The following is a 57,671-nucleotide window of genomic DNA, read 5'->3' on the forward strand; positions in this document are numbered from 1 at the left end:
GTAATCCGTATGCTGCGATATGCAGATGGAACAGATTATAAAGAAGAAGTGGAAAAAGATTTGTTAAAGTATCTGACGGTATTTATTGTCGATACATTATAAGCAGAGGAGTTTATTCAAAAATAATATATGAATTTATATATGAGAGCGCTTGGATTTTCAAGGATGGATTCCAAAGCTGAGGCAGAATTTATACAAGAGGGGATAAAAGAGTGCATTGATGAGGGGCTGGTGCTGAAAAATCAAAAATTAAACAGGGGTTCAATGGTGGTAGCAGCAGGCGAATCCATGGGCGTTTATATTTATGGAAGATATGAGGAAAACCGGTTTGTCTATGAATATCATTTTCCATTTTTAATGGGAAGCGTGGGAACGCAGAATGATGAGATTACGATAGAGCGGCATCTGGATAAGGAGTCGTTTGCAGCAGTCTGTGATGAGGCAAAGACAGGGGTTACGCTGATTTTTTATTTACAGAATATTATGGATTATCTGGATTATCTGGTTAAAGCAGCAGGGAATCAGAAGCTTCCGGAACTGCTGGACACAAGAGGTGCTTCCGTAAAAAATCCGGTTCCGGGTAAACGGGCAGTCATGACGGCATTATCCATTGGCGGGATGATACTGCTTCCAATCCGCAAAAAGCAGGAAAAGGATAAAGAAGCGGAGGAAAGCAGAAGACGGCGTATTGCGGCAGCTAAAAGGGGTGATGAACAGGCAATGGAGAGCCTGACCCTTGAAGATATTGATACTTATACGGAAATCTCACACCGTATTATCCATGAAGATGTGTTTTCCATCGTAGATTCAACATTTATGCCGTGCGGTGTCGAATGTGACCAGTATTCTGTGATGGGGGAAATTCTGGAGTTGTCGGAGGTAAGAAATACTTATACAGATGAGAAAGTCTACCAGATGACACTGGAATGTAACAATATGGTGTTCCGCATGGCGATTAACGAAGCGGATCTGCTGGGGGAACCGGCAGTCGGACGGCGTTTTAAGGGACAGGTATGGCTTCAGGGCAGAGTGCAATTTTAATAAAATGTTAATAAAATATTAATTTTGCAAAATAAATGGCAATTTATAGGAGATTGTGTTAGTATGAAACAGTGAATAACTATAAGAGTTTAAGAATATTAATAGGAGATGAAATTATGAGTAAGAAACTTCGTGGAATCGGAGTGCAGCTTGTCGGATTTTTTGTACTGGCAATTTTGATTCCAACATTGATACTTGCATTCAGGGCAATAGAAACAACAAAATCAGCCCAGACAGAAAATTTGAAGCTGACAAGTGTACAGACATTACAGGAAACCAAGATGGGATTTACTAATTATCTGAAAAATATCAGTCAGCCAATAGACCTTTTAACAAGAAATGATGCCGTAAAGCATCTGGAAGACAGGGGCGATTATGATACGAATGTAACAACAGTACAGGATGCATTAATTGCTTCCGTTAAAGTTACAAACGGTGCAGAAAGAGCGTATTTTTCAACTGTTACGGGACACCTGATCACAGGCTGGACAGAGTGGGATAATACAAAGAATAAGCTGGGTAACAAAAAGTCTATCCAGGACGGTGTGAATAATACAGCAAAAGACTGGTATAAGTCTACAATCGGTTCACCTGCAAGAAACAGCGTATATGCACAGTTTACAGATCCTTATACAGATTCACAGGGAAATACTGTCATTACCGTTTCACAGGAAATCAAGTATTCAGATAACAGCAACTATGGTGCAGTTGCCATGGATATTAATTTTGAAGAAATGACCAATTATGTACAGAGCATCGGTCTGTTAAATACAGGTTATGTGGTTCTTGTAAACAAAGATGGTAAGATTATTGTAAATAACGATAAGAATACATATTCTTCAGACAGCGTAGGCAGCTACAATTTCTGGAGTAAGTTAAACGCAGAGTCGCCGGAAGAAATTTACAATGTTCAGGATTTTGATGAAAAGATTAACGGAAAGACAGTACACGTTGTAGTAGCCAGAGATGAAATTACAGACTGGACACTGGTTGGTTTTATCAGTTCCAATGAAACAGCAAGCGTTGTGAATAAGATTGTTAATGCAACGATTTCATCCGGTATTATTTCATTTATCATCGGTATTGTCATTGCATTATTTGTAACAATGATGTTTACAAAGGAAATCAAGAAGATTAACAGTGTTATGCAGGCTGTTGCAGACGGTGATTTAACACAGAGAATTCCAATTAAGAAGAAGAATGAGTTTGGTGAACTTGAAGGTAACTTTAATGAAATGGTTGATAATGTATCCATACTGATTAAGGATGTGGAAGAACGTTCACAGGTTATTATCAAGGCATCAGATAATATTTCTGAGATTTCCAAGACAACAACCGAAACAACAAATCAGGTTTCTGAAGCAATCCAGAGTGTATCCATCGGGGCACAGGGGCAGGCGGAAAGCACGAACAATGCGACGAAGGAAGTTGAAAATCTCGCAGAGAGATTACACGAAACAAAGGCATATGTCAGTGATATTAACGATATGTCGATTGAAACCCAGCAGATGAGTAACAAGGGTATCACGATTGTAGAAGATTTAATCGGCAAGGGCGAGCAGTCTATTGAAAATTCAAAGATTTCCCAGTCCGTTGTAGATGAAATGATTCAGAGTATTGAAAAGATTAACTTCATTTCCAATGCCATTACAGAAATTACAGAACAGACGAATCTGTTATCACTGAATGCAAGTATTGAAGCGGCAAGAGCAGGTGAGAGCGGCAGAGGTTTCGCAGTTGTAGCCGATGAAATCAGAAAGCTTGCAGAACAGTCACAGCAGTCAACAGATGAAATCAAGCAGATTGTTGCCGAGATTACAGATAAGTCTGCACTGGTTGAAAAGACACTTGATGAAACGAACCAGATTATTACTGAACAGAACCAGTCTATTCAGGATACAAAGGATCTGTTTAATACAATTTCAACATCTATCAATGCCTTAACGGAAGGTCTTGACAATATTGCCAAGTTAAATGAGCAGATGGATAACAGCAGAGGAAATGTAATTGACAGAATGGAAGATGTCGCTTCTATTTCTACAGAAACAGCAGCTGCATCCGAAGAAGTAACTGCTTCCGCAGAAGAAGTTAATGCAACAATGCACAATTTAAATCAGTGCACAGTAGAGCTTGATGAAATCGCAGTTGCATTAAAAGAAGCAATCAACAAGTTCAAGTTACAGTAGGCATAACGAGAAAGCAATTGACCGTTTTAGCTAATTGTGATAGAATAAGGACAGTCTGAAATCTTCAGACTGTCCTTATTTGTTCTCTTAGTTAAATGGATATAACGAGCGCCTCCTAAGCGCTAGTTGTGGGTTCGATTCCCGCAGGGAACATTGATTTTTTGCTTGAAAAAAACAGGCATGGTGGAGTATCGCTCAGATTAGATTAAAAATTCTAGTCTGGGCGATTTTTTTGTTTAGGGAAAAGGGGAAAATTAAGGTGATCGGTGACGGCCAGATGATTGAACTACAGGACAGTATCAAAAATATGGAGTCCTGAATCCATTGATTGTCCGGCCGAGGAAAGAAGGATGCTATGCGATCATTTCAGGGCACAGAAGGAAATATGCAGCGGAGCGACTGGGGTATAAGAAAATTCTTGATGCAATGGAGGCAACTCAGTGTACGCCATCACTTTCGCAGGAAATCAGGATCAAGAAATTAAGTGAGGCTGGAAAGCTTACAGAAAATGAAGTAGAAGGAATTAATCAGCCTGGGATATGAGGAGTCGGATGAAATGGAGTATTCACTGGCAACATTGAATTATCAGCCATTGAGGTGTCTTTGGTAAATGTAATGAGCAGGGAACAGATTCTTCGTTCTATGGTAGGATAAGCTGAGAGAATTTTATGATTACATCATTATTGATTGTATCCAATACAGAAAAGGCAGAGCAGGCATCTAGGAAAAGCAGAATATCAAAAGCGAAGGAGGAAAGGACATGAACCAGAAAGAGTTCAATGAAGTGATCGTCAGGCAGACAGCTCATTGTAAATTCATGCTGAATACCACATCGAAAGCAGCACTTATGGGGATGTTATCCAAACATCTGATCTCTGTATCGGATATGTGTATGGATGAGCAGCAGTATTCCAAAGAGCAGTGGGATGAGAAAATTACCGACAGTATTAACTATTTCCTGATTCTTTGTGCGATTGTAGCTTTTGGTTCCACTGGGAGATAAGGAGAACCTCTTCGCAGAGATTCTCCTTGATTTTAAACGGTAGGTTTTGTAGGTTTTACTGTAAGCTGTAAACCGAGATGCTGAAAAATATTAAGCAGTGTTCCGAGATTTGGGGTTGTTTTGCAGGATTCGATCCGTGCTACGGATGATTGTGGAATACCACACATAGCAGCAAGCTCTCTCTGGCTAAGTCCAAGAGAAGTACGCTGTTTTACCATGGCACTTATGATGGAGGAAATATTTTCAACTTCATCGATGTCTTTTCCAATTTCAGGATCAACGGTTCTTACATGTTCCTTATAGTCATTCCAGGTTTTCATAATCATTCAGCCTCCTTTCGGGCAAGATAATCATCACGTTCGGCCTTTGCTCGTTCAATTTCACGTTTGGGAGTCTTTTGAGTTTTCTTGCGGAATTGATGTAAAAGCACAAAGGTATCATTTTTGAAATAAAAATATAAAACACGGTTATTGCCTGGGCGAAGCTCCCAGATATCATCATCAAGGTGTTTTGTGATATTTTCATTAAGCCGTGTACCATTATCTTCGAGGAGCTGGATGTACAAACTTATTTGCTTGTATTGAATACGGGCATCTTTGTTTGTAGCTGCTTTGACTCGAAGAGATTCAAGAAAATCTCAAAGCTCTGATCTGCCATTGGAATCTTCGTAAAATTCAATGTTGTACATTAGTATATGTTTTCCAAGTGGAAATATTTATTCTATATACACGATAGCATTTATGCTATCAAAAAGCAAATAAAAAATGAAAGAAGAAACAAAATTTGAGTGAAAAAATATAAAATTAGTAATTGCCGAGAAACCTTCGGTGGCAGGATTGGAAATGATTAACTTCATTTTCAATCCTGTCAAGGGTTATCCACAAGAAAAATTTTTTCATTTTCGGCACTTTTCATAATGGCTTATGAAGGGGTGTGAACTGTAACCAAATTGATACAAGTTTTATGATAAATTTATATAAAGCTTTATAATTAGATATGAACTTGCATAGCTCAAATTAGAAAATTCCATCTATGCAAGTTTTTCTATATTTTGAAGGAGAACAATTAAATTTTTTCTGAAATACAGTAGCTAAATAATTAGCATTAGAAAAGCCAGTTTTATAAGCTATCTGACTAATTGATAATTGTGTATTTCCAAGTAATAACTGAGCATGTTGCAATTTGGTTGCTGTTAAATAATCAGTATAAGAACAGCCGGTTACTTCTTTGAATAAGCGAGAAAAATGTGATGTTGATAAAGATATGTATTTCGCAGCATCATCTATTGTAGGATTATACTCCAGATTATTTTCAATATAAACAAGAACGTCATGTATTCGCGAATCAAATTTATTAAAAAGCAATTGCGAAGATTCTATAGGCAAATGTTCCTGATATATTGTAAAAAATAATTTATGTAACATACCAGTTAAAATTAGTTGCGAATAAGGAGTATTATTGTTATATTCCTGATACATTTCTTCAAACTGGGATTTTATCTTTATTTGCGATTCAGGTAAAAAATGCAAATAGTCTGTACATAATATGTCAAATTCTGATTGTCCAACTAAATTAATTGCTGGCTGTAATGCTTCAAGTCGAAATTTAATTATGTATCGTTCATAGGGAATATCAGACATTGCACAATTTCGATGATATACATTCGGTTTACTTATCCCAACATCTCCGGAATGTGCAATTTTAATATTTTCATAGGAAAACCATTTACGATCTCCACTGACAAGATATCCTAACATATAATGATCAGAAGCTGCTTGCATGTGTGGCATAGAATATGATGCTTCTTTTATCTTGTGGTCTACATGTATTATCTCATTTGAATTCAGAGGGATTGGCATTTGTATCTCCTTATATTCATTATATTGTACACATAATAGCATCAAATTAGAGAAAGTGCAACAAAATTGATAGTATATTTAATGTAATTATTAATAAAAACTCATATAATTTAATACATACTAAAAGGATTAAACATGGAGGTTATATGAAGAAACAAAATATTTATTTAAAACTATCTGTAAAGTATATTTACTATTTTTTATTATTTACTGTATTTTCTTATTTTTTATCCCATATCTTAGTTGAAGGTTCCGAAATAATATTTGTAGCAATTAATGATATGATTGCGGGTAAGTTTGTTAATCTTAAATCAATTTTTTTTACAATATTGATTTTTGTTATCCTGTCTACGTTAATTTCTTTTTTTAAGAAACTTTGTGGAGAGCAATTTAGTTTGGTAATACAGAAGGAAAGCAAGAATTATATTGTAAAAAAAATTGAAGAGATTGAATATGCATACATTAATGAACATACAGGAACTCTAATTACAAAATTAATTTCAGATATTGAAAAAATAGGCCAACTTTATTCTGAAATAATCCCAGAGATTTTTCAATCAATTATTACAATTATAGCATTAAGTTATTCAATATTTAAAATGGATTGGAGACTCTTACTGAGTATCGTGATTTGCTATCCTTTAGTAATGTGTATAAGCAACAATCTATCTAAAAATATTAATAGATTAGCAAAGTCTAGGAGAGCAAAGTATGATGAATTGACACAAGTAGCTAATGATGATATTGCAGGAATTGCAATAGCACGTAGCTATGGTTTAAATAAAATATTAAATGAACGAGTAGAAAAAATTGCAAACGATATTTTAGGAAATGAAATTTATCGTAATAAGTATCAAGCAATTGGAAACGTAATTCAGAGCTTAGTCAAATGGATTCCTAGTGTTATCTGTTCTCTAATTGCATTGATGGAATTTTTTAAAGGACAGTTATCCATAGGAGATATGATGGCTTTTATTATTTTGTTTAATAAAATATCATCTCCCATGAGTGAATTACCTTTTAAAATAAATGATGGAAGAGAATTATTAATATCAATAAAAAGAATAAATGAGATAATGGCTGCTCCAAAAGAGCATTCAGGAACATATTGTGGAAATGCCTCTGATTTATCAAAAACGGAAAGTGTAATATGTTTTAAGGATGTTTCGTTTTGGTATAACTCTAATCGTGAAAAGAGAATTTTTGATAAATTGAATATAGATATTAAAAAAGGGACTACAACAGCAATTGTAGGATCATCTGGTGTAGGAAAATCTACATTATTTAAAATTATATGCGGTTTAGAAAAAGTAAGAGAAGGAGATTATTACCTATACAAACAAAATTTTAGGAATTGGAATTTAACAGCTGCAAGAAAAGAGATTGCTCTGGTATCACAGAATGTATTTTTATTTGCAGATACAATTTTTTCTAATATTACTTATGGTATGGATGATGTGTCTATAGAAGCCGTGATAGATGCATGTAAAGCTGCGTGTATTCACGATTATATTATTACCTTACCGGATGGATATCAAACTTTTATTGGAGAGAATGGAGTAAATTTGTCGGGCGGACAAAGGCAAAGATTAACTATTGCTAGAGCATTTCTAAAATCATCTTCTATCTTATTATTGGACGAACCAACATCCGCTTTAGATGTAAAAACGGAAGAAGCGATAAATAGAATAATAGAAACAAGAAAGAACAATCAAACAGTGATTATCATTGCTCATAGATTGTCAACTATACGTAATGCAGATGATATTATTGTTTTACATAAAGGTAAAGTCGCTGAAAGAGGATGTCATTTTGAATTATTAGGTAAAGAAGGTTTATATTCAAAATTGTACAATAACGAACGTGAAACAGGAATAGAATAAAATTATTAGTATATAGGAGTAGTGCTATGACACAGAAAAATGTTTTTTGGAAGTTTTTAGGTTTATTAGAAAACAGATTAATGATATATATTGTATCTATAATAATGATGACAACCTTTTATGCTGTATTTGAAGTTACAGGTTCGCTTTTTGTAAAATCTATATTTGATATTGCAGAAAAAGGAAATTATGAAGATGTAAGTGTAACTATGGGATTCTACTTATTGATAGGAATAGTTGCAGTATGTATTGCTTCAATGTTTATGTATATTTACAATAATGAAGCAAAAAAAGGTTCTATAGAAATAAAGAAGAAGGTATTTTCTAAAACATTAAATTTTCCAATGGAATTCTATGATACACATCATAGTGGTGAATTGCTATCACGTTTAATTTATGATACAGATAAAGCAAGTGAAATATATTCATCCAGATTAAGGAGAGTGTTGGCTCCTATAATTTCCGTTTTGGTATATATAATAATAATGTTTATAATCAATCCAGCAATGACATTAGTTCTTGTTCTTTTGAATATTTTACTTTTTTTACTTAATACATTAATATCTAAACCAATGAAAAAAGTAGGAAAAGAGTCCGCAGAAAAAAGTGCAATAATGACAGAAAAATTATCTAATATGTTGACCGGTATAGAGGTAAATAAAATGTACGATTTTATGCATCATAACCGGAAGAAATATGAACTAGCTAATAAAGAATATTGTTATGTACAGAGGAAAAGAATGTACTTAGTTAGTATTTTAGAATCTCTTAATGTTGCTTTTGATATGTTGTGTGCATTACTTTTTTTAGTTATAGGTATTTATTTTTTACAACATCAATTAGTTTCTTTGGGAGATATTGCAGCAGTATATACTATATATGCTGCACTTAGTTTACAATTTATGCAATTAGGTAAATATTATCCTGAATTGATGAATTGTATATCTTTTGCAGAGAGAATATTTTCTTTTCTGGATGAGAAAGAAGAATGTACTGAAATGGTAAATGACATACAAATTGATAGCACTTATGAATCTAGTGCAATTAATATTGATAATTTATCTTTTCAATATAATGTAGCTACACCCGTTTTAAATCAAGTAACAATAACAATACCTAAAAATAAAAATGTGGCATTAATAGGTAGATCGGGATGTGGTAAAAGTACAATAGCAAAACTTCTATTAGGTTTTTATCCAATTTCTTCTGGCGATATTAAATTTTTTGGAAAATCTATTAAAGAGCTTGGATTAGAAAATGTAAGAGCATTGATAGCATATGTTCCTCAAGAAGCATATTTGTTTGAAACAAATATTATCGAGAATATACGATATGGTAAACCGAATGCAACAGATGCAGAAATTATAAATGCAGCAAAATTAGCTAATGCTCATGATTTTATTATGAAGCAAGCCGATAAATATCAAACCATGATAATTGGCAACGGCCACAATTTGTCTGGAGGAGAAAAACAAAGAATAGCAATGGCTAGAGCCATAATAAAAAATTCACCAATTATAATTTTAGATGAAGCAACTTCTGCACTGGACAATGAATCAGAATTTCTTATACAAGATACAATTACAAAATTGAAAAAAACAAAAACTATTATTACGATTGCACATAAACAAGCAACCATAGATTTTGCAGATATCGTAATTGAATTATAACAATTGGATTACCCCCAGATGATAGTGTCAAATGATATATGAAAAAAACAAAAAGACACTTTGCACATTGAAAATTGTAAATATTTTATGATGTGATAGACGGACACCACCCTTGACAGCACGAAAAAATAGCCGCAAAGCGGTGGCTGGTTTGTTTACACACAGTCCATTGCAAAGGTAATCGGTGCAGATAAGAGAGAGGATGGCTACCTGGAGGGCAATGGTTATATTGTCAGCTGGTGTGTGGGGCATCTGGTGGAACTTGGAGTATATTACAGTGGATTTTGTAAGACGCATTCCGGTTGATATATTTGAAAAATGGTATGCAGATCAGGATATATACCGCAAGGTCACACATATTCCAACCGCAGAGGAACTGGAGAAAGATTACATTTGTTTGCAGGATGCGGCGGATCTGCTTGGAATTTCACGGGAAAAGCTGGCAAAGATTGTAAGAAGCGAAGAGATCGGAAGACTTCTGGATTCTACAATCTGCAATAATAAAAGGTGGATTACTAGGAAGAGTTTTCAGTTATTCTTTAATGCTCAGAATGTGTATTACATCATAGATGATGAGGTTAAACAGAAAGAAACCCTGATGTCACAGGAAAAAGATGCATTATCCTTGGAGATAAAAGAATACATATCCAGACAGGATGTAGCGGAACTGGCAGGAGTGAATGTATCGACAGTTATCAAGTGGATGCAGTCCGGAGAATTCCAGTGTATCGGAGCCGGGAAGGTTCTGAGAGTTCACAGGCAGCAGTTCCTGAAATGGCTGGAGAAAAACAGGGAAGGGGTGATGTGACATGGTTTTTATCAGACACCGAGGAAAGACATATTCCGTGGTATATAAAATTCTGGATGATAATGGAGAAGAACATACAACTTCTGAAACCTTTGCCACGCAGAAAGAGGCGGAAAAGCGAAAAAAGGAAATCGAGTATAAACAGTCTATCGGAAAATTTGAAGTCCCACAGTGTACTACCATAAAAGAATTGCTTGAAGAGTATGTGCAGATATATGGACATGACAAGTGGGGTGTTGCTACTTACTCCGGTAATATTGCTCTGATAAATAATTACATTCTTCCTACAATCGGAGAAACCAAACTGACAAGCATCAACACGCATTTTATGGAAAAGTATTATAAGGATATTCTTAAAATGCCGGCGGTAAAGAGTACGAAGAATCAGGATGGGACAGGAACAATCACGGAAAGCACAGTAAATGAGATACATAAGGTATTAAGGAGCTGTTTCCGCCAGGCGGTAAATGGGATATGATGGAAAAGAACCTGGCTGCGGATGCAATCGTTCCAAAAGCAAAGAAGCAGGAGCGCGAGATCTGGACAGCCGAGATGCTTATGCAGGCATTGGAAGCCTGTGATAACAAAATGCTCAAAATAGCATTTCATCTTGCATTTACGGCAACACTCAGGATTGGGGAAGTGCTAGGGCTGACTTGGGATGCAATGGATATTTCAGATGAGGCGATTGCTGCCAACCGGGCATATGTTTATATCAATAAGGAAGTAGAGCGTGTATCGAAACAGGCAGTGGAAGAGCTGAATTCCAAGGATATCATACTGATATTTCCAAGCCAGAAGAAAAATAATAAAACGGTCAGGGTGTTAAAATCACCAAAGACGGATAGCAGCAAGAGAAAAGTGTTTATTCCGAAATCTGTGGCACAATGCCTAATCGAACTGAAAAAGGATCAGGAAGAAATTATCGAAGCACTGGGTAATGAGTATCAGAATTATAATCTGGTCATGGCAACAACTTTCGGACTTCCCATAGGAGACAGCTATCTGAGGACGAAAATGCAGGATATCATAGACGAGCTGGGACTGCCGGATGTCGTATTTCACAGCCTGCGTCATACCAGTGTCACCTACAAGCTGAAACTCAGTGGCGGAGACATTAAAGCAGTCCAGGGAAATTCCGGCCATGCACAGGCGGACATGGTAACGGAAGTGTATGGTCATATCCTTGATGAAGACCGAAGGAAGAATGCGGAGCTTATGGAGAATGCCTTTTATAATAAGGAAAATCTTAATCCGCAGATGAAAGAGCAGGATGAAGGCAGCAGTACGATTATTGTACCGAATGGGGTGGATGCAGAGCTGCTGATGAAGGTGTTGGGGAATCCGGAGATGGCAGCATTGCTAACATCATTGGCAAAGACAATGAAAGTATAATAATAGGTAGAAAGACGATATTGTATAGATGGAAAAAGTCTGTGCAGTGTCGTTTTTTTGATGGGTAGAATTCAAAAACGTTGTAATATTCTGTCGAATATTGTCATGTATATAGTGAAGGGCGGTTTTACATGGCAAAAGATGAAGAAAAAGAAATCAGGTTGATAAAAGAAAAGTTGGACTATTATATGATGGAAGCTGATGATAAGGATTTTGATACCGAAGATGTACAGAAGCTGCTGAAAAGGTTGGATGAGTTGGAACCAATACCATTGCCGTGGAAATCAGTGGATGAAGCATTGAAAGATTTCTGGAAATACTTTGATGAGAGGCAGAGAGAAGAGCGGATAATAACTGTAAAGCAATAATTGGGAAAGCTGTGTTTTGAATCGATTGTATGATAATATATTGTAGAGGTACTGGATTATTATGGGAGGAATATAAATGCTCATAATTAGCTTAAATATCAATGATTTCGGTGGAGTAAATGAACAATTAGCAAATTATAGAAAGATAAATTATTATGGAAGGACCGTAACGGATTGGGATTTTTGGAGAAAAATAGAAAAAACGATTGTTATCAAAAAATTAAAAAACATTATCAGGGAAAAGCAACCAACTATATTTATACTTCAAGAATTTGAATTGAATAATTCTGAAGAGCCAATGTCTTTTATAGATTGGATGAAAGATAATGGGTATAAGGTAAAAGGTGCAATGCCAGAATATAAAATATCAATGACACTTTTATTTGTTAAAAATGAAAAAGTGACACAAATTCATATTTCACATGGTAAAACAAAAATAGATGCAAGGGATTGTGCAATTAAAATTGAAAACTACATAATTTATGGTACACATGTTCCTCTCAATTCTAAATCGAGACCAACTATAAGAGAAGATTATTGGGATGAAATTATTGATTTTTACGAAGAATATAAAACGAACCAAATTGTGCTTATAGGAGATTTTAATACATATGATGAAACATCGAGGGCTTATGTAAAATATAAGAAATTACTTGGTAAAGGGGCTTTGGATTTGTGGTTGCATCAAGGTAAACCAAATTCTACTCCAACAGAGGTAAAATATCATAACCGGTTAGATTATGTTTTTATTTCTCCAAGTGTAGAAGAAAATGTTGTATCAATGGACATTGATGCTAACATAATGGATAAGGATAAAATAAGTGATCATGCGGCTGTTTTGTTAGAACTAAAGTGAAAGGTGGAGAGAGTGTGAAAAAGGAATTCTTTACGAGCGGTGCTAAATTTGTGTATTCAAAAGATGAATTGGGATATCAAGAAGTTTTAGATAATTTTGAAAATGCATTTGAGATTACTATTATTACATTTAATATATCTGAAAAGAAAAACGCATTAGTTAATGCATTGAAAAAAGTGGCAGATCATTGTGTAATTAATGTAATAACAAATATTCCGCATAGATGGGAATATTATTATGGTGATGTTTTTAGGAATAAAGCAAGGCAAAAGATTAACTTATATTTATCGAAGCTAAGACCTGAAAGTCTTGGTAGTAACTCTACAGTTTTTTTTGATTTTTCAAATCATGGAAAAATAATAATGACAGATTCTATTATTTATGTTGGATCTGCAAATTATTCAGAGGAAAGTGTAAATAATACTGAATTTGGATTTATTTCAAGGGATAAGGCATTTATTGATTACATTAATTCTGAAGTATTACCAGATGTTCAGGCTTCTGCGATTCCATATTATGAATATGATTATACGACGCTATTACTTGAGGCAAATGTAGCACTTTCTGCGGTTTATAATATTAAAAATGAACTGTATGAAGAAGTATATAGATTGCACGATGATATAGATGGAGAATGGTATTATTATGTTGAACATGAAGCTGCTTTAACAGTAGGAACTTTGGATAAAGTTATTCAGATTGTAAATGCGGCTTGTAATATTGCAAGTGATATTTATGATGCGATTGATACTATTACATATGGAGATGAAGATGAGATAATCGCAGCTAATGATGTATATGAAGAATTGGTGAATTTATTTTCAAAAATAGAGAAAGTAAGGAGTTGTGATACCCTTATTGAGTTATCAGAGTTTGATACAGAAAATTATGTAAATCAACAGTTGCAAGAGGAATATGCAATGGAGGCATATGAAGAAAATTTAGAGAATTGCATTGAAAGTGCATCAGATGAAGCAATGAGTATTGTTTGGGATTTAACACAAGCAGCTAAGGATGATATTGATGAGTTAATTCAGGCAGTTCAGGATTTTTGCGAGAAATATTCATCATTCATAGATAATCTTCGTGAAAGAAAAATAAAGAAGATAAGTTCGGAAATAGATAACACGTAATTAACGTTATGAGAGAAGAAAATTTAATCAATATGTTTATAAGGTATTATGAGTAAACTAAAGTAAATAATGGTCAAAAACATATCGACATCCGACCTCGCACACGTTATAATATAGGTAATCTAATAAGAAAACAGTGTTATCATTACCGCCTACTGAGTTTGAATAATCCACACAATTTGACAAAGCCAGTATTTATGCGAGTTTCAAACAAATTTGCTTAGTACCTGGAAACAAAATGGCAACATTTTGTGGTTATTCGGCGAATAAAAATTTTATTTCATAGCGTATATAAAGAAACCTTACTGATTTTCAGAAGTAAAAAACTGAATATCGGTAAGGTTTTTTTTATTATGACAAACTAAGCTGGCAATAAAGCTTACCAAGAGCGTTTGTTTGAATATAGCGTTGAGTTTGACTTCCAGTGGAACTGCTTATAGTCATAGATTTTGTAGCAGAATCTAATAAACCTAATGCAATAAGACGATCTGCTTTGTAAACAGGGCATTGAGAAGTATCAGATACTTGTAAATGATAAATATTATATAAAAGCTGCAGGTCAGATACAAATAAACGAGAGGTTATATCTGATAATTCACAGAAAGTATCCCAGTCTATAGTTTCGTCTACATATGCCCGGTAGAATTTTCCTAAAAGTTCAGATTTTTTTAATTCAACATTTGAATTTAAAAGAATAATAACTCTGCCAAGTTCCTCTTCGGCATACTTAGGTTTAGATTGTATTTTTTTACGATATTTATTGATTTTTTCTTGAGAAATAGATTTCTCATTAAAGGTGTTAATAAATTTTATGGTTTGTTTCAGCAAATTGCGATCATGTATATTTTGAGCTGTTTTACCGACCCCAATGAGAAGACTAACAACAGGAATACTTTTAAAGACACCATCATCAAGTAAAGAATCAATTCCCAATTCAGCCATATCTGAGCAAGCGTCACTTAAGGTTGGATCAAATAATGTTGTTTCAAATGCAGGTACAAGTTTGTCCATATTCTATCGCTCCTATTCTTTAGTTTATTTTAGATGTTTGACAAGGTAATCACTCAGTTCCTGAGATGGTACCTTGGCACGTTTCTGGTAAGTATCCAGTTCCGGGTACTTATATCTCCATTCATCATATTTTTCCTTGCTGATTTCACCGTTTTCCAGCTTGTCAGCTTGTTCCATCCATGCACGAAGCATTTCATCGGCAGAGGAGCCGGGAGCAGATATGGAAGAGTCAAGGCAGAGATGAGGCTGTCCATCTACATTTTTTACCTTCAGACCATACATATCTTCCAGTGCAAATAGTGTATGCATCAGACCTATGTGAGTATCAATATCTGGAACTGTTAAGGCATGAGTATTGATATCAAAGATCTGAGATATTTGTTTTACAAGATCAATCTTAGGAACTCTGGCTTCAGATTCATACTGAGCCATGCGGACATCTGAGGTTTTCCCTTTGAATCCCAGTTGCTCTCCGAGTTGCTTTTGTGTCATGCCTTTGCGGTTGCGAAAAAATTTGATACGTTGTCCGATTGCCATTCTTGTTTGCCTCCTTATAGTAGTCATTCGTGTTGTCATAATTAATTGTGATAGAAAATAAAACAATTCTGTTTAGGTTCAGTATAGCATGAGCAATTTTGGATAGCAAGAAGAACTTAAACAAAAAAATTTAATATTCTCATAAAATCACTTGACTTAAATTAAAATGTTTAGTATCATGCAAATGCAATAACTTAAACAAATTACGTTAATATAGAGAGGAGAGATGCGATGTGACGAACAGAACTTTTATGACAGTAGAAGAAGTTGCAGCGGAACTGGGAGTTTCCAAGTCTTATGCTTATAAGATTGTCAAACAGTTAAATGATGAATTACAGAAGCTGGGTTCCGGAACCGGAGATTATGGAAGTGAAACAAAAAAGAATTTCAGAACCGATCAAGAGTGCAATTTCCCGGAAAGGAAGAAAACCAAACTTATTTGCAAAAATTGTTACGATGGCGATTGAGACTCTGGAATTGATGATAGAAACGGTACTCGTGAAAAAGTATAAGGAATCTTTGGAACAGAAAGAACAATTACAGAAAACAGATTCTTCTGATATGGAGCCTGTAATGACAGAAACAGAACGACCGAAAGTAAAAAATAAAGAGCAAGAGGAAAGCCAGCCAGAACCGAAACAGCCGGAAATGACAAGAATGGCATCAAAATATCCGAAATTCTATAAGATTTACAATGAACTGGAACAGCAGAATAATGCAATTTATAAGAAAGAGAAACAACGTTCTGCTAAGAAAAAAGAACTGTCTGAGATCAAAGGCTGGTTTAAAGGAAGAAAGAAAAAAGAATTGAAGGAAGAAATCAACGATCTGACAAGCCAGATCAGGAACATGAAAGATTATCTTCCGAAGATTGTACAGAAAGTTGGCTATAGAAATGTACAGGAATTTCTGAAAGACTTCAAAACTGCAAAGTCCGAGTATAGTCAGTACCAGAAGGCAATCGCACAATGGGAACAGGAAACCGGAAAAGAGCCAGAGCCACAGCCACATGGTGTCAGGGCAAAGCTGGCAGCAAACAGAAAGAAAATAGAACAGGAACAGAAAAACACACAACGTATCCGAAGTCAGAGTAAGGACCGAGGGGGGAGATAGGAGTACAAAATCATGGAGAAACACATTATGGGAGAAAATGGAATCAGCTATACTTTGGGAGCGGATCATTAAGTGATGAATTTGTGATTGGAAGAACTCAGGATGTTTTTGGAAATAAAATTTATGATGTGACTTCTCAGGTACAGGAAGCAATGACGCAAATGGAACAGACTCCGGACAAGGCACAAAAAGTGATTGACAAACTGAAAGAGGCGGTAAAGCAGAGTACAGTCAAAGCAGTTGTGGATACTGCGAAGTCCACATATGGATCTGATATGAAAGCAGCAGATAAAAGGCAGATTGAATCAAAACTGAACCATGAAGCTGATCGGATGATTGATAAATTACATACCAATTATGAAATTGAGCGAAATGTCATAGAAAATCAGCGTGTTGCAGAGCAGCAAGCAAGGTATGAAACTGGAAAAACATCAGAACAGATTGATAAAGAATTTGAGCAGAAACAGAAGAAAGCTATGGAGAAATTCAATGAAGAATTGACAAGCGCTATTTCTGATTTTGCAAAAGAATCTACAAAAGAGACAGTCAAGACAGTCGAAACAAAGAAAAAGGAACGGGAAAAAGAAACAATCGAGGATGGTGTCAGAGATCACTTGCGTGGCTTCTCGAGGACAATTCCGTCATTCTTAATGGCATATGGAGATAATACGGTAACGCTGGCAACTTTTGATACCATCATTCCGGATAAAGTATTTCTGGAAGTGACAAGTATCACATTGGATCAGTTCAAATTTCTCCGTGATGGTGGTGATTATGTGGAGGAAGAAACCGGACAGACCAAGCACTTTGATGGACAGCTATTCGATTCGGTGGTATTTGATGATTCAGTAAAAGAATTTTTTGCCTTAAAGAAAAAGCTTGCTGATTATTTTGATGAAAAGAGCGTAGAGGACATATTTGATTATATCCCACCACAGAAAACCAATCAGATATTTACGCCAAAGACAATGGTTAAGAAAATGGTGGACATGCTGGAGCAGGAGAATCCCGGATGTTTTGACATGCCGGATAAGACATTTATTGATCTGTACATGAAATCAGGTCTGTATATTACAGAGATTGTAAAAAGGCTATATCAGAGTGACGAGATGAAAAAGCAATTTCCAGACAATAAGGAGCGTCTGAAACACATCTTTGAAAAACAGGTGTACGGATTAGCTCCGACGGAAATTATATATAAGATAGCAACAAGTTACATATTGGGCTTTGACGAGGATACGAAAGACATCAAGCATAATTTCAGACAGTTAGATGCTTTGCCTTACGCAAAAGATGGAACGCTGGAAGAGGTGCTAGAAGAACTGTATCCTGAGCAGTAGTAGATGAGAGAATGCACCCGGAAACGGGTGCATTTTTGAAATTAGGCAATGGAATATTGTACAAATATTCGTTGTCTTATACTGTATTTGTCAGTATAATATAAGAAGAACAAGTTATAGAACAGATGAAAATAGGGCAGAAGAATAGCTAACGGTGTTTATTGCTATGGGAGCGGCAATCCTAGTACCTGATACATTGAAATGTCTATGACAGAGGGTTATTCACTGAAGTATAAGAGGTAAAATCTTGAATTTTCAATAAAAATACTTGATTATATGAGGAGGAAAATAAATGTCAGAATCACAATTTAATTATACTGTAATAGAAAAAATGCATAAATCCCCAATATGGGATAATCACATTCTTAAAGTTAGGGTTAGAGGAAAAGATAAGATATATGTTTTGAAATTGTATGGGGGTATTGATGAGCCCTTTCAGAAATTAGTATTTAACAGAGAAATGGAAGCTCTTAAAGTATTGAATTCATGCAGTAATATTGTAAAGATAAGGGACACAACAGCATCATTAAAATATAATGGAAAATCTAATTATGGTGCAATACTAATGGATTATGTAGATGGGAAGACTTTGGATTTATATGATTGGCATTCATTCACACAATTGAAGAAGTACGAAATATGTTTAAAAATTTTGCAGGCAGTATATAATGCACATGCAAATGATGTAATACATAGAGATTTAAAGCCCCAAAATATAATTTACGATGATGTAAATGACGAGATTACAATTATAGATTTTGGTTCAAGCAAGATAAAGACAATTATTGAGAAAGAAACTACTATGCCAATGTTTTCAGAAAATTATTCAGCACCAGAAGTTGTAAAAGGAAATGATATTACTGAAAAATGCGATTACTATTCTTTGGGGGTTATTTTCTCTGAATTATTTTTGTGCAAAGAAGCAGAATCAAATGTAGAAACGATTTGTTTGATTGAAAAATCTAGTATGGATGAAGTGTTAAAAGACATGCTTTGTTCGATGCTTCAGGATAACCCATCTGATAGACCGGAATCTATAGATGAAATTACAGATGTTTTTACACAATTAATAGGTGAATTAAACACATCTGCAAATGATTATAGTGTTTTTATCGATTTTGAAAAAATGCGTTATTTGAAACGCAGTATGGTAATTGAAAATAGCATGAACATGACGCAATTTACCAATTCATTTTTAAAAAGGGAATTTTCAGAAGGATACGGATATTATGATGAACACCATGGGAAATATATTATTACAGGGAAAAATATCGTAGTGGAATGTAGTTATGATGAAAAAATAGAATCTTTTGAAGTGATGAGGATTTTTGAAGTTGCAACTGATCGTAGAAATATTAATATTCGTAGAAGTTTTAAAATTGAAGGTAAGCTCTCTTTTTATGATTCTAGATTTAGATATACATGTCATAATGGAAAAGATAATAAAAAGCTATGGATTATGTTTAAAAATAGACGTGAAGAGAACGAACGATACAGGGAACGTGAAGAAAAATTTGATAAGCTATTTGGAAGCTGGCAAGAGGGATTAGAGGAATCTATTATTAGCGAAAAGGACAAAGTTGCAAAAATAGTATATTCTGAATCGTATATTGATAATGGTCAAATTGTTTTAGAAGTAGACGAATGTCAAAATAAGTCAATAGATGAGTTGGAGCAAAATACAAAATTTATTATTGAAGGTGTTGATGATAGAGGACAACCTGTATATTTTGAATTGGGTATTCTAGATGATATTATATGTGATGATGATAGCGTTAAAATAGTTATACAAATGCCTAAAAAAGTGTTAAAAGGAAATGTAAGAACACTGCTTAAGAAGAAAAGCAATGTTATGGAAGACTTTCGCGCAAATACCAGTTCTTATAAGCGTCAGATGAATGCAATTAGATCATTAAAAAGTGAAGAGTATTCTGCACGAAATTTGAAAGATATTTTGTTAAATGTTGAAGAACCAGAGGAGATACCAACGATATTTGAACCCAAATTTATTGCACAAAAGTTAAATACATCACAACAACAAGCGGTCATAAAAGCTTTAAACTCTGAAAATATTGGATTGATACAGGGACCACCTGGAACTGGGAAAACAAAGGTAATAAAGGAAATAATAGGACAAGTTGTTACGAAATCTATAAAAACAGCAGATAGTCCTAGAATACTTATTGTTTCGCAGTCACATACAGCGGTGGATAATATTTTGGAAGGCCTAGATAGTACTATTTCAGATGATTTAGAAATAGTCAGAATAGGAGCTGACAAAAATGTATCACCCAAAATAACTTGTAGATATACGATGCCAGCTCATAGAGACAAGCTTTTTTCTGATGTGAAGAAGAATGTTGAAGAGTATGACAAAAGTATGGAAGAAGTATACCAAGACATATCAGATCAGAGAATTCTTGACAGATGGAAGAAAATAAAAGAAATACAAAAGGATTGGATTGATAGGTCTGTAGAAAAGGACTGCCTTGATTATCAGTTAGTACGAAGTGCTACGGTTATAGCAGGAACATGTATAGGTTTTTTAGCAAATAGTTTTGTTAAAGATATGGAATTTGATTATGTTATTATTGATGAAGCGGCAAAGGCAACAACGCCGGAATTGCTAGTTTCTATAATCAAAGCAAAAAAGATAATTTTAGTAGGAGATCAAAATCAGTTACCAGCCTATGCAGACCAAAGCATATCTCCAAAGATTGCAAAACTTACAAAAAATCCAGAATATAGAATGTTTGATATATTATTCGAAACATTACCAAATTCACACAAGCAAGTTTTAAGTACCCAATATAGAATGATAAGAAATATTGGAAATTTGATTAGTACTGTTTTCTATGGAGGAACAATTGATACTGGGTGCAAGGACGAAGATAAACTTCATGGACTATCGAGATACGAAGGTAATTCTATAATTTGGTTTGATACTTCAGAAAACAGAAGAAGGAAGCAGAAGAAAACCAAAGGAAATTCATTCATGAATGAGGAAGAAAAACGTATTATTTTAGATATTCTTGAGGATTTAAAGAAATCGAATGAATTAGATAACCAAGATATAGGGATAATTACCGGATATAGTGGACAAAAAGATATTCTTCGAAATTCAGTTAAAGCAATCGGATATGATAAAATTGCACAAATTGATATTAATGTGTTAGATGCATTTCAAGGACGCGAGAATGATATTATTATGTATAGTACAGTAAGAACAGATAATTCAATTGGATTCCAGAAAGAAAAGGAGCGTGTAAATGTTGCTTTTTCTAGGGCAAAAAAATTGTTGATAATCTGTGGTGACTTAAATTTCTTTTATAATTATAATGATCCAAATAATAAATTTATTGAAATAATAGACTACATTAGAACTCACGATCATTGCAAGATTATTTCATGTAAGGGAGGAAATCTATTTTGAAAAAATTAATGGAAGATTTGTTCCAACACATTATACCTGTAAATGAAGGATATGATTATCTTTTTTCTGATTTAGTTTACGTACCAATATATGAGACATCATTGCTTGTAACCAAAAGAACCATTATGCCAATTAGTCTTGTTGAAGAAAAAGTACTTCAGCTTATTGATGTAGGTGTCTATCAAATTGATGAGATAGCTCAGATATTAGGATTGAAACGAAAGTTGTTAGATGTAACGTTAGCAGATTTGTATTCAAAAAATCTTGTAATGGTATCGACTAATTCTTGTAAGATGATGACAGCAGGTAGAGAGGCGTTAAACAATCTTAATAGAACAGAAAAAAAACAAGATATTTTGAAAAATGTATGTCTTGATGGAATTTTAGGGAATATTATTGATTCCTCAGCGTATGAATTGCTGAATAATGTACGAGATAACGATGGAAAATTGAAACCGATAATTCCTATTGGAGAAGTCAAATATTATATAGAGCAATTCAAAAGGATATCTCAGATATTTGACGAAGAAAATATTTTGTATTTTTCAGAGGGAGTTCAGCCGGTAAAAGAAGAATTGTTGAAAATAGATAAGGTTGATAGTACGTTTGTTAAATATATTAAAATACCAATTCACATATATGTAAGCTCGAATGGTTTGGATATTGATATTGTACAAGTATCAAATAAGCATAAAGAGTTGTTGGAATTGTACAAAGATTATATCATTGAACAGATAAATAATAAAAAGGTATTAAAGAACCATTTTAAGTATAGAAGAATTAATCAACAGGGGTATGAAGGAGAGATTCTTGAAGAAAAGAGTGGTCTATATGATGAGTTAAAAAAGATACATTTTACAAAAAACAAAAAAGGTATTGATTATACCCTTATCACAGATGAAGTTTTTAATGATAGAAAATTAATGGATGGTGAATATAGAGATATTCTAAAATACATTGTTTCTCAATCTTCGGATGTGGATTTATATGTAGATAATCTTGACGATTGGGCATTTGATAGTCAATTTACTGCTGCGCTTACAGAGAATATGGGTAAATCAAACTTATCAATATATTATGCACAATCTAATAATATAAAAGCTGCAAAAAAACAAATTGAGTGGAATTTTAAAGGCGGGTGCAAATGTGTAGAAAAAGATAAGAAATGTTTTTTTTGCTGGAAGACAGAATCATATTTGCTTTATGGTGTGCCAAAATTAAGAAATGTGATAGATGACAATACAACGTGTCTTTGTATGTCATACTACTTGCGCATTAACGCATAATATGGAATATGTTTATTGCAGTGATGATTATGATGAGTCATTTTTATAGAGAACTATGATTATTAGGCTTTTATCTAAGAAGCACAGCTTTTTATCCATAAGATGGAACCTTAGTTTATCGGATTTTAGGGATTCACATACAGCCGGTGGATTTTGAAGGGGAAAATGGTCAATAAAAATGTTTGATTAACACTCATAATAGGGTACAATACAAGTAGCAAAATAAAATATCGCACCAGTGGTGCGAGAAATAATGAAAAATGGGGTATGAAAAATGGCAAGAGACACATTGTTTTCTGGAGAATCAAAAAATATTGAATACAAAGTTACTTTACCAGATAAAAGTGAAAAGTACATGAAAACAATCGTAGCTTTTGCCAATACCCAGGGCGGAAAGCTGGTTGTAGGCGTAGATGATAAGACACACGAGATTGTGGGTGTGGAAAATGAAATATTATTTCAGTTAATGGATGGAATTGCCAATGCTGTTTCAGATTCTTGTATGCCACAAATTATTCCAGATATTGAACCGCAGACAGTAGATGAGAAAACTGTGATTATTGTATCAGTAGAAGCAGGAAAGAACCGCCCATATTATCTGAAATCAAAAGGGAAAGAGAATGGTACCTATATTCGTGTGGCAGGTACATCCAGACAGGCTTTTCCAGAGAAAATAAGAGAACTTGAAATGGAAGGAGCTAGAATTTCGTGGGATGAACTTACTTGTGTAGGATATCCTGTTTCAAAAGAAGCAACAGAAAAGCTTTGTAGTGACATTGAAAGTTTTCGTGAAAAAGCTGGAATGACAGAACGTTCAGTGAAGAAAGAGCAGCTTATTAACTGGAAAATTCTGAAACAAAGTGAGGGACAGTTATTAGCAACGAATGCCTATGCATTGTTAACTTCTGATTATTTTCCGTTTTCTAAAACCCAATGTGCAGTCTTTAAAGGAATAGATCGGGCTGTATTTCTGGATAAAAGAGAATTTACAGGACCGATTTATACGCAGATTGAAGAGACTGTGGATTTTGTACTGAGAAATATAAGACTTGGAGCAACAATTGATGGTCTGGTGAGAAAGGAAAAATATGAGCTTCCACCAGAGGCAATCAGAGAAATGATTATTAATGCACATTGTCATCGAAATTTATTGGACGAATCCTGTATTCAGGTTGCAGTTTATGATGATCGACTGGAAGTGACTTCTCCAGGCGGACTATATAATGGACTGACTTACGAGGAAGTCATGAACGGTCATTCAAAAATCAGAAATAAAGCAATTGCTAATATTTTTAGTCAGATGGGGCTTGTGGAAGCCTGGGGCAGTGGTATAAAGAGAATTTTTAATGCGGCGAAGGAATATGATCTTCCAGAACCCAAATTTCAAGAATTCGATAATATGTTTCGGGTAGAATTATTTAGAAATAATTCTATGACAGAGTTGGAGAAAGAAGCCGGAGAAAGTTCGGAGAAGAGTCGGAGAAGAGTCGGAGAAGGTTCGGATATAATTAGAGGTTATGAATTGTCGGATACACAGAAGAAAATTGTGAATCTTCTTCTCTGTGATAGGCAGCTATCGGCAGCAAAAATAGCAGAACAATTAGGTATGGGAAGCCGGAGCATAGAAAAAAATATTAAGAAATTAAAAGAACTTGGTATTCTTATCCGGCATGGTTCTCCTAAAAATGGATATTGGGAAGTTATAGATTGTGGGGAAAAGAACAATGGGGATACCGAATGATTACATGGCAATGTCCTATCGCATGGAAATTGTAGAAGACAAAGATGAAGGCGGATTTGTGAATTTTTATCCAGATCTGCCAGGCTGCATTACTTGTGGCGAGACTGTGGAAAGTGCGGTAAGGAATGTATTGGATGCGAAAAAAGCGTGGTTTGAAGCATATTTTCAAAATAGCGATTGCGAAACACATATGCTATGGTTATAATGAAATGGCAACAAATTGGCAACAGAAAATCAGCAAGCCAAAATAATATATGTAACAGAGATAAAATAACGGCAGAAACGAGATGAAAACTAAATAAATATGTTTAGTAATATCTCCGAAATTGCCGAGTGAGAATGGTAGCCATAAATATGAATTCGCAGGAACGGAATGGTTGAACCCTCAGGGTGACAGTGTCACTCATTTGTCAGCGAGAGGTGTTTAACTTAGATGATTTTCAGTTTTCTTATTTTGACATGGATTTACAGGAAAGTCAGTAAAATCAAGTCTTTCCTTGACTTATATTGACGCAGAAAAACATATATTTTCTGTAGGGACTCGAACTCCTAAGCGCTAGTTGTGGGTTCGATTCCCGCAGGGAACAGTTGAAAGAATGCAGCAATGAATTTAAAATCATTGCTGCATTTTTTGCGCGCTACAAGCACATAGCTTATGCAGATTCAAACCGTCTGCTCCTGATATCATAAAATAAAATATGGATACTTTTTCTGTAGTTCATGCCATAAATCGCTAGAAAATGGCATTAAATTACAGTATTATTATAAGTAGCAGAAATGAATGGATTATTTTATAATAAGGAGTAAATGATGGCAGTTTCACGAAAAGGACAGATTGATATGACGATAGGTCATATTATGAAAAACATTATACTGTTTGCGATACCAATTATTATTGGAAATGTTTTGCAGCAGTTATATACAACAGTCGATGCACTTGTAATAGGTCAATATTGTGGTGATACATCGCTGGCGGCGGTCGGAACGAGTTCGCAGCCGGTTGAAGTATTATTATGTGTTTTCTTGGGAATAGGAACCGGTGTGTCTATTCTGATATCACAATATGCCGGTGCAAAGGAATCCGATAAGGTTGTTTCAATATGTGGAACCTCAATAACATTTATCTATATTATAGGAATTCCGGTTGGAATTCTGGGGTGGTTTGCAGCACCGTATATTCTTGAATTTATGAAGGTTCCGCAGGATGTATGGGATGCTGCACTAATCTATACGAGATTAGTATTCTTAGGTACGCTTGGGAATCTGGGCTATAACATGAATGCCGGAATATTAAGAGGACTTGGGGATAGCAAGGCTTCATTATGGTTTCTGGTTGTATCCTGTATTTCTAATATAGTGTTTGATTTAGTATTTGTTGCAGGATTTGGCATGGATGTGGCAGGTGCAGCACTTGCTACAAGTATAGCGATGTTTATTTCATGGTTTGTAAGTATTGCTTATATAAGAAAGATGTTTCCGGAGATTCAGTTTACATTCCTGCCACGAAGATTTTCAGGAAAAATGATGAAGGATATCCTGGCAATTGGTCTGCCTGTCGGACTTAATAATTCGCTGTATTCATTAGGGCATGTTGCATTACAGACCTTTAATAACTCCCAGGGCGCCGTATTTATGGCAGGGGGTGCAGTAGCAGGAAGAATTACGGGCTGCTCCAATATAGCAATTACCGGCTTGTCTTCGGCAGCCACTACATTTTCAGGGCAGAATTACGGTGCAAAAAAATATGATAGAATTAAGGAGGGACACTGGAAAATTCCAATATGTTCCGGACTTATTACCCTTGGCTGTGGCTTATTTTTCATTATGATACATAAACCGTTGATACGTTTCTTTTCATCAGATGAAATGGTGCTGATGTATGCGAGCAGACATGTTGTTGTCATGTTGCTTTCCCAGTGGTTCTATGCCATTTTTAATTGTATAATATCTATTGTAAATGGAACAGGAAGGGTGCGTTATACGACCATTGTTAATATTCTGATGCTTTGGGCAGTCAGAATTCCAAGTGCATATATTATTAACAGATATTTTGATGGAACATGGGTAATGCTGTGTTTTCCAATATCTTTCAGTTTTGGAATGTTTGCAATGATAGGTTATTACCTGTTCTCACCGGCATGGAAGGAAGTTATGAGACTGGCAGAGAATAAACCACAAGAAGGACCTATAAAAGAGAACTGAAAATAATGAGTTTGTTAAATTGAGATTGAAGTTTATTGACATTTGTTTAACTCCCATGTATGCTGCAGCATCGCTTCCGGTGGGGGTATATGGATGCTATGCTTGTACTTCCGGCTAAAAGCCGTGGATTTATGGAGGAATAGAATAATGTCAAAGGATGAATATTTAATTACAGATGCACCTCTTAAAGCATTGACTGTTTTTGCAATGCCTATGATTCTGGGAAGCTTTTTCCAACAGATATATAATATGGCTGATTCAATTATTGTGGGTCAGTTTGTCGGATCTTCTGCACTTGCGGCAGTTGGAGCCTGTGCTGCGCTTACGAATGTATTCATTTGTGTGGCACTTGGTGCTGGTGTAGGTGCAGGGGTGCTTGTGAGCCGCTACTTTGGTGCCAGGGATTATAGTAAAATGAAAACAATCGTATCAACATCATTGATTAGTTTTCTGATTCTAAGCATACTTCTGGGTGTATTTGGTTTTGGATTTTCTAATATAATGATGAATGCATTACAGACACCTGCTGATATACTGGATGAAGCAGTATTATACCTGCGTGTTTATTTTGTAGGATTTCCGTTTTTGTTTATGTATAATATCCTTTCAACGATGTTTACCTCAATCGGTGAGTCAAAGATTCCGCTGGGACTTCTGATATTTTCTTCTATTCTGAATATTTTTATGGATTTTTGGATGGTAGCAGGCTTAGGGCTTGGCGTGTTTGGTGCAGCGCTTGCAACGCTGATTGCACAGGGGATTTCTGCTGTTTTTTCACTTCTGATTTTCTTTTGCCGGATGCGCCGGTATAAAAGCAGCTTTAAACGGTTTGACAGGCAGGAGTTATATTCAATGCTTCAAATTGCTGTACCATCTGTTTTGCAGCAGTCTACAGTATCTATTGGCATGATGATAGTACAGGCGGTTGTAAATCCATTCGGTACACAGGCGCTTGCAGGTTATTCGGCAACAATGAGAGTAGAAAATGTTTTTTCCCTGATTTTTGTATCCATTGGAAATGCCGTTTCACCATATGTTTCCCAGAATCTGGGTGCAAAACAGAACCAGCGTATCAAAAAAGGATACCATGCTGCAATTGTATTAGATATATGTTTTGCAGTTCTTGCCTTTATAGTGATTGAAACATTACATACTCAGATTTCTTCGTTATTCCTGGGTAAGGATGGAACCGATTTAGCATATCAGGTGTCCGGGGATTATATGAAATGGCTTGGCTATTTTTTCATTTTTATGGGTATCAAGATGGCAACAGACGGGGTTCTTCGTGGACTTGGAATCATGCGGCCATTCCTCATTGCTAATATGGTAAATCTTGCAATCCGTCTGTTGGTTGCCCTTATATGTGCTCCGCGTTTTGGCATTGCATATGTATGGCTTGCTGTACCGGCCGGCTGGTTTGCCAACTTTCTAATTTCCTATGCGGCACTCAGAAAATCGTGGCCGGCTGAAAAACCAGCCGGGTTTTAATAAAACTGCAAATTACAATGTATAACGCCCTGTTAAAAACAGGATTGACAATTGGCAGTATAACAGATATAGTAAAAAGTGCAAAAACAAATAGATGTGAACAGAGTAGAAGTCATGCGTAAAGTGTCAATGGACGGGAAGTTGCCATTGGACGAAAAATCCCTGTAAAGCGGATTTGCGATGTGCCTTCGCATCCGCTGTCAGAAAATATAAAGCATTCATTTCCTGAGAACGGGTATGAATGCTTTTTTGTTTACATAAAAAAAGAGGAAAAGATGGAGAGTGAAAAAATAAAAGCGGGTGTCCGGCTGATATTAGAAAGATTGGTGAAGACATGAAACGTGTAAATCTAATATATAGACATCCTTTATATCAGAAAAAATATAATGCGCTGCAAAAGGCTGAGGAACACCGGAAATTTTGTAATCATACGCTGGAGCATTTTCTGGATGTAGCAAGACTGATGTATATTTATTCGGTGGAACAGGAACTGTCCATATCAAAAGAGGTCATATATGCAGCGGCATTTATGCATGATATCGGAAGAATAGATCAGATAGAAAAAGGGATTCCACATGAAATGGCGGGAGCGGCCCTGTGTGACAGAATCCTGCCGGACTGCGGTTTTGCAAAAGAAGAAATCAGCCTGATAAAGGACTTTATTCTACATCACCGGATAAAAGACACCGGCGCGGACACGCCTTTATACGAAATGTTATACTGGGCGGATAAGAAATCAAGAAACTGTTTTGCGTGCGCGGCGCAGGCGGAATGTAACTGGGACAGACAGAAGATGAATCTGGAAATTGATTATTAATAAGCTGCAGGCAGCAGCAGATAAGGAATGGAGATTGTATGAAAATAGGTAATAAAGAGTTTGATTTAAGCAGCCACTGTTATATAATGGGAATTTTGAATGTAACACCGGATTCTTTTTCGGATGGCGGTAAATTTAATACGCTGGATGCAGCATTAAAGCATACAGAGGAAATGATACGGGATGGAGCGGATGTCATTGATATCGGAGGGGAATCCACCAGGCCGGGACATGTAGTGATTTCTGAAGAAGAAGAAATTGCAAGGGTAACACCGGTGATTGAGGCGGTGAAAAAGCATTTTGATATTCCGGTTTCAATTGATACCTATAAGGGGAAGGTCACACTTGCGGCATTGCAGGCGGGAGCGGACCTTGTAAACGATATCTGGGGCTTTAAGCATGACCCGGAAGTCGCAGCATATACAGCAAAATATAACGCGGCATGCTGCCTTATGCATAACAGGAATGAAGCCGTATATGATGATTTTCAAAAAGATTTTATCCGGGATATGCAGGAGTGCATTGCAATTGCAAAGAAAGCCAATGTACCCGATGATAAGATTATGCTGGACCCCGGCGTGGGATTTGGCAAAACGTATGAAATGAATCTTGAGATTATCAATCATCTTGAAATCATGAAGCAGCTCAATTATCCGGTATTACTTGGAACGTCCAGAAAATCCGTGATTGGACTGACACTTGATTTACCGGCGGACGAGCGGGTGGAGGGAACACTGGCGACAACGGTTATCGGTGTCATGAAAGGCTGTTCCTTTGTAAGAGTTCACGATGTAAAAGAAAATTACAGAATTATTAAGATGACAGAGGCAATCCTGTCAAAATAATAACAAAGATGGCAGATGAGAAATCGCCGCTTTACAACAAGCTGTTTAGAAATGAGGATTAATGTGGATAAAATTTCGATTGATAAATTAGTTGTGTTTGGAAACCATGGTGTTTTTGAAGCCGAGAATATGTTAGGACAGAAATTTCTGGTTTCTGTCGTGGTGTATACCGATACCCGGAAAGCGGGATTGACGGATGATCTGGCGTGTTCCGTAAATTATGGGGATGTAAGCCGGGATATTTTAAAGTTCTTTCAGAATAATACATTTAAACTGATTGAAACCGTTGCCGAGAAACTTGCACAGGAATTACTGCTGCGGTATGATTTGGCGGAAAAAGTAGATGTGAAAATAGAAAAACCGTGGGCGCCTGTTGCGATTCCTGTAGACAGTGTCAGTGTTGAAATATCAAGAGGATGGCACAGGGCATATATTGCAACCGGGTCGAACATGGGCGATAAAAAAGCATATCTTGACGAAGCTGTAGAAAAACTAAAAAACCATCCGTATTGTAAGGTCGTAAAGGTATCCGATTATATTACGACAGAGCCTTACGGCGGTGTTGAACAGGATGTCTTTTTAAATGGGGCATTAGAGATTAAAACACTGCTGTATCCGGAAGAACTGCTGGCGCTTCTTAACAGAATTGAGGCAGAAGCGGGGCGTGAACGGACCATACACTGGGGACCGCGGACATTGGATCTGGACATTTTGTTTTACGATGACTGTATCATAGATAGCCCGGCGCTGACCGTGCCGCATATAGATATGCAGAACCGCGGTTTTGTATTAATTCCGATGGCACAGATTGCACCGTATCACAGACATCCGGTTTTAGGCTGCACGGTAGGACAGCTGTTAAGCAGACTGGATGGTTCATTATCATAAATTTAAAATCAAGAGGAAAAGTATGATATATACAGAAGCAGAGCATTTTATAAAGGAATCACATAACGGAGTCATAAGGCTTGGTCTTGGCAGAATAGAAGAATTACTGGAAAGACTGGGCTGTCCGCAGAAAAAGCTTAAATTTATCCATGTTGCGGGAACCAATGGAAAAGGTTCTGTGTGTGCCATGACAGCAGAAATTCTTAAAGCGGCAGGATATAAGACAGGGCTTTTTACATCGCCGGTGATATCTGTGTACCGGGAACAGTTCAGGATAAACGGAGAAACGATTTCCGAAGGAGAATTTGTAAGATATGCAGAGGTGGTAAGAAATGCATGCGCGAAGATGACAGATGTTCCGTCTGAATTTGAAAAGGCTGTGGCACTCGCTTTTTTATATTTTAATGAAAACAGGTGTGATTTTGTGGTGCTGGAAGTCGGCATGGGCGGTTGTGATGATGCAACCAATGTAATTGAAGTTCCGGAGGTTGCTGCAATTGTCAATATTGATTATGACCATATGGGATTTCTGGGGACAACACTGGAAGAAATTGCGCAGAAAAAAGCAGGGATTATTAAAGAAAACGGAACGGTCGTAATAGCCGGACAGAGTGAAACCGTCATGAATGTACTGATAAAAAGATGTCAGGAAAAGAAAGCCGGTTTTAAAAGCACGGATGTACAAAATATTAAAATTACGGACAGAAGCATACACGGACAGACCTTTGGGTATAAACAGTATGCAGGCATAAGACTTTCTTTATTGGGAGATTATCAGTGTGAAAATGCGGCGGTTGTACTGGAAATAATGGACTGTCTGATCCGGAAGGGATATCAGATACCGGTAAATGCAGTTTATGACGGAATGAAAAACGTTTACTGGCAGGGGCGGTTTGAAATTTTGTCAGAAGCACCGCTGTTTATTGTCGATGGTGCGCATAACCCGGATGGAATCAATGCGCTGCGCTCAAATTTAGAAAACTACTTTGCAGGCGAAAAGTTTATTTTTATAACAGGAATCCTGCGCGACAAGGATTACAGTCAGATGCTTAGGACAATGCTTCCATACGCAGCCGCTTTTATCACGATTGCACCGGACAGCCCGCGTGCCATGAGTGCGGATGAGTGCGCAGATGCAGTCAGAAAATGCGGTTATACAGGAGCAGTATCTGTAATGGATACCATAGAGGAAGCAGTTCAGTTGGCATATAGGATGAGTCAAAAGAAAAATACCGGCGTGTGTGCGTTTGGTTCTTTATACAGCGTGGGAGCAATAAGCAGGGCAGGGACAATAAAGCTGCGATAAAACAATTTTAATAAATAACCTTCTTGTATAAAAAAATACATTGACATGTTAGCACTGACATGTTAGTATGATGATAACAAAGAAATAAGACATGTATTATATATTTAAGGAGGTATTTTATAATGGAGATGACGTTAAGGTGGTACGGACCGGGATATGACAGTGTTACCCTTAAGCAGATCAGACAGATTCCGGGAGTAAAGAATGTCATTACGACGCTTTTTGGAAAGCAGGCAGGGGAACTATGGCTGCCAAAGGAAATCGCAGAGCTTAAAAAGATTGTCAACGATGCAGGACTTGGAATTGCAGGGATTGAATCTGTGAATGTGTCAGATGACATTAAGATTGGAACTGCAAAAAGAGATGAGCATATTGATAATTATATTAAAACGCTGCAGGCACTGGGCGAAGCGGATATTCATATGGTATGTTATAATTTTATGCCTGTATTTGACTGGACGCGGACAGAGCTTGCAAGGGTACGGCCGGACGGCTCGACGGTATTGGCATATAATCAGGACACCGTAGATATGATTGATCCGGAACATATGAGGGAATCCGTTGAAAAAATGTCCAATGGCTTTGTAATGCCGGGATGGGAACCGGAGAGATTAGACAGATTAAAAGAGCTTTTTGAAATGTACCGGGATGTTGATGCAGAAAAGTTGTTTGATAATCTTGTATATTTTCTGGAAGCAATCGGACCGGTATGTGAAAAGTATGATATTAAAATGGGAATTCATCCGGATGATCCGGCATGGCCGATTTTTGGCCTCCCAAGAATTATGACAGGAAAGGATTCAGTTACCCGTCTTCTTGATGCAGTTGATAAGCCGTATAATGGAATTACTCTTTGTACAGGTTCATTTGGTTCAAACCAGAATAATGATATTTGTGAGATTATTAAGGCATGCAGAGGCAGAATTCCGTTTGCCCATGTAAGGAATCTTAAATATAATTCACCGAGGGATTTTGAAGAGGCTGCACATTTATCATCAGATGGCTCAATGGATATGTATAAGATTATTAAGACTTTATATGATACCGGATTTGATGGGGCAATAAGACCGGATCATGGCAGAATGATATGGGATGAAGTTGCAATGCCGGGATATGGTCTGTATGACAGGGCATTGGGAGCAGCTTATCTGAATGGCTTATGGGAAGCCGTAGACAAGTCAGGACAGTAATTTGCTTATACGGTACGTTGTAACGCAGATATTACACAGCCGGTTGTTTCTGAGCAAAAACAACCGGCTATAATGGCAGATGGGAAATTATCTTTGCGGATATCTCATTGCATTTTCGTAACAGGCTGCTCAGAAATGAGGATGAATATGAAACTTTCAATAGATGGAATTAAAGATAAAACAGCATGGGAAGAGGCAGGTATAAAACTGCCGGCATATGATGTCAGAAAGGTAGCAGAGAATACAAAGGCATCACCGGAATGGGTTCATTTTGGTATTGGCAATATCTTTAGAATTTTTATAGGCGGAATTGCTGATTCGTTAATTGAGCAGGGGGTGTCAGATAAAGGGATTACATGCGTGGAGACCTTTGATTTTGATGTTGTGGATAAGATTTATGAGCCGTTTGACAATCTTGTTATGGCGGTTACACTAAAAGAAGACGGAAGTACAGACAAGAGGGTACTCGGTTCTCTTACGGAAGCGGTGAAGGCACAGTCGGCATCAAAGGAAGCCTGGTCAAGATTAAAGGAGATTTTTGCAAATCCGCAGCTTGAGATGATCTCATTTACAATTACAGAGAAGGGATATGCCCTGCGTGATGCAAAGGGTGCATTTTTCCCATTTATCCAGAGTGATATAGATAACGGACCGGATAAGGCGGTATCGGCAATGGCAGTTGTGGCAGCGCTTTTATTTGAAAGATTTAATACATGTAAAGCACCGCTTGCGGTCGTTTCTATGGATAACTGTTCACATAATGGAGAAAAGCTGAGAAATTCAATAACGGAAATGGTCCGCGAGTGGCAGAAAAAGGGCTATGTAGGACAGGATTTTGCGGACTATGTCAATGATGAAAATGTAATATCATTTCCATGGTCCATGATAGATAAAATAACACCAAGACCGGCAGATTCAGTGGCTGCAGCATTAGAGCAGGCAGGAGTTGAACAGATGAAGCCTGTGATTACGTCTAAGAAGACTTATATTGCGCCATTTGTTAATGCGGAAGGACCACAATATCTGGTTATTGAAGACAGATTTCCAAATGGAAGACCACAGCTTGAAAAAGCAGGTGTGTATATGACAGACAGGGATACTGTTAATAAAGTGGAGCGGATGAAGGTGACGACCTGTCTGAATCCGCTGCATACAGCACTCGCAGTATATGGATGCATTCTGGGATATAATCTTATCGCAGATGAAATGAAGGATAAGGAACTTTCAGAGCTTGTAAGACGGATAGGATTGGTTGAAGGGATGCCGGTGGTTACGGATCCGGGTATCATTTCGCCTGAAAAATTTGCAGATGAGGTACTTCATGTAAGAATACCGAATCCATTTATGCCGGATACACCGCAGAGAATTGCAACGGATACATCACAAAAAGTTGGCATACGATATGGCGAAACGATTAAAGCATACGTTGAAAAAGAGGGAAGTGCAGAATCACTTACGGCAATACCGCTTGCAATTGCCGGATGGTGCCGGTATCTTCTTGGCATTGATGACAATGGAGAAAGCTTTGAATTGTCAGCAGACCCTATGGCAGAAGAATTAAAGGCACAGCTTGATGGTGTAAGATTTGCAGAACCATCGTCCTATACAGGCCAGCTTAAAAATTTATTGTCAAATGCGAATATATTTGGTATAAATTTATATGAAGCAGGAATCGGTGATAAAATTGAAGAACTGTTTGTTGAAGAAATTGCAGGAAAAGGTGCAGTAAGAGCAACACTTAAAAAATATCTGTAATGTAGAACAGGCGGTTTCTTATGGATGGAAAGGCTGCGAAGCGATGGAAAAATCATTAAATGAAGAAACTTATGAAAAGCTGAAATATGACATCATGAATTTCAGGCTGTTGCCAGGAGATTCCATCAGTGCCCAGAAAGTTGCACTGCGGTATGATGTGTCAAGAACACCGGCAAGGGAAGCCATTGTGAATCTTGAGAAAGAAGGTCTTTTAAAGATTATTCCACAGTCCGGGACCTATGTGGCATGTATTAACTGCAGACGTTCTGCACAGGAGTGGTTTGTCAGAAAAAGTCTTGAGATGGGCATGGTTGATGCTGTTTTTGAAAATGCGGACAGTGAGCTGCTTGACAAAATGGCGATTCTGAATGAAAGACTGATTCATTACACGGAAGAAAATGAAAAAATTCCAAGAATAGAGATTGATAATGCGTTTCATGAGTTGATTTATGAGTGTTCCGGAGAATTGCTTGCCCAAAATATAATTCAGACACAGATGAGCCATTATAACAGAATCAGATATCTTGCAGAGTTGAATAGTTCTATCAGTGCAAAAACAAACGATGAACATGAGATGCTTATAGAAGCTATTAAAAAAAAGGACAAAAGAATGTATCTTAGAGTTATAAAGGCACATATCAGCAGAATTTTTAATGAACTGGACAAATTGAAGGGAATTTATCCACAGTATTTTGAGAAAGAGTAAAAAAAGCATTGAAAACCCATATCTGGGTTTTCAATGCTTTTTTTGTATCAATTCACGGTATTGTGTAGGTGTTTTATTTTTTGTTTTTTTAAACAGCTTCGTAAAGTAATTGACATCATTTATTCCACACTGGACAGCAATATCCTGAATGGGAAGCATGGTAGTATTAAGAAGATAAATAGCATGATCCATCCGTTTGCCATTGACGTAATTTGTCAGGGTGGTACCGGTTTCTTTTTTAAACAGTGTCGACAGATAGCTGCTGTTTAAAGAAAATTCAGTGGAAATTGCAGTAAGGCTTAAATCTGCTGTCAGGTTAAAGGATATATAATTAATGATATTCTGTACGGGTTTGCTGTATGTCCGCAGCGAATAAGACTGCACCAGCATGCAGTATCGTCGTGTAATATCGCTTTCAAGGGCTTCGAGCTGGGCAATGGAAGTGCAGGCCTCAATTTTAATTGCAAATTTACGCGATATTTCATCCAGATGAACGGGATGTACATAAGCAGACTGGGCAGCTTTGCGGCAGATGGTATTAAGAATAATCATAAAATTCTTTCTGTCGCGTATGGTGTCTGTCAGGCGCGGCTTTATATCAGAAGCATTGAGATGCCTCATATTTTCAATGGATTTGTAATCTCCGTGTGCAATAGATTCCATGAGCAGGTTTTCTTCCTTATACCGCATTTCCAGCATTTCTATAGACTGTCGTGTCGGTTCGGGTGTTTTGTCATTATACATATATTGTTCATTATTTTTTGTCAGAACACGCTTTTTTTCAATTGTAAAATGTGTCCACAATTTGCTGCACAGCGTATTTATAATACTTTCGATAAAGCGCTCATCTGTAAAAACAGGGAGGGCTGCATAGTATAACTGCATAAATTCATTGAAACGGGCCGGGATGGAATTGTAAGTGCATAGCTCCGTTATCCGTTGGTTGGTAAATTTTTCAAACGAAAAAGGTCCGGCGATAAATATTTTATCTGAATCCGGTAATTTTAAATAAATATATTCGCAGCAAAAGCTGTCGTGTATTATTAATATTGTATTATCCTTACTGTAAGTGTTGACGAAACGATTAAAATCATTCATCTGGCTGCGGTGGGCAGCATCATTCCATATCGTTTTTCGAAGACCGCCATCATACTGTTCGTTCCAGATAAATGGTGAATCGATAATATGGCATGAAATTTTCAGATGGGATAATATATCCATTGTATAATCTAAATATATTTTATAGTTCATATTACTCCCCATTTCTGAGCGACTTGTCGCGAAGATGCGATGAGAAATTCGCGTAGGCGTTTTCTCATCTGCAATCATGGCTATTTGTTTTCGCTACTCCCCGATAGTTATTTGTATATTTTGATCCATATGTGTAAAAATATTATAACAGAAGTTTACTTAAAAACCAAATTATAAAAAACATTCAGATAATAAGTATAATTTTATGCTGGCGGATAAACATTAACATGTTAATAATATAAATCTAACATGTTAGTAGAATATTAATGCATTATAGTATAATTTTTACCATGAAAATTGTACAAACAAAAATTGTACTAATTATACTAAATTTAGTAATAACCGGAATCTGTAAAACACGTTATGATTAAACCATAGAAAAGAAAACAAAATATTTAAGGACGGTCTTTAAAAATTATAAGGTGTACAGGAGTACAGGAAACGGAGGATATTATGAAAGAGAATAACGGAAAGGTAAAGCCTTTCGGGATGAAGGACAGACTGGGCTACATGTTCGGGGACTTCGGTAATGATTTTACATTTATATTGTCAACAATGTTTTTGCTTAAGTTTTATACGGATGTCATGGGTGTTTCAGCAGCAATAGTCGGTCTGATGATGATGGCAGCCAGATTTGTGGATGCGGTCACGGATGTTACGATGGGACAGATTGTAGACAGAAGCAGACCCGGGAAGAAGGGTAAATTCGCTCCATGGATTCGAAGAATGTGTGGTCCGGTTGCTTTAGCATCATTTCTGATGTATGCAACATATTTTAAAGGAATGCCAATGGGCTTTAAGATTTTCTGGATGTTTTTCACATATCTGCTCTGGGGCAGTATATGTTATACAGGCGTTAATATTCCTTATGGTTCAATGGCATCAGCAATTTCGGATAATCCAACGGACAGAGCTTCTCTTTCCAACTGGAGAACAATTGGTGCAACACTTGCACAGACAGTGATTGGCGTCGTATTACCGCTTGCAGTATACTATACAGATGCAGCAGGTAATAAAGTATTATCCGGTGAGAAAATGATGATAGGTGCGCTTGTATGTTCTATCGGAGCAGTCATCTGTTATATGCTCTGCTATCATATGACAACAGAGAGAGTAAAGGTTGAGCAGAATACACAGAAGTTTTCATTTAAGGAGCTTATTAGTGAAATCGCCCATAACAAGGCATTAATTGGCATCATAGTATGTGCGTTATTATTCCTGCTTGCACAGTTATCACTTAGCAACATGAATAACTATATATATCCGAATTATTTTGGTAATGTTTCAGCGATGTCGCTGGCAAACCTGGCAGGAATGGTTGTTATACTTGTTCTTTCTACTTTTATAGTAAAGCTGTCAGCAAAGGTCGGTAAGAAAGAATTATCAGTGATTGGAAGTATAATAAGTGCAGCAGCATTTTTAATATTATTCTTTATTCACACAGATAATGTATGGGTATGGATTGTACTGGTACTGATATCATCAGTAGGAACCGCAATGTTTAATATGGTGATATGGGCTATGATTACAGATGTAATTGATGATTCAGAAGTAAGAACAGGTGTCCGTCAGGATGGAACCATATATTCAGTATATTCATTTGCAAGAAAGTTAGGACAGGCCTGTTCGTCAGGAATATCAGGGGTACTGCTCTCAATCATAGGTTATACGGCAGCTACGGCACATGATCCTAAGGTGGTAGACGGCATTTACAATGTAACCTGTCTCGTGCCGGCATTAGGAATGATACTTCTCTTCCTTGCATTACAGTTTTTATATCCTCTTAATAAGAAGAGAGTGGAAGAAAATGCAAAGATTCTTAAGGAAAGAAGAGAAGCGAAGGTGCAGTAATATTTCCGGGCATTTACTGCCGGACATATTGAAGAATAAAATTTATTAATAAGTTTAAATATCAGGAGGAATGAATTATGTTATATCCAATTTTAACACAGTCAAGATTATTAAGCGATTTAAGCGGAGTATGGGATTTTAAGTTAGACAATGGCAAGGGGTTTGACGAAAAGTGGTATGAGGCTCCATTAAAGGATGCAGATACAATGCCGGTTCCTGCTTCATATAATGATTTAAAAGAAGGCGTTGATTTCAGAGATCATTATGGATGGGTATTTTATCAAAGAAATATTTCGGTTCCCGCATATGTAAAGAGCCAGAGAATTGTGCTTCGTTGTGCAGCCGTAACACATTTTGCGAAGATTTATCTGAATGGCAAGTTAATCTGTGAGCATAAGGGTGGATTTCTTCCATTTGAAGTTGAATTAAATGATGTATTAGAAGATGGAGATAATCTTCTTACAATTGCCGTAAATAATGTTATTGATTATTCTACACTTCCTGTAGGCGGCAAGGCAAATATGATGAGTGGATTGATGGGAGGCGTAGGTCAGAGTAGTTCCGGAAAGCCTCAGAATAATCCTAATTTTGACTTCTTTAACTATTGTGGTATTACAAGACCGGTTAAAATCTATACAACACCGAAGACATATATTCACGATATTACGGTGACATCAGATATTGACTTTGGAAAAGCTGTACCATCAGCAACACTTCATTATGAGGTAGATATTGAAGGGGCGGATAAAGATAATACAGCATGTAAGGTAGAAGTATTTGATGCAGATGGCAAAAAGGTTGCCGAAGCAGATGGCATTTCAGGGGAAATAAAACTTGATACGGTAAGATTATGGCAGCCGTTAAATGCGTATCTTTACCGGATTAAGGTAACGGCAGGGGAAGATGTATATACACTTCCTTATGGGGTAAGAAGCGTAAGAGTAGATGGAATCAGATTCCTTATTAATGAAAAGCCATTTTATTTCAAGGGATATGGAAAGCATGAGGACACATTCCCAAATGGACGCGGAATAAATCTTCCTATGAATACCAAGGATATAGCGATTATGAAGTGGCAGCATGCGAACAGTTTCAGAACGAGCCATTATCCATATAGTGAAGAAATGATGAGACAGTGCGATGAAGAAGGCATTGTAGTGATTGATGAAACAACGGCAGTAGGTGTTAATCTTAAGTTTGGCGGCGGTGCAAACTTCGGCGGTGAAAGAATCAGCACATTTGATAAGGAACACGGGGTGCAGACACAGGAACATCATAAGGATGTTATCCGTGACCTCATATCCAGAGATAAGAATCATGCTTGTGTTGTAATGTGGAGTATTGCCAATGAACCGGATTCATCGGATGAGGGAGCATATGATTACTTTAAGCCATTATATGACCTTGCAAGGGAACTGGATCCACAGAAGCGTCCTTGTACACTGGTAAGTGTTCAGGGGACGACGGCTGATAATGACTGTTCCGCTAAGTTAAGTGATGTGATCTGTCTTAACCGTTATTATGGCTGGTATTTTGGCGGTCCTGACCTTGAAGTATCTGAAGAAGGACTTCGTAAGGAACTTACAGACTGGGGTAAGCTTGGTAAGCCGGTTATGTTTACGGAATATGGTGCAGATACAGTCAGCGGACTTCATGATACGACATCTGTTATGTATACAGAGGAATATCAGGTTGAGTATTACGAGATGAATAACAGGGTATTTGATGAATTTGATTATGTAGTAGGTGAGCAGGCATGGAACTTTGCAGACTTTGCTACAAGCCAGAGTTTATTAAGAGTCCAGGGGAATAAGAAGGGCTTATTCACAAGAGACAGAAAACCTAAGATGGTAGCACATTATTTCCGTAACAGATGGAATAACATTCCTGAATTTGGTTACAAAAAATAAATGAAGCGTCCTTTTTAGACAGCCGGTAAAAGCCATAAAAAAGACTTGCGTAAAAAAGGCGGTACCGTAAGGATAGAAATATCCTTGCGGTACCGCCTTTTACGGAACAATGCCGGAAGCATATTACCGGTATTTTCCAAGACGCATTTTAAAATCCGAATAGCCAAAATCGGTGAGTTTTACAAAAGCGCCGTCTGTCTGCATTTTGTAAATATCCGGGAGCGGCATACCGTTAAATGTATTATTTTTGCAGGTAGAATAAATTGCCATATCCTGAAACACCAGCAGACTGCCCTCATGTAAAGGCGCGGCAAACGTATAATCGCCAATCACATCTCCGGCAAGACAGGTAGGCCCGGCTAACCGGTATACAAAATCAGGATGCGTTGAATCTGCGTTTGTGGCAGGTTTATCTGTCACCGCTTTGGCACCATAAAGTGGCGGCATATACGGCATTTCAATCACATCCGGCATATGGCAGGCGGCACTGGTATCCAGAATGGCAATGTGTGTCCCATTGTTTTCAACAATGTCTAAAACGCGGGTAATAAGATACCCGGCATTTAAAGCAACGGCTTCACCCGGCTCAAGGTACACACACAGATTCCATTGATCCTGTGCATAGGTGATACATTTTTCAAGCCGTGCAATGTCATAATCGTTGCGGGTGATGTGGTGTCCGCCACCCATATTCAGCCATTTCATCTGCGGCAGAATATCACCGAAGCTGCGTTCCACGGCGGCGAGTGTTGTTTCCAAATCATCGGAATCCTGCTCACACAGCGTATGAAAATGCAGACCGTCAAGCAGGGAAATCCATTCACCTGTCATTTCACGGTTCCATACGGCGCGCGTTGTACCAAGGCGGCTGCCGGGCGCACACGGGTCATAGATCGCATGTCCGTCCTGTGTGGAACATTCGGGATTAATGCGCAGACCGATGCTTTTGCCTGCCGCTTTTGCTTTTTGTGCAAATTTTTTAAACTGATGCGGCGAGTTAAAGACAATATGGTCCGCGTAAGTTAAAAGCTCCTCAAATTCATCATCGCGGTAAGCTCCGCAGAATACGTGAACTTCTTTATCCGGCATTTCTTCCGCACCGAGCCTTGCCTCGTAAAGTCCGCTGGCTTCCGTACCCGACAGGTATCCGGAAAGCAGCGGGTAAAAATCATAATTGGAGAATGCTTTTTGTGCAAGCAGAATTTTACAGCCTGTGTGTGCGGCAACGGAGGCAAGAATTTCTCCGTTACGCCGCAGGACATTCTCATCAATGATATAGGACGGTGTCGGTAATGTGCCGAAAAGGTCTGTTATATGCGTTGATTTTTGGCTCACTAGTCCACCAGTACCGGGTTGTGGTTTTCACGGCGAGGCAGACCGTATTTGTCGAGTGCATCAAGGAACGGATCCGGGTCAAATTCTTCCACGGTGTAGACACCCGGCTTATCCCATTTCTTTGTCAGAAGCATTAACGCGCCGCACATGGCTGGTACACCGGTCGTAAAGCTGATTGCCTGACTTTCCACTTCTTTGTAACATTCCTGATGGTCGCACACATTATAAATATAGTAGGTTTTGTCTTTGCCGTCTTTCTTTCCGGTGAAAATGCAGCCGATATTGGTTTTTCCGTGTGTACGTGGGCCAAGGCTTGCAGGGTCCGGCAGCAGTTCCTTTAAAAATTTAATCGGCACGATTTCATGCCCTTCAAAATTGACCGGAGTGGTTGAAAGCATACCCACATTTTCAAGGCATTTCATATGGGTCAGGTAGCTTTGTCCAAATGTCATAAAGAAGCGGATTCTTTTGACTTCCGGAATATTGACGGCGAGAGATTCCAGTTCCTCGTGGTGTAACAGATACATATCCTTTTCACCGACACTGTCAAAGTTATATTCACGCTTAATGCTCATCGCAGGAATTTCAACCCATTTGCCGTTTTCAATATAGCTGCCCGGAGCGGAAACCTCACGCAGGTTGACTTCCGGGTTGAAGTTCGTGGCAAAGGCATAGCCGTGGTCGCCGCCGTTGCAGTCCAGAATATCAATGGTATCAATTGTGTCAAATTCGTGCTTTTTGGCATAGGCGCAGTAAGCCTGTGTAACACCCGGGTCAAAGCCGCAGCCAAGGAGTGCCGTCAGTCCCGCTTTTTCAAATTTTTCGCGGTAAGCCCACTGCCAGCTGTAGTCAAAGTAAGCGGAAAATCCGGCTTCCTTACAGCGTTTTTCATAAATGGCGCGCCACTTTGGGTCATCGGTATCTTCCGGTTCATAGTTGGCGGTATCCATGTAATTAACACCGCAGGCAAGGCAGGCATCCATAATTGTTAAATCCTGATACGGCAGGGCAATATTCATAACCAGCTCCGGCTGATAGGCTTTGATTAATGAAATCAGTTCGTCCACACTGTCTGCATCAACCTGTGCAGTTGTGATTTTTGTTGCGGTTTTGTCTTTAAGGCTTTCAGCTAAAGCATCACATTTTGATTTGGTACGGCTTGCAATACAGATTTCCGTAAAAATATCACTTGCCTGACAACATTTTCTGATAGCTACATTGGCAACGCCGCCGCAGCCGATAATTAAAACTCTACTCATACGAATCCTCTTTTCTATTACAACTTGTTGTGAAGCGAAAATCTTTGATATAAGGATTTTCGCGTTTAATACAGCGCCAGCAGCATTTCGCGCAGCACCTTACATGCGCAGGCGGTAGAAGCACCGCTTGTATCCAGCATCGGCGCAAGTTCATTAATGTCCGCGCCTACGACATTTGTCCGGCTGACGAGCAGCAGGGAAGTAAGAAGCTGCGGGAAGGTTACCCCTCCGGCTTCCGGTGTACCCGTGCCAGGAAAAACGGACGGGTCCAGACAGTCTAAATCCACGGTCAGATAAACCGGTGTATTATCCTTTTGCAGCTGGGCGGTCAGCGCTTCCAGTCCGTCAAAATCAAACGGGTGCATATCTGTATGTTCTTTTGCAAATGCAAATTCTGACCGTTCACCGCTCCGGATACAAAACTGGTGAATCCGTCCGTCCCCTACAAGGTCAAAACAGCGGCGCATGACGCAGGCATGGCTTAATTTAGCGCCAAGGTAGTCATCACGCAAATCAGCATGGGCATCAAAGTGAATAATATGCAGACCGGGGTATTTGGCAAGGACGGCACGCACATTTGCCAGTGTCACCAGATGTTCGCCGCCGATTAGAAGCGGCAGTTTATTATCGTTTACAATCTGTGCCGCCGTTTTTTCAATGTCAGCCAGTGCCGATTCGGCAGAACCGAAACAAAGCTCTAAATCGCCGCAGTCAAATACGGAGATATCTTCCAGATCTTTATCCTGATACGGGCTGTACGTTTCCAGCCCGAAGCTTTCGTGGCGGATCGCGGCAGAGCCGAAGCGCGCACCGGGGCGGAAACTGGTGGTGGAATCAAACGGTGCACCGAATAAGACAATCCGTGCAGCAGCATAATCCGCGTCACAGCCGATAAATGTTTCAACATTTTGTTTCATGCTTCAACCTCCTCAAGCATTTTTTCAAGATAGGCAGGCAGATAAAACGAACCGATATGTAACTTGGTGGTGTAGTAGTTCGTGCTTAAATGCAGTGCCTGCCACTGACGGGCTTCAAAGTCGTCAACCGGGTGGTATTTTTTGCTGGCAAAGCCAAACAGCCAGTAACCGGCGGCATATGTCGGAATATGTGCCTGATAAACGCGGCTGATTGGGAATGTATTCACAATACGTTTGTGGCTTCTTTGCATGGCTTCCGCATCGTGCTTGTAAAACGGACTGCCCTGCTGGTTGACCATAATACCGTCTTCACGCAGTGCGTTGTAGCAGATACCGTAAAATTCGCGTGTAAAATATCCCTCTGACGGACCAAACGGGTCGTTGGAATCGACAATAATCAGGTCATATTCATTGGAACAGCGGCGGATAAACCGCAATGCATTGTCAAAATAAATATGCACACGGCTGTCATCTAATCGGCACGCATTTTCCGGCAGATAGGCACGGCACGCTTCAATTACTTCGCCGTCCATTTCCACGAGGTCAATGCGTTCTACGCGGTCATAGCGGGTCAGTTCCTTTACGACACCGCCGTCCCCCGCACCGATGACTAAAATATCCTTTGCATTTTTATGGACGGACATCGGAACGTGTGTAATCATTTCATCGTAAATAAATTCGTCCCGCTCGGTAAGCATGACGTTGCCGTCCAATGCCAGCACCCTGCCGAATTCCGGGGTATCAAAAATATCAATCTGCTGATATTCGCTTTTCTTTGAATATAAATGGCGGTTCACGCGCAGGCTGTGTTTGACGTCCGGCGCATGACATTCGCTAAACCATAATTCCATGAGGTTTTCCTCCGTCTGTTAAAATGTTGATATGCTCGATTTTCGGGTCTTCCGGACCGGTCATGGAACAGCCCTTTGACTTGGCATATTCAATATAATCAAGAATTTCACCGGTAATACGCTCGCCCGGTGCCAAAATCGGGATTCCCGGCGGATAGCACATGACAAATTCACTGCATACCGCACCGGCGCTTTCACGTATCGGTACGCTTTTCTTTTGTGCGTAAAATGCTTCCTGCGGACTGCATACAACCTCCGGGTCGATATATTCCTGACTTAACAGACCGGCAGAATCTTTCTGATACCGTCTGCGGATTTCCGCAAGCGCGCTCACAAGCCGTTCCAGCTCCTGCGGACGGTCGCCGATAGAAAGGTAGGCAAGAATATTTCCGATGTCGCCAAATTCAATCTGGATGTCGTATTCGTCCCGTAAAATGTCATAGACCTCGATTCCCGCAAGACCGATGTCACGGGTGTGGACACTTAACTTTGTCGGGTCAAAGTCGTAGATAGAATTGCCGTTTATCAGCTCCCTGCCAAAGGCGTAATAACCACCGACCGCATTAATTTCCTCGCGGGCGTAATCTGCCATTTCAATGACTTTACGGAAAACCTCCCTGCCGCGCAGTGCGAGATTGCGGCGGCTGATGTCAAGACTGGACATTAAAAGGTAACTGCCGGAGGTCGTCTGTGTCAGGTTGATAATCTGGCGCACATGTCCGGGATTCATATTCGGACCGGTTAAAAGCAGGCTCGACTGCGTTAAGCTTCCGCCGCTTTTGTGCATGGAAACTGCCGCCATATCTGCGCCTGCCGCCATTGCGGAAACCGGCATATTTTCACCAAAGTAAAAGTGTGTGCCGTGTGCTTCGTCGGCAAGACAGAGCATTCCGGCGCGGTGTGCCATATCGACGATAGCGCGGATATCGCTGCAGATACCGTAGTAGGTCGGGTTGTTTACTAAGACCGCAACGGCATCCGGGTGCTTTTCGATGGCATTTTGTACCTGCTCACGGCTCATGCCGAGTGAAATGCCAAGGCGGTGATCCACATCGGGATTGACATACACGGGAATCGCACCGCATAAAACCAGCGCATTAATTACACTTCGGTGGACGTTTCGCGGCAGGATAATTTTATCGCCGCGTTTACAGCAGGATAAAACCATGCTCTGTACGGAGCTTGTTGTGCCGCCGACCATTAAAAAGGCATGGGCTGCGCCAAAGGCCTCTGCGGCAAGAATTTCCGCTTCTCGGATAACGGAAACGGGGTGGCATAAATTGTCAAGCGGCTTCATGCTGTTGACATCAATGCCGACGCACTGTTGGCCGAGAAATTCCGTAAGTTCCGGGTTGCCCCTGCCGTGTTTGTGACCCGGGACATCAAACGGAACGACACGCATTTCGCGGAATTTCTGGAGCGCCTCGTAAATCGGCGCTCTGGACTGGTTGGATAAATTTTTCATAGTACACCTCAAAATAAAAAAAACGCAGGCTGTAATTACACAACTTGCGTTCAATATCTCAAATATAAATATGTCATGATTCAAAATAAACTGCAACCGGCAGGACAAGGTACAAATCCATCCTGTGTACAGCAGAATATTTTTAAGACAGGGATATCATATCAGGCATACAGAGTCTATATAGCAACACTACTTTTACTACTCTTATTGACCATTTCACAAGTTTGCGTAAATACGCATTTCGGTTATAAAGTAACCAACTTATAAAACTGAGCTTCTAACTCAATCAATAAGGCGGCAAGCCGCCAATCGGCAGTGGACCCGGCTGTCCGTATGGCCTTGACTCTGAATAAAAGAGTGGTCCTTGTAAAAATCGCTTGTAAGACTCCGGCAGATACTTTTGCCTTGTCTTGAATCCGTTTTGAGTTTTTCCAAAACGGACAACGTAACATTCAATGTCACAATGGTCGTATTATAATACGCAAAATGTTTTAAGTCAATAGAAAATAAAAAAGTCTTTGTTGTGCAAATTTAATAAAAATTTCAAATATTTCAAAAAAATATGGTAAAACAGTACAAAAATCTTAAAATGTGTGGTACGATATACCCAAAGTTTTTAGGAATTGTATATACGGTAGAGGAGAAAGTGTATGTTTAAAAAGAAAAAGCAGCCGGGGCTGTTACCCGGGCAGGATACGCATCAATTATTAGAAGCAATGGATAAGATTGCAAATGGGAATTTTGAGGAAGCAGATGTTACACAATTTAAAAATCCGGTATATGCAGAAAAAATCAATGCAATGCTGCACGCATTTAAGAATGCCAATAATCCGGTTGTGATGCGGTTAAATGAAACGATGGGCGTTATCGGGGATAATACACTCATTAAAGACACATTAGATCAGGTCGAAACCCAGACCAAATCAATACAGGATATGGAAAGTGCGAGCCGGCATCTGGAGGACTCCATTGAAAACATTTCAGAAGCCATGGGACATATCCGGGACAATACCCATGAAATTCTGTCGTCCTCGCAGAATGTAACCAATGATATGAATGACAGTATTGAAGCGGTTACGCAGTCGTCTACAAGAATACAGGCGATTAATGACCGTGTGCAGGATTTTAAGGGTAAAATCGGTAAAATTGAAGAAATTGTAGATTTAGTTAAAAAAGTTGCCAACCAGAGTAATCTTTTGGCGCTGAATGCATCTGTAGAAGCAGCCAGAGCCGGTGAATCCGGAAAAGGCTTTGCCGTCGTTGCAGACCAGGTGCGCCAGCTGTCTATTAATACCGCAGAGTCTGCCGAAGATATTGTAAAATACGTATCGGAGTTAAAAACGAATATTGACGAGCTTGCTACGGCGATGGAAGAAACGACACAGAGCCTTGGCGAGGGCAGTAAAAAGGTTGAAAAGTCCCTGGCGGCATTAGAGCAGATGAACGGACAGATGGACAGTATCCGCGGGCGTGTGGACAGTATTTTTGATGATATTGATACACAGACCGGCGTTACAAAATCCTTTGCAATGCAGATGGGAAATATTTCTGAAAGCTACAGTGTTTTATCCAAAGACTGCTTACAGTCGGGACACCGTATTTTTGAGGTGGGCCGGTATCTGGATAAGACAAGAAGTGATCTGGTACGCGGCTGTTCAGAAATTACACAGCAGGACTGGATGCGTGTATTTGAAGTGGATCACTATGTGCTGACCTGGCGTGTATACAACAATATTGTGGGATTTGAACATTTACAGAAAAAGCAGGTGGACAATCCGGCAGGCTGTAAGCTTGGTAAGTGGTTAAACAGGCAGACCGATGAAAGGCTGGTGCGCAGCAGTGAATATACGGCACTGGTAAAGGCACACAACGATTTACATCATTTTGCAACACTGTCATGGCAGGCAAAGGAAGACGGCAATACAGAAAAAGCACTGGCGTATTTTAACAACACTTACGGAGCATTTATGGAGTATGACAAAGCTTTAAAACATTTGCAGCAGAGAATGAAAGAACTTGGCTACAATACCGATACACAGATTGCTGCTTTTGGCGGCAGATAAAACGCTTGAAAATTATCCTATCTTGTGCTATGCTTTCATTGGTTTTAGTATTGAGCGGCATTCGGAGATGAAGCTGCATCAGATGATAGTGCGTTGCCACACGATTACCCCGGCATAAGAAAAGCACAGCGAAGCATCATTACGAAAGTAAGAGCTATCGCGGTGGCAGGACTTGTGCGTAAGCGGGAGAAAATGAGGTGATAGCATAAGAATAGGAATTATCGGCGCCGGGAAAGTCGGTGTGACGTTAGGAAAATATCTTAGCGAAGCACACATTCCGGTAACAGGATTTTACAGTAGAACAAAGGAAAGCGCTGCATGGGCGGCAGCTTTTACAAAGACAGCCGTATTTGACGGTTTAAAAGAATTAATAACAGCAAGCGATACCCTTTTTATTACGACACCCGACGGTGTAATTGCAGATGTATGGGATTGTATTGCAGCGATGGATATGGATTTATCCGGTTATAAGATCTGCCATTTTAGCGGCTCATTATCATCTAATGTATTTTCAGGAATAGAACGCACCAAAGCGTGCGGTTGTTCTATTCATCCAATGTACGCGTTCAGCGATAAAGAAACTTCCTGGTTACAATTTCAAAAAGCATATCTGACAATGGAAGGCAGTGAAAAAGCGGTTGCGGTTATGCGCAGTCTGTTTGAAGGACTGGGACACACCGTATACGGGTTAGACAGTGCGGACAAGGTAAAGTATCATGCGGCGGCAGTGCTTGCAAGCAATGCAGTTGTGGGGCTTTTTTATTCTGCACAGCAGCTTTTATCTGAATGCGGTTTTGCAGAAGAAGAAAGCAGAAAACTGCTTGCACCGCTGATAACGGAAAATGTGTCTTCAATTGTAAAAAACGGGTGCGCAAAAGCCCTTACAGGTCCTGTCGAGCGGGCAGATGTACAGACTGTAAAAAATCACCTTGCGGCATTGCAGGGGAGTGACGAGGAAGCGGTTTACCGGAGTATTTCAAAAAAACTGACAGCGTTGGCAAAGTGCAGAAATCCGCAGCGGGATTATACGGCACTGGAAAGGATTATGGATGAAAAATACAGTACAGACCTTTAAAGAAGCAAAAAAGAATCACACGAAGCTTGCAATGCTTACGGCATATGATTATTCAACCGCAAAATTGCAGGACGAGGCGGGAATCCATGGAATATTGGTGGGCGATTCCCTTGGTAATGTAATTTTAGGATATGAAGATACAATTTCCGTGACCATGGAAGATATGATTCATCACGGAGCGGCAGTTGCCAGAGGTGCGAAAAATGCACTGGTCGTTGTGGATATGCCGTTTATGTCATATCAGACCTCGGTGTATGACGCGGTGGTCAATGCGGGAAGGCTGATGAAGGAAGGCCGTGCCAATGCGGTAAAATTAGAGGGCGGCGTATCCGTATGCCCGCAGATTAAGGCGATTACCGATGCCGGAATCCCGGTTATGGCACACCTCGGTCTGACACCGCAGAGCATTAATGCATTCGGCGGCTTTAAGGTGCAGGGGAAAAATGAAGCGGCGGCACGAAAGCTGATTGACGATGCAAAGGCAGTTGAAGAAGCAGGCGCATTTGCGCTGGTATTAGAGTGTGTACCGGCAAAGCTGGCAAAAATCATTTCAGAGCAGCTGACCATTCCGACAATTGGAATCGGAGCGGGTGCAGGCTGTGACGGACAGATTCTGGTTTATCAGGATATGCTGGGCATGTTTTCGGATTACACGCCGAAATTTGTCAAGCGTTTTGCCGAGGTCGGCAGTGTTATGAAAGAAGCCTTTACAAATTACATCAAAGAAGTGCAGGCAGAAACGTATCCGGCAGAGGAGCATACGTTTAAAATAGATGATGAGGTTTTGGAAAAGCTCTACTAAGATACAGGGAGTGGATTGTGGGAGTGTGCAGCATGGAACAATCCACAGGTGTCATAGAGATATGTAAATAAAAAAATGCAGGCACAGCATGTTCCGGCGGTACTGTTTTTAAGCAAAAGCAGACAGTCCGTATGGAAAGCAGACAGAATGTGCCTGCGGGAATGGAGATAAAGATTAAAATGAAGATAGTAGAAACGATTGCAGAAGTCAGGGCACAGGTAAAAGAATGGAGAGCACAGGGATTAAGTGTCGGTCTTGTGCCGACCATGGGATATTTGCATGAAGGTCATAAGAGCCTGATTGACAGAGCCGTTGCGGAAAATGATAAGGTTGTTGTCAGCGTGTTTGTCAATCCGATGCAGTTTGGTGTGGGTGAAGATCTGGAAAGTTATCCACGCGACATGGAGCGTGACAGCGCTTTGTGTGAAAATGCAGGTGCGGCGCTGATTTTCCACCCACAGCCGGAAGAAATGTACCACAAGGATTTCTCCTCTTTTGTGGATATGAATACGCTGACGAAAGGTCTTTGTGGAAAAACACGTCCGATTCATTTCCGCGGCGTGTGTACGGTTGTATCAAAATTATTCAACATTGTACAGCCGGATAAGGCATATTTCGGACAGAAGGATGCACAGCAGCTTGCCGTTATCCGCCACATGGTATCGGATTTGAATTTCGGCATTGAAATTGTGGGCTGCCCGATTGTCAGAGAAGCAGACGGACTGGCAAAAAGTTCCAGAAACACCTATTTAAACGAGCAGGAAAGAAAAGCGGCAGTTGTTTTAAACCAGTCTTTACAGGCAGCACAAGACCTTTACGAAAACGGAGAGCGCAGTGCGGCAGTACTGTCTGCGGCAATCCGTGAAAAGCTGGCGGCAGAACCGCTTGCAAAGCCGGACTATGTGGAAATTGTGGACTGGAATACGTTAGAGCCGGTAGAAACGATTCAGGATTCTGTCTTAATGGCGATTGCCGTATACATTGGAAAGACAAGACTGATTGATAACCGCATTTTATAAGAAAAATTTGAAAAAAATTTCGGAAGGAAAGAAAAACGATGCAGCTTACAATGTTAAAAGGAAAAATTCACAGAGCCGTTGTGAAACAGGCAGAATTAAATTATGTGGGAAGTATCACGATTGACCCAAAGCTTATGGAAGCGGCGGGCATTCTGGAATATGAGCAGGTACAGATTGTCGATGTGGAAAATGGAAACCGTTTTGAAACGTATACGATTGACGGAGAGCCGGGCAGCGGCATGATTTGTTTAAACGGTGCGGCGGCAAGACAGGTGCAGGTCGGCGACCATGTAATTATCATGGCATACTGCCAGATGGATGCCAAAGAAGCCGCAGACCACAAGCCAAAGGTCGTCTTTGTCGATGAGGAAAATCATATCAGCCGCGTTTCCAATTACGAAAAGCACGGACAGCTATCGTAAGAAACGGTACTTTGCAGATAGATAAAACTCTGATATAATCAAAGAACAAAATAGCTGCACAGACAGCGGATTGGTGATAATGATGAATTATATTGTATTAGATTTAGAGTGGAATCAGAGTGCAAAGGGGAAAAAATATACACTGCCGGGCATGCCGTTTGAGATTATCCAGATGGGTGCCGTAAAACTGGACAATAAATTTGATGTCATAGATGAATTTGACAGGCTGGTCTGCCCGCAGGTGTATCCGGTGCTTCATTCTGTCTGCGGGGAAGTAACGGGCATTACACAGGAAATGCTTGCGGATGGGGAGCATTTTGTGGATACTGCACTGGATTTTTTAGAATGGTGTGGACAGGATTACATTTTCTGCACCTGGGGCAGTACGGACCTGGTGGAATTACAGCGTAACTTAAATCACTATGCCATAGAAGCGGAATTTCCGATGCCGTTTTTATTCTATGATGTACAGAAATTATACAGTCTGTGTTTTTTAAATGGCAAAGAAAGACCGGCACTCCAGACAGCAATCGAACAGCGTGGCATTGCGGAAAAGGAGCAGTATCACATGGCACTGTCTGATGCACGGTATACGGCACAGCTTATGAAACTGCTGGACTTTGAAAAGGTGCGGGCATTTTACAGTATTGACACGTACCGCGTGCCAAAGCGGCGCAAAGATGAAATCTGCATGAATTTCGGCAATTACAGTAAATATATTTCGCGGGTATTTGATACGCGGGAAAAGGCGGCAAATGACAGGCGGGTGCGCTCCTGCAACTGCTTTTTGTGCGGAAAGCCGATGGAGCGGAAAATTAAGTGGTTTGCGACAAATGGAAAGACGTATTACGGTCTGTTTTTCTGCGAGGAACACGGGCTGATAAAAGGACGTTTTAAGATTAAACATACCGATGATGAGCAGTATTATGCAGTGAAAATTTTAAAGCGTACGGACGATGCGGGCGCCGAAAAGCTGCATGCGCGCCAGTTACAGGAGCGGGAACACAGAAGACAGAGAAGGTTAAATAAGCAGGAGTAAGATAGCAGCGTGGATATAGGTGTGGCATATAAACTATGCCACACTAAAACAAATCCAGCATATTATCCAGATACACAGCCTCCCGCACATGAATCTGATATTCGGGTTTTGTCATATAATATAGAAGAAATTCTAAAATCAGTGCGCTTCCCAGACCTCTGCCTTCAATTTTAAAGTTGGAAAATCCCATTGGCAGATAAATATTTTGAATATCATCAATCCCGATAAAACCGGGATTTGTCATGGCTTTGGAAAAACGGTAGCCTGTTTTTGCATCCGGTGCATTACAGCGGTGGTCAGGACAGTTTTTGCCGAGATTGTTAAGGCTCACGGCTTCATAACAGCGCTTTCTGTCCACACAGCCAAAGAAACAGCATTCGTTGCACAAAAATTCCACCTTGTTTTTTTGCAAATCCGGCAAAGTATTGAGCCTGTCAAATGCCTTGTTCAATCGGAAGTCCGGTACAACATACAGAAAATCATCATTTTTTACTTCATTTAAAAAGTCCGCAAAATCTGTCAGAACCTTGGTTGTCGATGACACAAAATATAGGTCTGGATAGTGTGATTTTAAGTAGTCCAGTAATAAATCCGAGTGAATAATCACACCGTTTTGTACACGGTCATTTTCCGAGAGCAGGGCACACAGCGCATTGCATTTTTTATCAGCAAGGTGTACGGGTTCTAACTGCGAGTTGCTAAAGGTAAGCCGTGCGGAAATGCCGTATTCCCGCATGAGTGCAAAAACTTCCCGTGGATCCCGGTTTCCCGATTCAACACGTCCGCCGCCCCAGATACAGTCGGCCGGTGCACCGTAGACAGAAGCAATGTCACACCAGTCGTAAAAATATTCCCGGTGGCTGTAAAACAGCGGCAGGAAAACGCTGTATAAATCGTAAAATTCAAACAGGCCGGGAAGGTGGTAATATGCGGTTTTTGTGGTTGAGTGTTTCATAAATGCCTACAAAATCGCGTAAATAACAGCCAGTCCGATGACAATCTGGATAATCGCAAAACGAAAGACAACCTGAGCGTCAGACCATTCTTTGTTCTTGCGCATATGGTCATGAATCGGTGTGCGGATATTTTTCATCAGATTAATATGAAGGAAACGCATAAACGAAACCTTAATCAGTCCGAGACCGCCGTCTAAAATCAGCATAATCGCCACCGGAATGTATAAAAGCGGGTGGTGCAGCTTTAAGAATACAAATGCAATAAAAATACCGATTGCACGGGAACCGGCATCGCCCATTAACAATTTACTCGGTGAAGCGTTAAACCACAGATAGCCTAAAATACATACAATCATTAAAAGCACTGCATGACGGAAATAAGGTTCAATGTCAAATACACGGAACAGCACGTAAGCAGTGGAAAGCGTTACGGCAGAAAGTGTGCCGCACAGTCCGTCCACGCCGTCAGAGCAGTTGGTCACATTAATACTTACCCAGATTAAAACGACAATTAAAAATCCGTAAATCAGCGGATGCAGTGTTACGGTTTTTGAAAAGAATGCCAGTTCAAAGGTATTCGGGTTGTAATGCAGATAAGTAAATGCAGCCATTAAGGCAATGACAAAATCAATCAGTCCTTTTTTTAATTCGCCCCACGGAGAAGAAGAACTGTCATCTAAGTAGCCGCTTAACATTGCCGCAAGCGTTAAAATCAGATAAATGATAATTTCCGCATCCAGTTTGATAAATAACACGCAGGAAAGTGTGAAAGTCAGTATAAAGATAATTCCGGCACCACGCGGCTTGCCAACGGATTTGGAACCGTTGATGGCATAGGCACGTCCGGCATCGCGCGGAAGGATATTCTTGCCTAAAGCAATGGCTGCGCAGGTCAAAATAAATGCAAACAGCACACTGATAAAAGTAACTTCTTTTATCAAATCAGAACTGATTAAATTGTAAATCATTGTAATACGTACTCCTTTTTTGTATACATCATTATATATGTTTTTCCCAAAGTATAGCACACTTAGTTTTAGTTTTGTACAAAAAAGCAAAAAAAATATAAATAGTATTTATCTGTAGAGTATGGTACAATTAATAATCATAAACGTGCAGACAGTAGAATAAAATTTGTAAAGGCGGAGGCGGAATATTTATGGCTAAAAAAGACTCAACAGATGTATTTATGACAGAACTGGATGCGTATCTTTTTGGGGAAGGTACGCATTATGAGATTTACAACAAGATGGGCGCACATAAGGCAGTAAAGGACGGACAGGAAGGGGTCTATTTTGCGGTGTGGGCGCCTCATGCAAAGGATATTTTTGTAGTCGGTGATTTTAATGACTGGAAAGCCTACGGATACGATATGAAACCGGTATCAGACGGCGGCATTTATGAATTGTTCATACCGGGTGCAAAGGTTGGTCAGATGTACAAGTTCTTAATTGTGACACCGCAGGGAGAAGCAATTTATAAAGCAGACCCGTATGCCAATGAAGCCCAGCTTCGCCCGGACAATGCATCTATTATTACGGATTTGACAGGTTTTCACTGGACCGATAAAAGCTGGGTTGAAAAGAAGAAAAAGGAAAATCATTTAGAAAGTCCGATGGCAATTTACGAATGTCATCTCGGCTCATGGAAAAAGAAAGAGGACGGCACCGAAGACGGTTTTATGAATTACCGTGAGATTGCGCCGGAGCTGGCAGACTATGTAAAGGATATGGGCTATACGCACGTGGAACTGATGGGTATTGCAGAATATCCGTTTGACGGTTCATGGGGCTATCAGGTAACAGGTTATTATGCGCCAACCAAACGCTACGGAACGCCAAAGGATTTTATGTATTTTGTGGATTACATGCACTCGAAGGGAATCGGGGTTATTTTAGACTGGGTACCGGCACATTTTCCAAAAGATGCATTCGGACTGGCGGAATTTGACGGACAGTGCCTGTATGAATATGCGGATTCCAGAAAGGGTGAGCATCCGGACTGGGGAACGAAAGTTTTTGATTACAGTAAAAATGAAGTATCCAATTTCCTGATTGCAAACGGCATGTACTGGGTGGATAAGTTCCACGTTGACGGTCTGAGGGTCGATGCGGTGGCATCCATGCTGTATCTGGATTACGGAAGGACAGAAGGTAACTGGATTCCGAATAAATACGGCGGCAACGGCAATCTTGAAGCGATGAGCTTTTTAAAGCATTTTAACAGTATGATGCGCAAGCGTTTTCCGCAGGCAGTTACGATTGCCGAGGAATCAACGGCATGGCCGATGGTCAGCGGTGACCCGGACAACGGAGAATGCCTTGGATTTACATTTAAGTGGAACATGGGCTGGATGCACGATTTCCTTGAATATATGAAGCTTGACCCGTATTTTAGAAAGTTTAACCACAGCAAGATGACGTTTAGTTTAATGTATGCGTACAGTGAACATTTTGTGCTGGTGCTTTCGCATGATGAGGTTGTTCATCTGAAATGTTCAATGCTTGGTAAAATGCCGGGCGACCGGGAAAGCAAGTTTGCCAACTTAAAGCTTGCATATGCCTATATGTGCGGACATCCGGGCAAGAAGCTGTTATTTATGGGGCAGGAATTTGCCCAGTGGAACGAGTGGAGCGAAGAACGTGCATTAGACTGGTATCTGTTAGATGATCCGTCCCACAAGGAAATGCAGCAGTTTACGAAAAAGTGCATGAAGCTCTACAGCAGTTATCCGTGCCTGTATGCGACGGATTATAAGCCGGAAGGTTTTGCATGGATTAATGCCAATGATGTGGACAACAGTGTGTATTCGTTTATCCGCATCAGTCCGGATGGCAAAAAAAACCTGTTGTTTGTACTAAACTTTACGCCGGTGGCAAGAAAACAGTTCCGTGTCGGTGTTCCGGCAGACTGCAAGTACCGTCTGGTGCTGGGCAGCCACGAAAAGATACAGGCAAAGCAGCTGACTGTGGATAAAGGGGACTGCGACGGATATTCCCATTCCGTACTGGTTGATCTGCCGGAATATGGAATTGCGGTTTATGAATTTACGGCAAAGCAGCTTGAGAATAAAACACGGATCTAATAGGATATCAGGGTCAAAAGGAGCATACACATGAAAAAAATCGGATTTATCGGTGTCGGCATTATGGGAAAATCTATGGTCAGAAACCTTATGAAAGCAGGATTTGAAGTGTCCATTTATGCGCGAACCAAGGCAAAGGTTGAAGATGTATTGCAGGAGGGGGCGTTGTGGTGTAATTCTATCGGAAGCTGTGCGGCAGGAAAAGATGCCGTGATTACGATTGTCGGTTTTCCGAAGGATGTGGAAGAAGTATATTTTGCGGAAGGAAATATACTTGACAGTGCCGCCGCCGGTACATACCTTATTGATATGACGACCACCAGTCCACAGCTTGCAATAAGAATCTATGAAAAAGCAAAGAAAAACGGACAGCACGCGCTGGATGCGCCGGTTACGGGTGGAGATACAGGTGCAAAAAACGGAACACTCTCGATTCTAGCAGGCGGTGAGGAGCAGGATTTTCATGCCTGTATGCCGCTTTTTGAAGCCATGGGGAAAACGATTGTATACG

Annotated in this window: 49 protein-coding genes, 1 tRNA gene, 6 pseudogenes and 1 riboswitch (2 of these 57 cut by a window edge); of the genes and pseudogenes, 43 read left to right on the forward strand and 13 right to left on the reverse strand. The window is 39.2% G+C overall.

Going from position 1 to position 57,671, the window contains the following annotated elements; genetic code table 11:
• The 7 genes and pseudogenes from LI288_RS13280 to LI288_RS13310 all read left to right on the forward strand — a co-directional run.
• A protein-coding gene (locus LI288_RS13280; protein ID WP_227090881.1) for an HD-GYP domain-containing protein crosses the window boundary here: on the forward strand, positions 1-102 show its 3' portion. 993 nt of this gene lie to the left of the window's left edge; only the last 102 of its 1,095 coding nucleotides appear in the window; the start codon falls outside the window, past its left edge; its stop codon occupies positions 100-102.
• 27 nt (positions 103-129) lie between these two features.
• A complete protein-coding gene (locus tag LI288_RS13285) occupies positions 130-1,041 on the forward strand; it encodes a DUF3881 family protein (RefSeq protein WP_227090883.1) in 912 nt (303 codons plus the stop codon).
• 116 nt (positions 1,042-1,157) lie between these two features.
• Positions 1,158-3,227 carry a methyl-accepting chemotaxis protein gene (locus LI288_RS13290; protein WP_227090885.1) on the forward strand — a complete coding sequence of 690 codons (2,070 nt, stop codon included), beginning with the start codon at positions 1,158-1,160 and terminating at the stop codon, positions 3,225-3,227.
• A gap of 81 nt (positions 3,228-3,308) precedes the next feature.
• Positions 3,309-3,380 (forward strand) — tRNA-Arg (locus LI288_RS13295).
• Positions 3,381-3,551: 171 nt separating this feature from the next.
• A complete protein-coding gene (locus LI288_RS13300) occupies positions 3,552-3,770 on the forward strand; it encodes a ParB N-terminal domain-containing protein (protein WP_264473995.1) in 219 nt (72 codons plus the stop codon).
• A gap of 27 nt (positions 3,771-3,797) precedes the next feature.
• Positions 3,798-3,921: pseudogene (locus tag LI288_RS14685) on the forward strand (ParA family protein); the annotation flags it as partial.
• A gap of 66 nt (positions 3,922-3,987) precedes the next feature.
• The gene (locus LI288_RS13310; protein ID WP_227090887.1) at positions 3,988-4,230 is read left to right on the forward strand and encodes a hypothetical protein; all 243 of its coding nucleotides are present in this window, start codon (positions 3,988-3,990) and stop codon (positions 4,228-4,230) included.
• A 32-nt stretch (positions 4,231-4,262) separates the two neighbouring features.
• On the opposite strand, the gene LI288_RS13315 is transcribed toward LI288_RS13310, so the two are convergent.
• The 3 genes and pseudogenes from LI288_RS13315 to LI288_RS13325 form a co-directional block, all read right to left on the reverse strand.
• The gene (locus LI288_RS13315) at positions 4,263-4,550 is read right to left on the reverse strand and encodes a helix-turn-helix domain-containing protein (RefSeq protein ID WP_227091053.1); all 288 of its coding nucleotides are present in this window, start codon (positions 4,548-4,550) and stop codon (positions 4,263-4,265) included.
• Between the two features lie 2 nt (positions 4,551-4,552).
• A pseudogene (locus LI288_RS13320) lies at positions 4,553-4,918 on the reverse strand (type II toxin-antitoxin system RelE/ParE family toxin).
• A 328-nt stretch (positions 4,919-5,246) separates the two neighbouring features.
• A complete protein-coding gene (locus LI288_RS13325) occupies positions 5,247-6,089 on the reverse strand; it encodes a helix-turn-helix domain-containing protein (RefSeq protein ID WP_227090889.1) in 843 nt (280 codons plus the stop codon).
• A gap of 146 nt (positions 6,090-6,235) precedes the next feature.
• Here LI288_RS13325 and LI288_RS13330 point away from each other — a divergent pair.
• The 10 genes and pseudogenes from LI288_RS13330 to LI288_RS13365 form a co-directional block, all read left to right on the forward strand.
• Positions 6,236-7,681: pseudogene (locus tag LI288_RS13330) on the forward strand (ABC transporter ATP-binding protein); the annotation flags it as partial.
• A pseudogene (locus tag LI288_RS14800) lies at positions 7,655-7,769 on the forward strand (ATP-binding cassette domain-containing protein); the annotation flags it as partial. The pseudogenes LI288_RS13330 and LI288_RS14800, both read left to right, overlap by 27 nt.
• A gap of 229 nt (positions 7,770-7,998) precedes the next feature.
• Positions 7,999-9,642, forward strand: a complete 1,644-nt coding sequence (locus tag LI288_RS13335) for an ABC transporter ATP-binding protein (RefSeq protein ID WP_227090893.1) — start codon at positions 7,999-8,001, stop codon at positions 9,640-9,642.
• Between the two features lie 168 nt (positions 9,643-9,810).
• Positions 9,811-9,906 (forward strand): annotated as a pseudogene (locus LI288_RS14805) (toprim domain-containing protein); the annotation flags it as partial.
• A 334-nt stretch (positions 9,907-10,240) separates the two neighbouring features.
• Complete coding sequence (locus LI288_RS14810) at positions 10,241-10,450, forward strand: helix-turn-helix domain-containing protein (protein ID WP_331464669.1); 210 nt, start codon at positions 10,241-10,243, stop codon at positions 10,448-10,450.
• A gap of 1 nt (position 10,451) precedes the next feature.
• Positions 10,452-10,928 (forward strand): hypothetical protein, encoded by a 477-nt coding sequence (locus LI288_RS13345; protein ID WP_227090897.1) that lies wholly within the window; start codon positions 10,452-10,454, stop codon positions 10,926-10,928.
• Positions 10,925-11,845, forward strand: coding sequence for a site-specific integrase (locus LI288_RS13350; RefSeq protein ID WP_227090898.1), 921 nt, complete (start codon positions 10,925-10,927; stop codon positions 11,843-11,845). The genes LI288_RS13345 and LI288_RS13350 overlap by 4 nt, the downstream gene beginning before the upstream one ends.
• A 131-nt stretch (positions 11,846-11,976) precedes the next feature.
• On the forward strand, positions 11,977-12,213 hold the full coding sequence (locus LI288_RS13355; RefSeq protein WP_227090900.1) for a histidinol dehydrogenase: 237 nt from the start codon (positions 11,977-11,979) through the stop codon (positions 12,211-12,213).
• A 76-nt stretch (positions 12,214-12,289) separates the two neighbouring features.
• Complete coding sequence (locus LI288_RS13360; protein ID WP_227090902.1) at positions 12,290-13,069, forward strand: endonuclease/exonuclease/phosphatase family protein; 780 nt, start codon at positions 12,290-12,292, stop codon at positions 13,067-13,069.
• Between the two features lie 14 nt (positions 13,070-13,083).
• Positions 13,084-14,202, forward strand: a complete 1,119-nt coding sequence (locus LI288_RS13365) for a phospholipase D-like domain-containing protein (RefSeq protein WP_227090905.1) — start codon at positions 13,084-13,086, stop codon at positions 14,200-14,202.
• A gap of 351 nt (positions 14,203-14,553) precedes the next feature.
• Here LI288_RS13365 and LI288_RS13370 read toward each other — a convergent pair whose 3' ends face one another.
• Positions 14,554-15,213 (reverse strand): hypothetical protein, encoded by a 660-nt coding sequence (locus tag LI288_RS13370; protein WP_227090906.1) that lies wholly within the window; start codon positions 15,211-15,213, stop codon positions 14,554-14,556.
• A gap of 24 nt (positions 15,214-15,237) precedes the next feature.
• A complete protein-coding gene (locus tag LI288_RS13375; protein ID WP_227090908.1) occupies positions 15,238-15,750 on the reverse strand; it encodes a helix-turn-helix domain-containing protein in 513 nt (170 codons plus the stop codon).
• Positions 15,751-15,983: 233 nt separating this feature from the next.
• On the opposite strand from LI288_RS13375, the gene LI288_RS14815 reads away from it, so the two are divergent.
• The 16 genes and pseudogenes from LI288_RS14815 to LI288_RS13455 all read left to right on the forward strand — a co-directional run bounded on the left by LI288_RS14815 (position 15,984) and on the right by LI288_RS13455 (position 35,860).
• Positions 15,984-16,217 carry a hypothetical protein gene (locus LI288_RS14815; protein WP_331464661.1) on the forward strand — a complete coding sequence of 78 codons (234 nt, stop codon included), beginning with the start codon at positions 15,984-15,986 and terminating at the stop codon, positions 16,215-16,217.
• Positions 16,207-16,863, forward strand: a complete 657-nt coding sequence (locus LI288_RS13385) for a hypothetical protein (RefSeq protein ID WP_227090911.1) — start codon at positions 16,207-16,209, stop codon at positions 16,861-16,863. The genes LI288_RS14815 and LI288_RS13385 overlap by 11 nt, the downstream gene beginning before the upstream one ends.
• 83 nt (positions 16,864-16,946) lie before the next feature.
• A complete protein-coding gene (locus LI288_RS13390) occupies positions 16,947-18,203 on the forward strand; it encodes a restriction endonuclease (protein ID WP_227090913.1) in 1,257 nt (418 codons plus the stop codon).
• A gap of 292 nt (positions 18,204-18,495) precedes the next feature.
• Complete coding sequence (locus tag LI288_RS13395) at positions 18,496-21,636, forward strand: AAA domain-containing protein (protein ID WP_227090915.1); 3,141 nt, start codon at positions 18,496-18,498, stop codon at positions 21,634-21,636.
• Positions 21,633-22,922, forward strand: coding sequence for a hypothetical protein (locus tag LI288_RS13400; RefSeq protein ID WP_227090917.1), 1,290 nt, complete (start codon positions 21,633-21,635; stop codon positions 22,920-22,922). The genes LI288_RS13395 and LI288_RS13400 overlap by 4 nt, the downstream gene beginning before the upstream one ends.
• 274 nt (positions 22,923-23,196) lie before the next feature.
• Positions 23,197-24,663 (forward strand): ATP-binding protein, encoded by a 1,467-nt coding sequence (locus LI288_RS13405; protein ID WP_227090919.1) that lies wholly within the window; start codon positions 23,197-23,199, stop codon positions 24,661-24,663.
• Positions 24,647-24,823, forward strand: a pseudogene (locus LI288_RS13410) (type II toxin-antitoxin system HicB family antitoxin); the annotation flags it as partial. The gene LI288_RS13405 and the pseudogene LI288_RS13410, both read left to right, overlap by 17 nt.
• Positions 24,824-25,473: 650 nt before the next feature.
• Positions 25,474-26,865: an MATE family efflux transporter gene (locus tag LI288_RS13415; RefSeq protein WP_227090921.1), complete on the forward strand. Its 1,392-nt coding sequence runs from the start codon at positions 25,474-25,476 to the stop codon at positions 26,863-26,865.
• Between the two features lie 147 nt (positions 26,866-27,012).
• Positions 27,013-28,353 (forward strand): MATE family efflux transporter, encoded by a 1,341-nt coding sequence (locus LI288_RS13420; protein WP_227090923.1) that lies wholly within the window; start codon positions 27,013-27,015, stop codon positions 28,351-28,353.
• A gap of 99 nt (positions 28,354-28,452) precedes the next feature.
• A riboswitch (THF riboswitch) is annotated at positions 28,453-28,555 on the forward strand.
• A gap of 132 nt (positions 28,556-28,687) precedes the next feature.
• The gene (locus tag LI288_RS13425) at positions 28,688-29,170 is read left to right on the forward strand and encodes an HD domain-containing protein (RefSeq protein ID WP_022432453.1); all 483 of its coding nucleotides are present in this window, start codon (positions 28,688-28,690) and stop codon (positions 29,168-29,170) included.
• 38 nt (positions 29,171-29,208) lie between these two features.
• Positions 29,209-30,015, forward strand: coding sequence for a dihydropteroate synthase (gene folP / locus LI288_RS13430; protein ID WP_227090925.1), 807 nt, complete (start codon positions 29,209-29,211; stop codon positions 30,013-30,015).
• A 63-nt stretch (positions 30,016-30,078) separates the two neighbouring features.
• Entirely contained in the window at positions 30,079-30,903 is an 825-nt protein-coding gene (gene folK / locus LI288_RS13435; protein WP_227090928.1) for a 2-amino-4-hydroxy-6-hydroxymethyldihydropteridine diphosphokinase, read from the forward strand.
• Between the two features lie 22 nt (positions 30,904-30,925).
• Positions 30,926-32,209 (forward strand): bifunctional folylpolyglutamate synthase/dihydrofolate synthase, encoded by a 1,284-nt coding sequence (locus LI288_RS13440; RefSeq protein ID WP_227090930.1) that lies wholly within the window; start codon positions 30,926-30,928, stop codon positions 32,207-32,209.
• A 122-nt stretch (positions 32,210-32,331) separates the two neighbouring features.
• Positions 32,332-33,399: a mannonate dehydratase gene (gene uxuA / locus LI288_RS13445; protein ID WP_022432449.1), complete on the forward strand. Its 1,068-nt coding sequence runs from the start codon at positions 32,332-32,334 to the stop codon at positions 33,397-33,399.
• 147 nt (positions 33,400-33,546) lie between these two features.
• Positions 33,547-35,154, forward strand: a complete 1,608-nt coding sequence (locus tag LI288_RS13450; RefSeq protein WP_227090932.1) for a mannitol dehydrogenase family protein — start codon at positions 33,547-33,549, stop codon at positions 35,152-35,154.
• Between the two features lie 43 nt (positions 35,155-35,197).
• On the forward strand, positions 35,198-35,860 hold the full coding sequence (locus LI288_RS13455) for a GntR family transcriptional regulator (protein WP_022432447.1): 663 nt from the start codon (positions 35,198-35,200) through the stop codon (positions 35,858-35,860).
• 30 nt (positions 35,861-35,890) lie between these two features.
• Here LI288_RS13455 and LI288_RS13460 read toward each other — a convergent pair whose 3' ends face one another.
• Positions 35,891-37,111, reverse strand: coding sequence for an AraC family transcriptional regulator (locus tag LI288_RS13460; RefSeq protein WP_227090935.1), 1,221 nt, complete (start codon positions 37,109-37,111; stop codon positions 35,891-35,893).
• Positions 37,112-37,564: 453 nt separating this feature from the next.
• Between LI288_RS13460 and LI288_RS13465 the strand changes: the two genes are divergently transcribed.
• Positions 37,565-38,962, forward strand: coding sequence for an MFS transporter (locus tag LI288_RS13465; RefSeq protein WP_022432445.1), 1,398 nt, complete (start codon positions 37,565-37,567; stop codon positions 38,960-38,962).
• Between the two features lie 77 nt (positions 38,963-39,039).
• Positions 39,040-40,872 carry a beta-glucuronidase gene (gene uidA, locus LI288_RS13470; RefSeq protein ID WP_227090937.1) on the forward strand — a complete coding sequence of 611 codons (1,833 nt, stop codon included), beginning with the start codon at positions 39,040-39,042 and terminating at the stop codon, positions 40,870-40,872.
• A gap of 123 nt (positions 40,873-40,995) precedes the next feature.
• Here the strand turns inward: uidA and nspC are convergent, their stop codons facing one another.
• From nspC to LI288_RS13495, 5 genes are all read right to left on the reverse strand, one after another.
• Positions 40,996-42,207: a carboxynorspermidine decarboxylase gene (gene nspC, locus LI288_RS13475; protein WP_227090939.1), complete on the reverse strand. Its 1,212-nt coding sequence runs from the start codon at positions 42,205-42,207 to the stop codon at positions 40,996-40,998.
• A complete protein-coding gene (locus LI288_RS13480; protein WP_022432442.1) occupies positions 42,207-43,466 on the reverse strand; it encodes a saccharopine dehydrogenase family protein in 1,260 nt (419 codons plus the stop codon). The genes nspC and LI288_RS13480 overlap by 1 nt, the downstream gene beginning before the upstream one ends.
• A gap of 65 nt (positions 43,467-43,531) precedes the next feature.
• A complete protein-coding gene (gene speB / locus LI288_RS13485) occupies positions 43,532-44,383 on the reverse strand; it encodes an agmatinase (RefSeq protein WP_022432441.1) in 852 nt (283 codons plus the stop codon).
• Positions 44,380-45,234, reverse strand: coding sequence for a polyamine aminopropyltransferase (speE, locus tag LI288_RS13490; RefSeq protein WP_022432440.1), 855 nt, complete (start codon positions 45,232-45,234; stop codon positions 44,380-44,382). Before speE ends, speB begins: the two co-directional genes overlap by 4 nt.
• Positions 45,218-46,699 carry an aminotransferase class I/II-fold pyridoxal phosphate-dependent enzyme gene (locus LI288_RS13495; RefSeq protein WP_022432439.1) on the reverse strand — a complete coding sequence of 494 codons (1,482 nt, stop codon included), beginning with the start codon at positions 46,697-46,699 and terminating at the stop codon, positions 45,218-45,220. Before LI288_RS13495 ends, speE begins: the two co-directional genes overlap by 17 nt.
• Before the next feature lie 650 nt (positions 46,700-47,349).
• Between LI288_RS13495 and LI288_RS13500 the strand changes: the two genes are divergently transcribed.
• From LI288_RS13500 to LI288_RS13525, 6 genes are all read left to right on the forward strand, one after another.
• Positions 47,350-48,762, forward strand: coding sequence for a methyl-accepting chemotaxis protein (locus tag LI288_RS13500; protein ID WP_227090941.1), 1,413 nt, complete (start codon positions 47,350-47,352; stop codon positions 48,760-48,762).
• A gap of 217 nt (positions 48,763-48,979) precedes the next feature.
• The gene (locus tag LI288_RS14475; RefSeq protein ID WP_320055243.1) at positions 48,980-49,837 is read left to right on the forward strand and encodes a Rossmann-like and DUF2520 domain-containing protein; all 858 of its coding nucleotides are present in this window, start codon (positions 48,980-48,982) and stop codon (positions 49,835-49,837) included.
• Complete coding sequence (gene panB, locus LI288_RS13510; protein WP_227090943.1) at positions 49,812-50,639, forward strand: 3-methyl-2-oxobutanoate hydroxymethyltransferase; 828 nt, start codon at positions 49,812-49,814, stop codon at positions 50,637-50,639. Before LI288_RS14475 ends, panB begins: the two co-directional genes overlap by 26 nt.
• 179 nt (positions 50,640-50,818) lie before the next feature.
• Entirely contained in the window at positions 50,819-51,658 is an 840-nt protein-coding gene (panC, locus tag LI288_RS13515; protein ID WP_227091056.1) for a pantoate--beta-alanine ligase, read from the forward strand.
• A gap of 38 nt (positions 51,659-51,696) precedes the next feature.
• The gene (panD, locus tag LI288_RS13520) at positions 51,697-52,080 is read left to right on the forward strand and encodes an aspartate 1-decarboxylase (protein WP_022432434.1); all 384 of its coding nucleotides are present in this window, start codon (positions 51,697-51,699) and stop codon (positions 52,078-52,080) included.
• Between the two features lie 82 nt (positions 52,081-52,162).
• Positions 52,163-53,119 (forward strand): 3'-5' exonuclease, encoded by a 957-nt coding sequence (locus LI288_RS13525; protein WP_227090945.1) that lies wholly within the window; start codon positions 52,163-52,165, stop codon positions 53,117-53,119.
• 43 nt (positions 53,120-53,162) lie between these two features.
• Here LI288_RS13525 and LI288_RS13530 read toward each other — a convergent pair whose 3' ends face one another.
• Together LI288_RS13530 and LI288_RS13535 are read right to left on the reverse strand one after the other, a co-directional pair.
• Positions 53,163-54,074, reverse strand: a complete 912-nt coding sequence (locus LI288_RS13530) for a hypothetical protein (RefSeq protein WP_227090947.1) — start codon at positions 54,072-54,074, stop codon at positions 53,163-53,165.
• A 6-nt stretch (positions 54,075-54,080) separates the two neighbouring features.
• Positions 54,081-55,043 (reverse strand): phospho-N-acetylmuramoyl-pentapeptide-transferase, encoded by a 963-nt coding sequence (locus LI288_RS13535; RefSeq protein ID WP_022432431.1) that lies wholly within the window; start codon positions 55,041-55,043, stop codon positions 54,081-54,083.
• A 191-nt stretch (positions 55,044-55,234) separates the two neighbouring features.
• Here LI288_RS13535 and glgB point away from each other — a divergent pair, with 191 nt between their 5' ends.
• Positions 55,235-57,160: a 1,4-alpha-glucan branching protein GlgB gene (gene glgB / locus LI288_RS13540; protein WP_227090948.1), complete on the forward strand. Its 1,926-nt coding sequence runs from the start codon at positions 55,235-55,237 to the stop codon at positions 57,158-57,160.
• A 30-nt stretch (positions 57,161-57,190) separates the two neighbouring features.
• Positions 57,191-57,671, forward strand: partial view of an NAD(P)-dependent oxidoreductase gene (locus tag LI288_RS13545; RefSeq protein ID WP_227090950.1) — the 5' portion only. 386 nt of this gene lie beyond the right edge of the window; 481 of the gene's 867 nt are visible here — the first part of the coding sequence; it begins with the start codon at positions 57,191-57,193; the stop codon falls past the right edge of the window.

Origin of the sequence: Lachnospira pectinoschiza (genome assembly GCF_020564355.1) — a bacterium.
Taxonomy (GTDB): Bacteria; Bacillota; Clostridia; order Lachnospirales; family Lachnospiraceae; genus Lachnospira; species Lachnospira intestinalis.

Coding starts and splice junctions, on each gene's coding strand:
- LI288_RS13285 (WP_227090883.1), top strand. CDS start 130: ATGAATTTATATATGAGAGCGCTTGGATTTTCAAGGATGGATTCCAAA.
- LI288_RS13290 (WP_227090885.1), top strand. CDS start 1,158: ATGAGTAAGAAACTTCGTGGAATCGGAGTGCAGCTTGTCGGATTTTTT.
- LI288_RS13310 (WP_227090887.1), top strand. CDS start 3,988: ATGAACCAGAAAGAGTTCAATGAAGTGATCGTCAGGCAGACAGCTCAT.
- LI288_RS13315 (WP_227091053.1), bottom strand. CDS start 4,550: ATGAAAACCTGGAATGACTATAAGGAACATGTAAGAACCGTTGATCCT.
- LI288_RS13325 (WP_227090889.1), bottom strand. CDS start 6,089: ATGCCAATCCCTCTGAATTCAAATGAGATAATACATGTAGACCACAAG.
- LI288_RS13335 (WP_227090893.1), top strand. CDS start 7,999: ATGACACAGAAAAATGTTTTTTGGAAGTTTTTAGGTTTATTAGAAAAC.
- LI288_RS14810 (WP_331464669.1), top strand. CDS start 10,241: ATGTCACAGGAAAAAGATGCATTATCCTTGGAGATAAAAGAATACATA.
- LI288_RS13345 (WP_227090897.1), top strand. CDS start 10,452: ATGGTTTTTATCAGACACCGAGGAAAGACATATTCCGTGGTATATAAA.
- LI288_RS13350 (WP_227090898.1), top strand. CDS start 10,925: ATGATGGAAAAGAACCTGGCTGCGGATGCAATCGTTCCAAAAGCAAAG.
- LI288_RS13355 (WP_227090900.1), top strand. CDS start 11,977: ATGGCAAAAGATGAAGAAAAAGAAATCAGGTTGATAAAAGAAAAGTTG.
- LI288_RS13360 (WP_227090902.1), top strand. CDS start 12,290: ATGCTCATAATTAGCTTAAATATCAATGATTTCGGTGGAGTAAATGAA.
- LI288_RS13370 (WP_227090906.1), bottom strand. CDS start 15,213: ATGGACAAACTTGTACCTGCATTTGAAACAACATTATTTGATCCAACC.
- LI288_RS13375 (WP_227090908.1), bottom strand. CDS start 15,750: ATGGCAATCGGACAACGTATCAAATTTTTTCGCAACCGCAAAGGCATG.
- LI288_RS13385 (WP_227090911.1), top strand. CDS start 16,207: ATGGCGATTGAGACTCTGGAATTGATGATAGAAACGGTACTCGTGAAA.
- LI288_RS13395 (WP_227090915.1), top strand. CDS start 18,496: ATGTCAGAATCACAATTTAATTATACTGTAATAGAAAAAATGCATAAA.
- LI288_RS13405 (WP_227090919.1), top strand. CDS start 23,197: ATGGCAAGAGACACATTGTTTTCTGGAGAATCAAAAAATATTGAATAC.
- LI288_RS13415 (WP_227090921.1), top strand. CDS start 25,474: ATGGCAGTTTCACGAAAAGGACAGATTGATATGACGATAGGTCATATT.
- LI288_RS13420 (WP_227090923.1), top strand. CDS start 27,013: ATGTCAAAGGATGAATATTTAATTACAGATGCACCTCTTAAAGCATTG.
- LI288_RS13425 (WP_022432453.1), top strand. CDS start 28,688: ATGAAACGTGTAAATCTAATATATAGACATCCTTTATATCAGAAAAAA.
- folP (WP_227090925.1), top strand. CDS start 29,209: ATGAAAATAGGTAATAAAGAGTTTGATTTAAGCAGCCACTGTTATATA.
- LI288_RS13440 (WP_227090930.1), top strand. CDS start 30,926: ATGATATATACAGAAGCAGAGCATTTTATAAAGGAATCACATAACGGA.
- uxuA (WP_022432449.1), top strand. CDS start 32,332: ATGGAGATGACGTTAAGGTGGTACGGACCGGGATATGACAGTGTTACC.
- LI288_RS13450 (WP_227090932.1), top strand. CDS start 33,547: ATGAAACTTTCAATAGATGGAATTAAAGATAAAACAGCATGGGAAGAG.
- LI288_RS13455 (WP_022432447.1), top strand. CDS start 35,198: ATGGAAAAATCATTAAATGAAGAAACTTATGAAAAGCTGAAATATGAC.
- LI288_RS13460 (WP_227090935.1), bottom strand. CDS start 37,111: ATGAACTATAAAATATATTTAGATTATACAATGGATATATTATCCCAT.
- LI288_RS13465 (WP_022432445.1), top strand. CDS start 37,565: ATGAAAGAGAATAACGGAAAGGTAAAGCCTTTCGGGATGAAGGACAGA.
- uidA (WP_227090937.1), top strand. CDS start 39,040: ATGTTATATCCAATTTTAACACAGTCAAGATTATTAAGCGATTTAAGC.
- LI288_RS13480 (WP_022432442.1), bottom strand. CDS start 43,466: ATGAGTAGAGTTTTAATTATCGGCTGCGGCGGCGTTGCCAATGTAGCT.
- speB (WP_022432441.1), bottom strand. CDS start 44,383: ATGAAACAAAATGTTGAAACATTTATCGGCTGTGACGCGGATTATGCT.
- speE (WP_022432440.1), bottom strand. CDS start 45,234: ATGGAATTATGGTTTAGCGAATGTCATGCGCCGGACGTCAAACACAGC.
- LI288_RS13495 (WP_022432439.1), bottom strand. CDS start 46,699: ATGAAAAATTTATCCAACCAGTCCAGAGCGCCGATTTACGAGGCGCTC.
- LI288_RS13500 (WP_227090941.1), top strand. CDS start 47,350: ATGTTTAAAAAGAAAAAGCAGCCGGGGCTGTTACCCGGGCAGGATACG.
- panB (WP_227090943.1), top strand. CDS start 49,812: ATGAAAAATACAGTACAGACCTTTAAAGAAGCAAAAAAGAATCACACG.
- panC (WP_227091056.1), top strand. CDS start 50,819: ATGAAGATAGTAGAAACGATTGCAGAAGTCAGGGCACAGGTAAAAGAA.
- panD (WP_022432434.1), top strand. CDS start 51,697: ATGCAGCTTACAATGTTAAAAGGAAAAATTCACAGAGCCGTTGTGAAA.
- LI288_RS13525 (WP_227090945.1), top strand. CDS start 52,163: ATGAATTATATTGTATTAGATTTAGAGTGGAATCAGAGTGCAAAGGGG.
- LI288_RS13530 (WP_227090947.1), bottom strand. CDS start 54,074: ATGAAACACTCAACCACAAAAACCGCATATTACCACCTTCCCGGCCTG.
- LI288_RS13535 (WP_022432431.1), bottom strand. CDS start 55,043: ATGATTTACAATTTAATCAGTTCTGATTTGATAAAAGAAGTTACTTTT.
- glgB (WP_227090948.1), top strand. CDS start 55,235: ATGGCTAAAAAAGACTCAACAGATGTATTTATGACAGAACTGGATGCG.